General features: G+C 71.9%; 35 protein-coding genes, 1 rRNA gene and 1 pseudogene. 16 read left to right on the plus strand and 21 right to left on the minus strand.

Annotation, left to right across the window (positions count from 1 at the left end; translation table 11 throughout):
• Positions 1–80: 80 nt before the first annotated feature.
• Positions 81–197: ribosomal RNA gene (gene rrf / locus BG482_RS34870) — 5S ribosomal RNA — on the plus strand.
• 106 nt (positions 198–303) lie between these two features.
• Here the strand turns inward: rrf and BG482_RS34875 are convergent.
• From BG482_RS34875 to BG482_RS34895, 5 genes are all read right to left on the minus strand, one after another.
• Positions 304–1,614 carry a DUF58 domain-containing protein gene (locus BG482_RS34875; RefSeq protein ID WP_069773227.1) on the minus strand — a complete coding sequence of 437 codons (1,311 nt, stop codon included), beginning with the start codon at positions 1,612–1,614 and terminating at the stop codon, positions 304–306.
• Positions 1,614–2,603: a MoxR family ATPase gene (locus BG482_RS34880; protein ID WP_107450857.1), complete on the minus strand. Its 990-nt coding sequence runs from the start codon at positions 2,601–2,603 to the stop codon at positions 1,614–1,616. The genes BG482_RS34875 and BG482_RS34880 overlap by 1 nt, the downstream gene beginning before the upstream one ends.
• Positions 2,603–3,799: a DUF4350 domain-containing protein gene (locus tag BG482_RS34885; protein ID WP_069773229.1), complete on the minus strand. Its 1,197-nt coding sequence runs from the start codon at positions 3,797–3,799 to the stop codon at positions 2,603–2,605. The genes BG482_RS34880 and BG482_RS34885 overlap by 1 nt, the downstream gene beginning before the upstream one ends.
• Positions 3,796–4,518 carry a DUF4129 domain-containing protein gene (locus BG482_RS34890; RefSeq protein WP_256096577.1) on the minus strand — a complete coding sequence of 241 codons (723 nt, stop codon included), beginning with the start codon at positions 4,516–4,518 and terminating at the stop codon, positions 3,796–3,798. Before BG482_RS34890 ends, BG482_RS34885 begins: the two co-directional genes overlap by 4 nt.
• 121 nt (positions 4,519–4,639) lie before the next feature.
• A complete protein-coding gene (locus BG482_RS34895; RefSeq protein ID WP_069773230.1) occupies positions 4,640–6,067 on the minus strand; it encodes a glycerophosphoryl diester phosphodiesterase membrane domain-containing protein in 1,428 nt (475 codons plus the stop codon).
• A gap of 140 nt (positions 6,068–6,207) precedes the next feature.
• On the opposite strand from BG482_RS34895, the gene mtnA reads away from it, so the two are divergent.
• From mtnA to BG482_RS34930, 7 genes and pseudogenes are all read left to right on the plus strand, one after another.
• Positions 6,208–7,353 (plus strand): S-methyl-5-thioribose-1-phosphate isomerase, encoded by a 1,146-nt coding sequence (mtnA, locus tag BG482_RS34900; protein WP_069773231.1) that lies wholly within the window; start codon positions 6,208–6,210, stop codon positions 7,351–7,353.
• Positions 7,354–8,447: 1,094 nt separating this feature from the next.
• A complete protein-coding gene (gene mtrA, locus BG482_RS34905; RefSeq protein WP_005316841.1) occupies positions 8,448–9,137 on the plus strand; it encodes a two-component system response regulator MtrA in 690 nt (229 codons plus the stop codon).
• Between the two features lies 1 nt (position 9,138).
• Positions 9,139–11,316: an MtrAB system histidine kinase MtrB gene (mtrB, locus tag BG482_RS34910; protein ID WP_079142525.1), complete on the plus strand. Its 2,178-nt coding sequence runs from the start codon at positions 9,139–9,141 to the stop codon at positions 11,314–11,316.
• Entirely contained in the window at positions 11,306–13,147 is a 1,842-nt protein-coding gene (locus tag BG482_RS34915; RefSeq protein ID WP_069773233.1) for an LpqB family beta-propeller domain-containing protein, read from the plus strand. The genes mtrB and BG482_RS34915 overlap by 11 nt, the downstream gene beginning before the upstream one ends.
• A gap of 342 nt (positions 13,148–13,489) precedes the next feature.
• Positions 13,490–14,185 (plus strand): annotated as a pseudogene (locus tag BG482_RS45555) (ComF family protein); the annotation flags it as partial.
• Positions 14,186–15,052: 867 nt separating this feature from the next.
• Positions 15,053–15,745, plus strand: coding sequence for a ribosome hibernation-promoting factor, HPF/YfiA family (gene hpf, locus BG482_RS34925; RefSeq protein WP_069773235.1), 693 nt, complete (start codon positions 15,053–15,055; stop codon positions 15,743–15,745).
• A 204-nt stretch (positions 15,746–15,949) separates the two neighbouring features.
• Positions 15,950–16,696 carry a response regulator transcription factor gene (locus BG482_RS34930; protein ID WP_069773236.1) on the plus strand — a complete coding sequence of 249 codons (747 nt, stop codon included), beginning with the start codon at positions 15,950–15,952 and terminating at the stop codon, positions 16,694–16,696.
• 111 nt (positions 16,697–16,807) lie between these two features.
• Here BG482_RS34930 and BG482_RS34935 read toward each other — a convergent pair whose 3' ends face one another.
• A complete protein-coding gene (locus tag BG482_RS34935; protein WP_069773237.1) occupies positions 16,808–17,980 on the minus strand; it encodes a winged helix-turn-helix domain-containing protein in 1,173 nt (390 codons plus the stop codon).
• 50 nt (positions 17,981–18,030) lie between these two features.
• Entirely contained in the window at positions 18,031–18,627 is a 597-nt protein-coding gene (locus BG482_RS34940) for a GNAT family N-acetyltransferase (RefSeq protein ID WP_069773238.1), read from the minus strand.
• 279 nt (positions 18,628–18,906) lie between these two features.
• Here BG482_RS34940 and secA point away from each other — a divergent pair, with 279 nt between their 5' ends.
• Positions 18,907–21,750: a preprotein translocase subunit SecA gene (secA, locus tag BG482_RS34945; protein WP_069773239.1), complete on the plus strand. Its 2,844-nt coding sequence runs from the start codon at positions 18,907–18,909 to the stop codon at positions 21,748–21,750.
• A 141-nt stretch (positions 21,751–21,891) separates the two neighbouring features.
• On the opposite strand, the gene BG482_RS34950 is transcribed toward secA, so the two are convergent.
• Positions 21,892–22,491, minus strand: a complete 600-nt coding sequence (locus tag BG482_RS34950; protein ID WP_069773240.1) for an Rv3235 family protein — start codon at positions 22,489–22,491, stop codon at positions 21,892–21,894.
• Between the two features lie 334 nt (positions 22,492–22,825).
• Here BG482_RS34950 and BG482_RS34955 point away from each other — a divergent pair, with 334 nt between their 5' ends.
• The gene (locus BG482_RS34955) at positions 22,826–23,341 is read left to right on the plus strand and encodes a hypothetical protein (protein ID WP_069773241.1); all 516 of its coding nucleotides are present in this window, start codon (positions 22,826–22,828) and stop codon (positions 23,339–23,341) included.
• Between the two features lie 59 nt (positions 23,342–23,400).
• On the plus strand, positions 23,401–24,072 hold the full coding sequence (locus BG482_RS34960) for an HAD family hydrolase (protein WP_069773242.1): 672 nt from the start codon (positions 23,401–23,403) through the stop codon (positions 24,070–24,072).
• Positions 24,073–24,244: 172 nt separating this feature from the next.
• Here BG482_RS34960 and BG482_RS34965 read toward each other — a convergent pair whose 3' ends face one another.
• The gene (locus tag BG482_RS34965; protein WP_069773243.1) at positions 24,245–24,811 is read right to left on the minus strand and encodes a DJ-1/PfpI family protein; all 567 of its coding nucleotides are present in this window, start codon (positions 24,809–24,811) and stop codon (positions 24,245–24,247) included.
• Between the two features lie 675 nt (positions 24,812–25,486).
• Between BG482_RS34965 and BG482_RS34970 the strand changes: the two genes are divergently transcribed.
• The gene (locus BG482_RS34970) at positions 25,487–30,433 is read left to right on the plus strand and encodes an NAD-glutamate dehydrogenase (protein WP_069773244.1); all 4,947 of its coding nucleotides are present in this window, start codon (positions 25,487–25,489) and stop codon (positions 30,431–30,433) included.
• A 240-nt stretch (positions 30,434–30,673) separates the two neighbouring features.
• Here BG482_RS34970 and BG482_RS34975 read toward each other — a convergent pair whose 3' ends face one another.
• Together BG482_RS34975 and BG482_RS34980 are read right to left on the minus strand one after the other, a co-directional pair.
• A complete protein-coding gene (locus BG482_RS34975) occupies positions 30,674–31,504 on the minus strand; it encodes an ABC transporter ATP-binding protein (RefSeq protein ID WP_069773245.1) in 831 nt (276 codons plus the stop codon).
• Positions 31,497–32,414: an ABC transporter permease gene (locus tag BG482_RS34980; RefSeq protein WP_069773246.1), complete on the minus strand. Its 918-nt coding sequence runs from the start codon at positions 32,412–32,414 to the stop codon at positions 31,497–31,499. Before BG482_RS34980 ends, BG482_RS34975 begins: the two co-directional genes overlap by 8 nt.
• A 170-nt stretch (positions 32,415–32,584) precedes the next feature.
• Between BG482_RS34980 and BG482_RS34985 the strand changes: the two genes are divergently transcribed.
• On the plus strand, positions 32,585–33,232 hold the full coding sequence (locus tag BG482_RS34985) for a TetR/AcrR family transcriptional regulator (protein WP_069773247.1): 648 nt from the start codon (positions 32,585–32,587) through the stop codon (positions 33,230–33,232).
• A 182-nt stretch (positions 33,233–33,414) separates the two neighbouring features.
• Here the strand turns inward: BG482_RS34985 and BG482_RS34990 are convergent, their stop codons facing one another.
• Positions 33,415–34,668, minus strand: coding sequence for a glycosyltransferase family 87 protein (locus tag BG482_RS34990; protein WP_069773258.1), 1,254 nt, complete (start codon positions 34,666–34,668; stop codon positions 33,415–33,417).
• A 103-nt stretch (positions 34,669–34,771) separates the two neighbouring features.
• On the opposite strand from BG482_RS34990, the gene BG482_RS34995 reads away from it, so the two are divergent.
• Positions 34,772–36,304 carry a hypothetical protein gene (locus BG482_RS34995; protein WP_370745939.1) on the plus strand — a complete coding sequence of 511 codons (1,533 nt, stop codon included), beginning with the start codon at positions 34,772–34,774 and terminating at the stop codon, positions 36,302–36,304.
• On the opposite strand, the gene BG482_RS35000 is transcribed toward BG482_RS34995, so the two are convergent.
• Positions 36,252–36,821, minus strand: coding sequence for a MarR family transcriptional regulator (locus tag BG482_RS35000; protein WP_107450859.1), 570 nt, complete (start codon positions 36,819–36,821; stop codon positions 36,252–36,254). The two genes, BG482_RS34995 and BG482_RS35000, sit on opposite strands and share 53 nt — an antisense overlap.
• 91 nt (positions 36,822–36,912) lie before the next feature.
• Here BG482_RS35000 and BG482_RS35005 point away from each other — a divergent pair, with 91 nt between their 5' ends.
• Complete coding sequence (locus tag BG482_RS35005; protein ID WP_069773249.1) at positions 36,913–37,326, plus strand: organic hydroperoxide resistance protein; 414 nt, start codon at positions 36,913–36,915, stop codon at positions 37,324–37,326.
• 51 nt (positions 37,327–37,377) lie between these two features.
• Here BG482_RS35005 and BG482_RS45840 read toward each other — a convergent pair whose 3' ends face one another.
• On the minus strand, positions 37,378–38,133 hold the full coding sequence (locus BG482_RS45840) for a hypothetical protein (RefSeq protein WP_069773250.1): 756 nt from the start codon (positions 38,131–38,133) through the stop codon (positions 37,378–37,380).
• A 125-nt stretch (positions 38,134–38,258) separates the two neighbouring features.
• Between BG482_RS45840 and BG482_RS35015 the strand changes: the two genes are divergently transcribed.
• On the plus strand, positions 38,259–39,608 hold the full coding sequence (locus tag BG482_RS35015) for a hypothetical protein (RefSeq protein WP_141746692.1): 1,350 nt from the start codon (positions 38,259–38,261) through the stop codon (positions 39,606–39,608).
• 7 nt (positions 39,609–39,615) lie between these two features.
• On the opposite strand, the gene BG482_RS35020 is transcribed toward BG482_RS35015, so the two are convergent.
• The 7 genes from BG482_RS35020 to BG482_RS35050 form a co-directional block, all read right to left on the minus strand.
• Positions 39,616–41,862, minus strand: coding sequence for a bifunctional glycosyltransferase family 2 protein/CDP-glycerol:glycerophosphate glycerophosphotransferase (locus BG482_RS35020; protein WP_069773251.1), 2,247 nt, complete (start codon positions 41,860–41,862; stop codon positions 39,616–39,618).
• Between the two features lie 5 nt (positions 41,863–41,867).
• Positions 41,868–44,111, minus strand: coding sequence for a bifunctional glycosyltransferase family 2 protein/CDP-glycerol:glycerophosphate glycerophosphotransferase (locus BG482_RS35025; protein WP_069773252.1), 2,244 nt, complete (start codon positions 44,109–44,111; stop codon positions 41,868–41,870).
• A 153-nt stretch (positions 44,112–44,264) separates the two neighbouring features.
• Positions 44,265–46,631, minus strand: coding sequence for a bifunctional glycosyltransferase family 2 protein/CDP-glycerol:glycerophosphate glycerophosphotransferase (locus BG482_RS35030; protein ID WP_079142531.1), 2,367 nt, complete (start codon positions 46,629–46,631; stop codon positions 44,265–44,267).
• Positions 46,632–46,793: 162 nt separating this feature from the next.
• Positions 46,794–47,621, minus strand: coding sequence for a carbohydrate ABC transporter permease (locus tag BG482_RS35035; protein ID WP_256096578.1), 828 nt, complete (start codon positions 47,619–47,621; stop codon positions 46,794–46,796).
• Positions 47,622–47,641: 20 nt separating this feature from the next.
• Positions 47,642–48,922, minus strand: a complete 1,281-nt coding sequence (locus BG482_RS35040; protein WP_069773254.1) for a carbohydrate ABC transporter permease — start codon at positions 48,920–48,922, stop codon at positions 47,642–47,644.
• Positions 48,923–48,991: 69 nt separating this feature from the next.
• Positions 48,992–50,374 carry an ABC transporter substrate-binding protein gene (locus BG482_RS35045; RefSeq protein WP_069773255.1) on the minus strand — a complete coding sequence of 461 codons (1,383 nt, stop codon included), beginning with the start codon at positions 50,372–50,374 and terminating at the stop codon, positions 48,992–48,994.
• 147 nt (positions 50,375–50,521) lie between these two features.
• Positions 50,522–51,763, minus strand: a 1,242-nt coding sequence (locus tag BG482_RS35050) for an FtsK/SpoIIIE domain-containing protein (protein ID WP_256096576.1), incomplete at its 5' end; no start/stop codon positions are given.

Below are 51,763 nucleotides of genomic sequence, written 5' to 3' on the forward strand. Positions count from 1 at the left end.
CGTCCACTGTGTTGGTTCTGAAACCACGAACAGCCCCATGCCATGGTCACGGTGTGGTGCGGCTGACAGTTTCATAGTGTTTCGGTGGTCATAGCGTGAGGGAAACGCCCGGTTACATTCCGAACCCGGAAGCTAAGCCTTACAGCGCCGATGGTACTGCAGGGGGGACCCTGTGGGAGAGTAGGACACCGCCGAACAAATTTTACGGGGAACCCCCGCACCTATGGTGCGGGGGTTTTCTGCGTTATGTGGCATTGTCGCCACGAGATTTTCGGGCTCTCCTGCTGGAGAGCCCGTTTTGTTTTACAGGCGTCCTGCTGCTTTCAGCGCGAGGTAGGCGTCTGCCAATGCGGGGGCGAGGTCGTCCGGTGTCGCGTCGACCACGGTGACGCCCTGCCGACGGAGTTGTTCGGCGGTGTGGTGGCGTTCGGCCTGGGCCTGGGCGGCAGCCGCGGCCTCGTAGACCGCGTCGGCGTTGCCTCGGGAACCGGCCATGCGGGCGATGCGTGGGTCGGCGACCGATGCCACGAGCACTGTGTGGCGTCGGGTGAGCTGAGGGAGGACGGGAAGGAGGCCCTCTTCGACAGGGCTGGCGTCGAGTGTCGTCATCAGGACGATGAGGGAGCGGCGGGGTGCCGTGCGGAGAGCCGTGGCGGTGAGGCCGCGTGCGTTCGTTTCGATCAGCTCGGGTTCGAGGGTCGCCATGGCGTTGACCAGGGACGGGAGAACGTCGCGTGCGGTGCGGCCCTGGACGAGGGCGCGTACGCGCCGGTCGTAGGCGAGGAGGTCGACCCGGTCGCCGGCGCGGGAGGCCAGGGCGCCGAGGAGGAGCGCGGCGTCCATGGAGGCGTCGAGGCGGGGGGCGTCGTCGACACGTCCTGCCGAGGTGCGGCCGGTGTCGAGGACCAGGAGGATGTGCCGGTCCCGTTCAGGGCGCCAGGTGCGGACGGCGACCGTTGAGTGGCGTGCTGTGGCTCGCCAGTCGATGGAGCGGGTGTCGTCGCCGGGGACGTATTCGCGGAGGCTGTCGAACTCCGTGCCTTCGCCGCGGGTCAGGACGCTGGTGCGGCCGTCGAGTTCGCGGAGACGGGCCAGTTTCGACGGGAGGTGCTTGCGGCTGGAGAAAGGGGGCAGGACGCGCACCGTCCACGGGACTTTGTGGGCGCCTTGGCGGGAGAAGAGGCCGAGTGGGCCGTAGGAGCGGATCGTGATGCGGTCGGAGCGGTGATCGCCTCGGCGGGTGGGGCGTAGACGGGTGGTGATGCGGCGGCGTTCGCCGGGTGGGACCGTCAGGCGGTAGCGGGAAGCCTCTGATTCCGTTCCCGGTTGCCAGCTGCTGGGCGGCCAGGCGTCGCGGAGCTGGGCGCGCAGGGGGCGGCGGGAGGGGTTGGTGACGGTGAGGGTGATGTCCGCCGGGTCGCCGAGACGGGCGGTGGTGTCGCCCGAGCGGGCCAGGCCCAGCCGGCGGACCGGGGCTGCCAGGGCGAAGTCGCAGGCGCAGGCCACGGCAAGGGGTGCGTTGACGGCGAGGATGCCTGCCCAGCTGGGGTCCCAGATGCCGACGGGGAGCGAACCGAGGGCCGCGAGGAGCGCGGTGCGTCCGGTGAGCGCCATCAGCGCGGGACGGGGACGTGGGCGAGGACGGCGTTGATGACCGAGTCCGCGGTCACCCCTTCCATCTCCGCCTCCGCTCGGAGCTGGACGCGGTGGCGGAGGGTGGGGAGGGCGAGGGCTTTGACGTCGTCCGGGATCACGTAGTCGCGGCCGGTGAGCCACGCCCAGGCGCGTGCGGTGGCCAGGAGGGCGGTCGCGCCGCGAGGGGACACGCCCAGGGTGAGCGAGGGCGATTCGCGGGTGGCGCGGCAGATGTCGACGACGTAGGCCGTGATCTCGGGGGAGACGGTGGTTTTGGCGACCGCTGCGCGGGCGGCTTCGAGATCGGCGGGGCCCGCGACGGGGCGTACGCCGGCGGCGTGCAGGTCGCGTGGATCGAAGCCCCCGGCGTGGCGGGTGAGGACGTCGATCTCCTCCTGGCGGGAGGGGAGCGGGATGGTGAGTTTGAGGAGGAAGCGGTCCAGCTGGGCTTCGGGGAGGGGGTAGGTGCCCTCGTACTCCACGGGGTTCTGGGTCGCGGCGACCAGGAACGGGTCGGGAAGGAGGCGGGGGGTTCCGTCCACGGTGACCTGGCGTTCCTCCATGGCTTCGAGGAGGGACGACTGGGTCTTGGGAGGGGTGCGGTTGATCTCGTCGGCGAGCAGCAGGTTGGTGAAGACCGGGCCGGGCTGGAAGGAGAACTCGGCGGTGCGGGCGTCGTAGACGAGGGAGCCGGTGATGTCGCTCGGCATGAGGTCGGGGGTGAACTGGACGCGTTTGGTGTCGAGTTCGAGTGCGGAGGCGAGGGCGCGGACGAGCAACGTTTTGGCCACTCCGGGGACGCCTTCGAGGAGAACGTGTCCGCGGCACAGGAGGGCGACGACGAGGCCTGTCACGGCGGGGTCCTGACCGACCACGGCCTTGGAGATCTCGGCGCGCAGGGCTTCCAGGGAGGCGCGGGCGCGGCCCGGGTCCCCGGTGCTCCCGGCGTTGTCAGTGGTCGGGTCCATCATGGACGGCGTACCTCTCTTTCGAGGGCGTCGAGTTGGTCGGCGAGTGCGGTCAGGGCCGTGTCGTCGCCGGGTGGCGGGCCGAAGAGGAGGGAGTGCAGGGCCTGTTCGTCGCCGTGCAGGTGGGCGGACAGGGCGGGCAGGAGTGCCTCGGGTGCGTGCGCCTGGGGGACGGGGACGCCCAGGAGGGGGGCGAGGCGGGTGCGAGTGGTGGAGCGAAGAGCGGCGGCCGCGCGGTCGCGGGCGGCCGCCTTGCGGTAGAGGCGGGCGCGGCCTTCGACGGTTTCGGAGGCGCGGATCGCCACGGGCAGGTTTTCGGGCACGAGCGGGCCGAGTCGGCGTGCTCGCCAGAGGGCGGCGAGGGCTGCCGCGATGAAGAGCTGCAGTGTGCCCCAGAGCCAGCCGGACGGGAGCAGGTCGAGGAAGCCTTTTTCGTCGTCCGGGGTGGTGGCTGAGGCGTCGGAGAGCGAGGGGAGGTACCAGACCAGATGGGCGCGGGAGCCGAGGAGTTGGAGGGCGAGCGAGGCGTTGCCCTGCTTGTCGAGGCGTTCGTTGTAGAGGATGTCGGGCGCGCCGAGGACGACGGTGTCGCCGTCGCCGGAGGCGTCGGGGATGCGGAGCAGTGTGGCGAGGCGCTCGCTGGGGTAGCACTCGTCGGCATCGGGGCGGTGGGTGCTGTAGCGGATGCCGCCGGTTTCCGCGGCGCCGGCGCCGCGGGCGGCGGGCAGTGCGCAGTCGGGGGAGAGCACGGAGCCGCGGCTGTTGGCGGGGTCGGCGCTCACGCCGGGGGCGAGGGTGTTCACGGAGGGGCTGCCGGGGGCGACGAGGACGGTGCGGCCGCCGGAGTTCGCGATCGACGAGTGCAGTTCCCTCTGCTGAGGTTGCGTCAGGAGATCGGGGGCGGCGACCAGGAGGGTGGTGTCGGAGCGTGCCGCGGTGCGGGCCTCCGCCAGGGACGTGACCACGCGGGTGGACACCCCGTGGTCGGCGAGGAGTTCGGCGACGGCCCGGCTGCCGGAGGGGTCGGCGGAGCGTGGGTCGAGGGCGCCGTGGCGGGCCTCGGACTGGAGCACGGCGAGCGTGACGGCCCCCGCGAGGAGGAGGACCAGGGCGAGGGTGAGTCCCCGCGCGCGGGTCCACAGCTGGTGCGCGGTGGGGGACGCCGAGGTGGTCGGGGGCGGGGCCTCGGTCGTCATCCGTCGGTTCCCTGGCGGGCGGGACGGGCCGTGGCGCGGGGGCTGCTCTCCGCCGGCCGGGGCGTGGTGCGTTCCACGTCGAGGTCGAGCTCGGCCATGCGCCGGTACGTCTGCTCGGTCGCCCGGCGGCCGCCGTATGTGACGTCGTCGAAGTCGCGGGCGGCGGTGCGCAGTCGGTCGGTGTGCGCGGGCAGGGTGCGGCCGGCTTCGGCTGCGGCCTCGTCGGCTGTGCGGCCGGGGCGGATGTCGAGGAGGGCCCGTTCCTCCAAGGCGCGGACGACGGCGCGCATGCGTTCCTGCAGGGCTTGGTTCCAGTGGCCCTGGGCGGCGTGCGCCTCTGCGGCCGCACGGTGCTGGGCGGCGCTGCGGGGACGGTCACCGAACAGGGCGGCGGCGGACGAGGGCCGGCGGCGGGGCGCTCCCAGGCGCCACCACAGGGCTGCGACGACGGCCCCGACGGTGAGGACGACGACCAGCAGGCCGAGTGTGCCGCCGGGGGTTGCGGCCGACGCGCCGGCGAACAGGTCGCCGATCCAGTCCCACAGGGTGTCCAGGGCACGCTGGAGGAGGCTCGGGTCGTTCTGGTGGTACGGGTCCCTGGACAGCTCGCGGCGGGCCGCTTCCCGGGCGGGGTCGCGGGGCACGGTGACCGGGGGCCGGTCGCCGGAGCGGGCCAGCGCGGGCACCGCGCTGTCGCCCGCCCGCACCAGGGCGGTCAGAGCCCTCTCGGCGGCCCGGGACAGGGCCGAGGACGCGCCGTCGGCGAGGCCGGGCAGCGACTGCGGGGGCAGGCTGCCCGGGTGCTGCGCGATGAGTGCTCCCCCCGTGAGGCTCACCGCATCAGCTCCCCGTAGTGGCACCGGGGGCGGGGGATCCGTAGCCCTGGAGGCCCGCGGCGCGGGCCAGGTCGAGGTCGAGGGCCTCGCGGCGGATGCGCTGGTCGATGTAGAGCAGCACGATGACGCCGGCCGCGATCGGGAAGGTGATCATGGAGCCGAGGACCGAGCCGACACCGCTGACGATCAGGTAGGTCCAGCCGTACTCGGCGCCTGCCTGGGTCATGCCGCTGACGCCCCCGTCGCTGAGCGCGGCGCCGAGGAGGGCGAACGGCACGACGATGATCATCGAGACGATGTTGGCGATGAGCAGAGCGAGCAACTGGATTCCGAAGACGCGCCACCAGGAGCCGCGGGTGAGCTTCGCGGAGCGGCCGAGCGCCTTCTTGACGCCCTGCTTCTCCAGCATCAGCGCGGGCGAGGCGAGGGAGAAGCGGATCAGCAGCCACAGCACGAGGCCGAAGGAGGCGAGGATGCCGAAGGCCTGCAGCGGGGCCCCCGCGTCGTCGTCGCCGAGGGCGCTCACCAGGATGCCCGGCAACAGGCACACGGCGGCGGTCGCGGCGGCGATGAGCACCACCAGGAAGATCAGCCCGAACAGCTTGGGCACCTGGGGGCGGGCGTCGCGCCACGCCTCCTTGAGGGTGACCGGTTTGCCGAGCACCGCCCGGCTGGTGACGGCCGTCAGCAAGGCGGTCGCGGTGATGGTGCCGAGGAGGGTGATGAGGAGGATGGGCCCGGTGGCGCGCATGGCGTCGCCCATGGCGTTGAGCTGCTCGTCGACGGTGGCGCTGGGGTCGCCGAGGGCGGTGGTGTCGGTGGAGCCGTTCAGGATCAGGCCCTGCAGGAGGACGACGAGGACCTCGGTGATGACCGCGACGGTCAGCGAGATGCCCAGGACGGTCCGCCAGTAGGTGCGCATGGTGGCGACCGCTCCGTCGAGGATCTCGCCCACGCCGAGGGGGCGCAGCGGGATCACGCCGGGCTTCGCCGCCGGCGGGGGGCCGCCCCAGCCTCCTCCCCAACCGGTGGGAGGGCCATATCCGTGGGGCCCGCCGTAGCCGCCGTAGCCGCCGTAGCCGCCCTGCGGGCCCGGGCCTACGGGTCCTGAGGGGCCGCCGGGGTGTCCGCCGCCCGGTCCGGCGGGCGGGGGGCCGCCCCAGCCCGCTCCGGGAGACGGAGGCGGTGGGGGCGGCGGGGCCTGGCCGGGGCTCCGGGGGCCTGCGGGCGCGGACCACTGGCCGGGTGGCGGCTGTTCTTCGGACCACTTCGTGCCGGGGTTCTGCGGGCCGGCGTCCGGCTGGTCCGCGGGCTGGGCGCCGTCGGGGCGGTCGGCGGGGCGGTCGGCAGGCCCGGCAGGGCGGGACGAGCCGGGCTCCTGTCCGTCGGAGGGGGCGGATCCGGGCGAGGCCCAACCCGGAGTGTCGTTCATCGTCGCTCCTTCACGGTGCCCGTCCGCGGTCGCGGCGGCAGGTTGGGAGCCATCGTGCCACGGTGGGCCGATCGGTGGACCGGCCGCGGTATGGGCTGCACACCTTCAATTGTCCGCCGGATCGGGGGCAGACTGATCGCATGGCTGATCAGTACGCGCAATCCGGCGAGGACAAGCGGCCCAGCGAGATTCCCGCGATTCGATGGGAGGAGCCACCCGAGGGTCCCGTGGTGGTTCTTCTCGACCAGACGAGACTGCCGGCCGAGGAAGTCGAGCTGGTGTGCACCGACGCGTCCGCGCTGGTGGAGGCGATCCGGTCGTTGGCGGTGCGCGGTGCGCCGTTGCTCGGCATCGCGGGAGCGTACGGCGTCGCGCTCGCCGCCGTACGCGGCTTCGACGTGGACGACGCCGCCGACGCGCTGGCCGGGGCCCGGCCGACCGCGGTGAACCTGTCCGTCGGCGTGCACCGGGCCCGGGCCGCCTACCGGGCGGAGGTCTCGGAGGGCGGCGATCCCGCGCAGGGCGCGCGGGCCGCGCTCGCGGCCGCACGGCAGCTCCACCGCGAGGACGCCGAGGCGAGCGCCCGGATGGCCGAGCACGGGTTGGCGCTGCTCGACGAGCTGCTGCCGGGCGGCGGGCATCGGGTCCTCACGCACTGCAACACCGGAGCTCTGGTGTCGGGCGGGGAGGGCACCGCGTTCGCGGTGGCCCTCGCGGCGCACCGGGTCGGGCGGCTTCGCCGGCTGTGGGTGGACGAGACCCGTCCGCTGCTGCAGGGAGCGCGGCTGACCGCGTACGAGGCCGCGCGCAACGGCATGGGGTACACGCTGCTCACGGACAACGCGGCGGGATCGCTGTTCGCGGCGGGAGAGGTGGACGCCGTGCTGGTGGGCGCGGATCGCATCGCGGCCGACGGGTCCGTGGCGAACAAGGTGGGCACCTATCCGCTCGCCGTGCTCGCGCGCTACCACCACGTGCCCTTCATCGTGGTCGCGCCGTTGACGACGGTGGATCCGCAGACGCCGGACGGGGCGTCGATCGAGGTCGAGCAGCGGCCCGGTTACGAGGTGACGGAGGTCAGCGCGCCCCAGGCGCCGGTGACGGGAGCGGGCGGAGGCGTTCCGGTGGCGCCGCTGGGCACCCAGGCATACAACCCGGCGTTCGACGTGACACCGCCCGAGTTGGTGACGGCGATCGTCACGGAGGAGGGGGCGATCTCGCCCGTGACGGCGGAAGCGCTCGCCGAGATGTGCGCCAGGGCGAACCGGGTCGGGGAGCGGCCCTGAGGGGCACCTGTCGGCCGGCCGGCCGACGGGCGGAGGGATTGCGAGGTCGGCCATGAGCGGGCGCGTCGGCCGGCGATCAGGAGGGCCGTGCCGGCGGGCCGGAAGTCCGGTCCGGCGCTGAGGCGGGCGGCGGTCCCTCTGGCGTCGGCCGGGAGGACCGGGGCCACGCCGTGCGCCCGGGCGTGGGCGGCGCGGGCCGTCCTCACGGTGCTGCGTACGCAGCCCCAGCCGCTTGCGGCGTGCCGTGGCCCGGTTGCCGATGCCGCCGATCTCCGTGGCGCCGGGCCCGCCGGGAGGGTGCCGGTGGCCAGGAGGGCGTCGTCCGGGGCGGGAGGGGCGATGAGCGTCTTGCGCCAGGCGCGCAGGCGCGCAGGCGCGCAGGCGCGCAGCGCACTGCGGCCCCAGGTGCCGTGTCCACGGCCAGCCCACGGCAGGCTCCGGCGGCCCGCCACTCGGCCCGAGACGGGCAGGCCGTCCCGCACGAGGGCAGGTGAGGCAGGGGCAGGGCGGCCGACGGCGCCGGATCGTCCGCGGTGAGCGCACGCGGCGTCACACCGTCCAGCGAGGCCGGCAGCCGGTGGGGCGTCGAGAGCCGTCGGCGGGCGCCCGAGCACACCCGGGCCGGCGGTCTCGGTACGGGCGCGCGGAGTCGGCGCCTGCTCTGCCGGCCGGTCGAAAGCCTCCGGAACGGTGAGCTCACGCTGCCGGGCGCGCACCCGGGCGAAGCCGTCGGTGTCGATGCGGGCCGCGTCCCTCCGGTGGGCCGGGTATGCCCAGGCCCGCCGCGGTACGGCACACCCGGCTCCTTGCGCACGCACGGACGCCGCGGACCGAAGCCCTCGGCCTCGGCGAACCAGGAGCGGGACGGTGGCGTAATACTCGTAGGACGCGGTCGTGCAAGCCGTCGCTCATGCGGCGCATCCCCCCATCGGCCGACCGCCCGCGCACCGGGATTTCCGGCCGGGATCACCGCTGACACCCGCCGCAGACGTCGGCGTCGGAGGGCCGGGGCAGACAGTGACGGCCGCGTACGACTATCGTCACGGGCCAGTGACCCTGCTCACCAGCGCCTCTGTCACTGTTACGAGAATGGGATGATGTCGTTTATGAAGGGACGAGTCCTTGTCGTCGACGACGACACCGCACTGGCCGAGATGCTCGGCATCGTGTTGCGTGGTGAAGGTTTTGAGCCGTCTTTCGTAGCCGACGGCGACAAGGCGCTGGCTGCTTTCCGTGAGGCGAAGCCCGACCTGGTGCTGCTGGACCTGATGCTGCCCGGACGGGACGGCATCGAGGTGTGCCGCCTGATCAGGGCGGAGTCCGGAGTGCCGATCGTGATGCTCACGGCCAAGAGCGACACCGTCGACGTGGTCGTCGGGCTGGAGTCCGGCGCCGACGACTACATCGTGAAGCCGTTCAAGCCGAAGGAGCTGGTCGCCCGCATCCGGGCCCGGCTGCGGAGGTCGGAGGAGCCCGCGCCCGAACAGCTCACCATAGGCGACCTCGTGATCGACGTGGCGGGTCACTCCGTGAAGCGCGACGGACAGTCGATCGCACTGACCCCGCTGGAGTTCGACCTGCTGGTCGCGCTCGCCCGCAAACCCTGGCAGGTGTTCACCCGCGAGGTGCTCCTGGAGCAGGTGTGGGGCTACCGCCACGCCGCCGACACCCGCCTGGTCAACGTGCACGTGCAGCGACTGCGCTCCAAGGTCGAGAAGGACCCGGAGCGACCGGAGATCGTGGTGACCGTCCGTGGCGTCGGATACAAGGCAGGGCCCAGCTGACATGACCGGGGACAGCGCCGCTTCGGCTCCCGGACGGTCCGGGGCCCGTCCGGAGCGGCCTGTCGGCCGTGACACGCCGGGATCACGCTCCGCCCGCCTCCTCGGACGAGGACTGCTGCGGGGCGGGATGCGCAACAGCCCCGTCCTGAGGCTGCTGCTGCGCTGGGTGCGCAGACCGCTGCTGCCCGTCATGCGGCTGTGGCGGCGCAACATCCAGCTCAAGGTCGTCGCCACGACCCTGCTGATGTCGCTGGGCGTCGTCCTGCTGCTCGGCTTCGTGGTCATCGGGCAGGTCCGCAACGGACTGCTGGACGCCAAGGTCAGGGCATCCCAGAGCCAGGCCACCGGCGGCTTCGCCGTGGCCAAGCAGAAGGCCGACGAAGCCGTCGGCTCCCGCCCCGGCGCCGACGGCACCACCCCGGCGGGCGGCCGCGGCTCGCAGAACGTCACCGAATGGATGAGCGAGCTCGTCCTGTCGCTGTCCAGCGGCGGACAGGGCGCCTTCGACGTGGTCACCCTGCCCCCCGTCGACGACAGCGGCGGCGGCCGCGGGCCGCGGGCCTCCGGCTTCGTCGACCCCAACAAGAGCGTCCCGGAGAACCTGCGCGAGCGCGTCAACAGCGGCGCCGGCGCCGTGCAGAGCTACTCCCGCATCATGTACCTCAGCGACAAGGAATCGCAGCCCGCACTCGTCATCGGCAAGCAGATCAACGACCCCAACGGCGAGGCCTACGAGCTGTACTACCTCTTCCCGCTCACGCAGGAGGAGAAGTCGCTCAGCCTGGTCAAGGGCACCCTCGCGACCGCCGGACTCTTCGTCGTCGTCCTCCTCGGGGCCATCGCCTGGCTCGTCGTGCGGCAGGTCGTCACACCCGTGCGGATGGCCGCCGGAATCGCCGAGCGGCTCTCCGCCGGACGCCTGCAGGAACGGATGAAGGTCACCGGCGAGGACGACATCGCCCGCCTCGGCGAAGCCTTCAACAAGATGGCGCAGAACCTCCAGCTGAAGATCCAGCAACTGGAGGAGCTGTCACGGATGCAGCGCAGGTTCGTGTCCGACGTCTCGCACGAACTGCGCACCCCCCTGACCACCGTCCGCATGGCCGCCGACGTCATCCACGACGCCCGCGTCGACTTCGACCCCGTCACCGCCCGGTCCGCGGAACTGCTCGCCGACCAGCTCGACCGCTTCGAGACGCTCCTCGCCGACCTGCTGGAGATCAGCCGCTTCGACGCCGGCGCCGCAGCCCTGGAGGCCGAGCCCATCGACCTCAGGGAGGTCGTCCGGCGCGTCGTCAGCGGAGCCGCGCCGCTCGCCGAACGCAAGGGGACCACCGTCCGCGTCCTCGGCGACCAGCAGCCCGTCGTCGCCGAGGCCGACGCCCGGCGCGTGGAGCGCGTACTGCGCAACCTGGTCGTCAACGCCGTCGAACACGGCGAGGGCAAGGACGTCATCGTCAAACTCGCCGCCGCGGGCGGAGCCGTCGCGATCGCCGTGCGCGACTACGGCGTCGGACTCAAGCCCGGCGAGGCCACCCGCGTCTTCAGCCGCTTCTGGCGCGCCGACCCGGCACGCGCGCGGACCACCGGCGGCACCGGCCTGGGCCTGTCCATCGCCCTGGAGGACGCGCGACTGCACGGCGGATGGCTGCAGGCCTGGGGCGAGCCCGGCGGCGGCTCGCAGTTCCGGCTGACCCTGCCCCGGACCGCCGACGAACCGCTGCGCGGCTCGCCGATACCGCTGGAACCCAAGGACTCCCGCCGCAACAGGGGAGAGCTCGACGACGCCGGCGTGCCACGCGGCGGTGGCCAGAAGAGCGCGACCGTCCCCATGCAGCCCGCCACGGAACAGTCGTCGGCCGCCCGCACCCCGCTCACGCCCCGCACGGGCACGACGTCGGCAACGGCCGACCCGACGGCGCTGCCCGGCAACGGCGCACGCGTGGTGTCCCGGCCCGCGCCGGGCCCGGGCGTCGCACGACAACAGGACGAACCCGCCCCCCGGACGACGGCAGAGAGCCGGAGCCCGGACCGGGCGGACACCGCGGGCACCGGCGCTCCAGGCGACCCGGGCCCCGCGGACGGCGTCGCACACACGGCGTCCAGGGGGAACCGGGACCGGTCGCATGCCGGCGCGGAGGGCGTGGACGAGCAAGGGGAGGCATTTCGTGGGCGCTGAGCAGCGCGGGGGGAGAACCAGGACCGGCCGCACGCCGGGGCACGCGATGGCGTACGCCGCCTGCGGTGTCGTCCTGCTCGCAGGATGCGCCTCGATGCCCGACAGCGGTGATCTGCGCAACGTCGAGTCCACCCCGCGCCAGGACACCCAGGTACGGGTGTTCGCGATGCCGCCCCGGGACGACGCACCGCCCGCCGAGATCGTCCAGGGCTTCCTGGAGGCGCTCACCAGCGACGACCCCGGCTACTCCACGGCCCGGCAGTACCTGACCGACCGGGCGGCCCGCACCTGGGAGCCCGAACGGTCCACCACCGTCCTCGCGGACGGACCTGCCACCGAGACCGGCCCCGCCGGAACCAGGGAGGGCGGCGACGGCTTCTCGTTCGTCCTGACCGGCACCCGCGTCGCCACCGTGGACGCCCAGCAGTCGTACGCGCCCGCCTCGGGCGGCTACGGGCAGCCGGTGCACCTCACCCGCGACAAGAAGACCGGCCAGTGGCGCATCGACACGCTCCCCACAGGCGTCGTCATGGGCAAGTCCGACTTCCAGCGCAACTACGTCGCCGTCAACAAGTACTACTTCGCCTCCAACACCAAGACGGACGCCTCCGGGCAGCCCACGGCCGTCGCCGACCCCGTCTACGTGCGCGAGCGGGTCGACCCCATGACGCAGATGGTGCGCTCCGTGCTCACCGGCCCCACCAGCTGGCTCCGCCCCGTCGTCAGATCCAGCTTCCCCACCGGCGCCGCCCTGCCCAAGGGCGTCGGCTCGCTGACGCCCGACGACCAGAACAAGATCACCGTGCCGCTGAACGACAAGGCGGCCCACATCGGACAGGGCAAGTGCGAAGAGATGGCGGCCCAGCTGCTGTTCTCCCTGCAGAGCCTGACCCCCACCGTCGACGAGGTCGCGCTGCGCGCGGGCGGAACCCAGCTGTGCTCCCTGAACGAGGAACGCGCCGCCACCGTCGCCGCGCGCGGCTCGCAGAACAGCCCCGGCTACCTCTACTTCATCGACGGCCAGCACCGTCTCGTACGGATGGCCAGCGGCAGCGGCGACACCAAGGCCGACCCCGTGCCCGGAGCGTTCGGCGACGGCGCCAAGGCGCTGCGCTCGGTGGCCGTGGCCCACGACGAGCACAGCGCGGCCGGCGTCGCCCTCGACGGCCGGAGCCTCTACGTCGCCTCCACCCTGTCCGGCAACTCCCTCGGCAACCCCGTCCTGGTGAGCAAGGGCAAGACGGAGACCGACCGGCTCACCACACCCAGTTGGGACGCCCGCGGCGACCTGTGGGTCGCCGACCGCGACCCCGCAGACCCGCGGCTGGTCCTGCTGGAGAAGGGCGGCGGCGAGCCTCTGAAGGTGCTCACCCCGGGCCTGGACGGCCGGATCAACGCCGTGCGCGTGGCGGCGGACGGGGTGCGCATCGCGCTCGTCGTGGACAAGGGCGGCAAGCAGTCCCTGCTCATCGGGCGGATCGAACGAGGCGTCGGAGACGGAACGCGACCCGCCATGTCGGTTCAGGAACTCCGTTCCGCGACACCGGAGTTGGAGAAGGTCACGGCCATGTCGTGGGCCGGGGACAGCCGGCTCGTGGTGGTCGGTCGCGAGGCCGGCGGCGTGGAGCAGGTCCAGTACGTCCAGTGCGACGGCTCGTTCCCCGAGGCGGGCACGCTCCCGGGCCTCACGGAGGTCAGGAGCATCGCCGCGTCCGAGGACAGCAGCCTCCCGCTGTTCGCGACCTCCAAGGACGGGCTGCTGTGGCTGCCCGGAGGGAGCGGGTGGCGCACGCTGAAGGAGACCGCCTCGGTCGCGTTCTACCCGGGGTGAACTCTCTTTCCCGGCCGGTCGGGGAGATTTCTCCGGGACCGGGCGTAGTTCCTTGCGCGTACGACGGGCCGTGGTTCTCTTCGGTTACGGGTCAGTAGTTACTGCGAGCATGCGGCGTGAAGTGAGGCTCCGAGCGGGCCTCGCCTCCTCGGCGGTCCGGTTCCGTGAGCGGCGAAGCCCTCGCGCCCTTTGCGTTTTGCACGTGCCTCAATTGTCCGCCCGATCGGCTGCGACCGCCTTCCCGACGCCTTCCGACCCCCGGACCCACGTTGTCCACAGCCCGCCCCGGGCGGTTTTCCACAGGGCTGGTGAGCCGCCCCCGCCGCTGGCACAGTGATCTGCGTGGAAGGCGTTCGCAGGTGGTGGCAGGAGCTCGCCGGCCTGGTACTGCCCGGTGAGTGCGGGGGCTGCGGAAGGGCACGGACGGTGCTCTGCCCGCAGTGCCGTACGGCGCTGTGCGGGACCGAGCCGTTCCGGGTGCGGCCCGTGCTCGAACCGCCCGGGCTGCCCGCCGTGCACGCGGCGGCCCACTACGCGGACGAGGTACGGGCAGTGCTGCTGGCCCACAAGGAGCGGGGCGCGCTGGCGCTCGCGCGGCCCCTGGGAGCGGCACTGGCGGGTGCGGTGTGGGCGGGGCTGCGGGAGGCGGAGGAGGGGGTGGAGGGGGTGGGGGAGGGGGAGGGCCCCCAGGAGGGCCCCCGGCCCCCCAACGGCGTCCTCCTCGTCCCCGTCCCCTCCGCACGTGCCGCCGTCCGGGCCCGGGGTCATGATCCTGCGCGGCGTATCGCGCTGGCTGCGGCCGGGGAGTTGCGGCGGAGCGGCGTGCCGGCGCGGGTGGCCGCGGTGCTGCGGCAGCGGCGGCCGGTGGCCGATCAGGCGGGGCTTGACTCCCGGGGGCGGCTGGACAATCTGGTGGGCGCGCTGGCCGTCGTGCCCGGGGGCGTGCGGGTGTTGTGCGGTGCGCCGGTGGTGCTCGTCGACGACCTGGTGACGACGGGCGCTTCGCTGGCGGAGGCGGCTCGTGCGGTGCGGGCGGCGACGGGGGCGGGGATGGGGGCGCCGATGCCGATGCCGGTGCCGACGGGGGCGGGGACGGGTCGGGCTGGTGCGGATGTCCCGACGGGCCTTGCGGGGCGGGGGGTTCGGGATCAGTGGGTGGCGGGCGGGGAACGGCCGGGGCGGCCGGATCGAGCCGGCTCGGAGGACCCGGAGGACCCGGAGGCCCCGGGGGGCTCAGCAGTCCAGTGGGACCCGGTGGGCCCTTCGGTTGCGGTGGACCGGTGGGTCTCGGTGGATCGATCGGGCCCGTCGGCCGGCGTGGCGCAGGTGGGGCGGATGGACGGCGGCGGCGCGGGTACGGGGGGCGTGAGGGACCTCGGGGAGGCGGAGGGTGGGATGTGTGGCGGTGGCGTCGGGGCCGTGTACGCGGGTGTGACTCGGGAAGGCAGAAAGGTGAAGCCGTCCGGTGCGAGGGAGGAAGGTGGAGGCGGCGCCCCGGTGCGGGCGTCGGGTTCGGGCGGTCCGGGTGTCGTGCTGTGCGCGGCCGTTGTCGCTGCACCGCCGGACTCATTCGAAATAAACCGGAACTGATGGAGAACTTGCGTCGTTGCAGGTAATGAGAGAGTCAATTCACCTGAACGGAGGTACGCCGCAGTAGAGGGTGACGACATCCGTCCGGGCGAGATATGTTCGGTTGTGAGGGAAAGCCGCAGGCCACACCTCTCAAATCCGAATGCCGTGCTGCGGGTTTTCGTAATCCCCTGCAGCACCTGGGGTGTAGATCTCGCCCATGGGGGAGGAGGAGGTGGAAGTCACCAAGTCGGAGGTTCCGGTACTCACCGGGACCTGGTGCAAAAGGGAGACGCTCCGCCTGCGAAGCGGAGTGATCCGGGAACGGAGTTCTGCGTGGACATCGTCGTCAAGGGCCGCAAGACCGAGGTGCCCGAGCGGTTCCGCAAGCACGTGGCCGAGAAGCTGAACCTGGAGAAGATCCAGAAGCTCGACGGCAAGGTGATCAGCCTCGACGTCGAGGTGTCCAAGGAGCCCAACCCCCGACAAGCCGACCGGTGCGACCGAGTGGAGATCACGCTCCACTCCCGCGGCCCTGTGATCCGGGCGGAGGCGTCGGCCAGCGACGCGTACGCGGCACTCGACCTGGCTTCGGAGAAGCTGGACGCGCAGCTGCGCAAGCAGCACGACAAGCGATACACGCGCCGCGGTTCCCGCAGGCTGTCCGCGGCCGAGGTTTCCGACCACGTCCCGGGCGTGGCGACGCTCAACGGCGACGGGCAGCCCGTCCCGTCCGGCGAGGCGAACAGCGTGCCGACGAAGAAGATCGGCTCCCTCGAGGTGCAGGGCGACGGCCCCCTCGTGGTGCGCGAGAAGACCCACGTAGCCGCTCCGATGACACTCGACCAGGCCCTCTACGAGATGGAACTGGTCGGACACGACTTCTACCTGTTCGTCGACTCCGAGACGAAGCAGCCCAGCGTCGTCTACCGGCGCCACGCCTACGACTACGGCGTGATCTACCTCGACACCGACCCGATGGTGGCCCAGGCGCACGCACCCGAGGCGGGTGGCACGCTGGGCGGCTGATCCTGCCCGGTGACAGTTGAGCGGTGTGCCCCTGGAGCGCGTGTGCGCCCCCAGGGGCACCCGTGCGCGACCCCCGGGGGCCTCGCTCTGTCGCCGCGTTGTCGTCCGGGCATGGAATCATGGCAGGGCGGCTCAACCGGTGGGTCGTTGCCTTGGGTTGGCGATGGCTCAGGACCACGGCCACAGCCTTCAGGGGGAGGAACGATGGCGGACACCTTCGGACCGATGCGGGACGACGATGCCGACGACGGCGTCGTCGGCATGGGCCCGGACGGGGGCACTTCACGCAAGGAGCCGATCAGGGTTCTTGTCGTGGACGACCATGCTCTGTTCCGCCGGGGACTGGAGATCGTGCTCGCGGCCGAGGAGGACATCCAGGTCGTCGGTGAGGCGGGTGACGGCGCCGAGGCGGTGGACAAGGCGGCCGATCTGCTGCCCGACATCGTGCTGATGGACGTCCGGATGCCCAAGCGCGGCGGTATCGAGGCCTGCACCTCCATCAAGGAGGTGGCCCCAAGCGCGAAGATCATCATGCTGACGATCAGCGACGAGGAGGCCGACCTCTACGAGGCGATCAAGGCGGGTGCGACCGGTTATCTCCTCAAGGAGATCTCCACGGACGAGGTCGCCACGGCGATCCGCGCGGTCGCCGACGGACAGTCGCAGATCAGCCCCTCCATGGCGTCGAAGCTGCTCACCGAGTTCAAGTCGATGATCCAGCGGACGGACGAGCGCAGGCTCGTACCCGCGCCGCGGCTGACGGACCGGGAGCTGGAGGTGCTGAAGCTGGTGGCGACGGGGATGAACAACCGTGACATCGCCAAGGAGTTGTTCATCTCCGAGAACACCGTGAAGAACCATGTCCGCAACATCCTGGAGAAGTTGCAGCTGCACTCCAGGATGGAGGCGGTGGTGTACGCGATGCGGGAGAAGATCCTCGAGATCCGCTGACTCCGGTCCGAGCCGTCTTCGCGGTCCGAGCGGTCCGGGGGCGTGGTGGGGGCGGCGCTCGGTGGCCCCCGGGCCTTCCGGACGGACTGGCCCGAGGGGGAGTCCGGTCGGTCAGGCGAGTGCGCGGGCGAGTTCCCGGCTGAGCGGCTCGCGCAGCTCCGGGGCGTCCACGCGTTCCACGCGTACGTCCGTGCAGTCCACCCAGGTCGCCGCTTCGAGCAGGGCCTGTGCCACCGCCGGGACCGCCTTGGGGCCGTCCAGGGTGACCTGCTTGGCGACCAGGGTGTGTCCCTCGCGCGCCGGGTCCACGCGGCCGACGAGCCTGCCGCCGGCCAGGACGGGCATCGCGAAGTAGCCGTAGACCCGCTTGGGTTTGGGGACGTAGGCCTCCAGGCGGTGGGTGAAGCCGAAGATCCGCTCGGTGCGTGCGCGTTCCCAGACGAGGGAGTCGAAGGGGGACAGGAGTGTCGTGCGGTGGCGGCCGCGCGGGGGTGTGTCCAGGGCCGCGGGGTCGGCCCAGGCGGGCTTGCCCCAGCCTTCGACGGTGACCGGCACCAGGCCCGAGTCGGCGATCACCGCGTCGACCTGTTCGCCCTTGAGCCGGTGGTAGTCGGCGATGTCCGCGCGCGTGCCCACGCCGAGGGACCGGCCGGCCAGGCGGACGAGGCGGCGCAGGCACTCGGCGTCGTCGAGCTCGTCGTGCAGCAGAGCGGCGGGGACGGCTCGTTCGGCGAGGTCGTAGACGCGCTTCCAGCCGCGGCGTTCGACGCAGACCACCTCGCCGTACATCAGGGCGCGTTCCACGGCGACCTTGGTGCCGGACCAGTCCCACCACTCGCTGGTCTTCTTCGCTCCGCCCAAGTCGGTGGCGGTGAGCGGGCCTTCGGCGCGGAGCTGTTTGACGACCTGGTCGTACGTGCCTTCCGGGAGGTCGTGGTTCCAGTGCGGGCGGTTGCGGTAGGCGCGGCGGCGGAAGGCGAAGTGGGGCCATTCCTCGATGGGGAGGATGCAGGCGGCGTGGGACCAGTACTCGAAGGCGTGCGTGTCCTGCCAGTAGGCGTCCTCGACGTTCTTGCGGCCGACGGCGCCCAGGCGGGCGTAGGGGATCAGCTCGTGGGAGCGGGCCAGGACCGAGATGGTGTCGAGTTGGACCGCGCCGAGGTGGCGGAGGACGCCGCGGACGCCGGCCTTGCGGTCGGGCGTGCCGAGGAAGCCCTGTGCCCGTAGGGCGATGCGGCGGGCTTCGTCTGCGGAGAGCTCGGTGGCGGGGCGCGGGGTCGTCATGGCTCGCACGATAGGGGGTGGGTCTGACAGTGCGGGGTGGGCCGGGGGCGTCAGCTTCGGGACGGGGCGGCGGGCGGGGATGCGGGGAGATACGGAGCGGTGGACGGCAGTCCGAGGTCGGAGGGGAGCAGGGCGGCCAGCCAGCAGTCGCGTCGTACGCCCTTGTTGTCGATGGCGGAGCGCAGGGTGCCTTCGGGGGTGAAGCCGGCGTTCTCCGCGACGGCGCGGGAGGCTTCGTTGCCGACCTCGGCCCGCCATTCGACGCGGTCGACGCCGAGGTCGGTGAAGGCCCAGCGGGAGGCGGTGAGGGTGGCCTCGGTGGTGTAGCCGTGGCCTCGGTGCTCCTTGGTCGCCCAGAAGCCGACCTCGGCGGTGCCGGGGGCGCGCATGGTGAGGCTGAGGACGCCGGTGAGGGGGCCGTCGGGGAGGAAGACGCCGAAGGTGAACATGGAGCCGGTGGCCCAGCCCTCGGGGGCGAGCAGTTCGATGAAGCTGCGGGCGTGCTCGCGCAGGTAGGGGGAGGGGATCGTGGTCCAGCGCTGGACGTCGGGGTCCTGGGCGGCGGTGTACACGGCGTCGGTGTCCCGTGGGTCGAGGGGGCGCAGGACCAGGCGGGCGCTGGTGAGGGTGCGGGGGGCGGGCTCCATCGGCCGATTCTGCTCCGGGGCCGTGTCGGACGCCAATGTTTTGCGGTGGGTGAGCGTGTGATCACGATTCGCGCAATTCGTCCGGTGGAGGCGGCACCATCGGCGGCGTCCGGCCGTTGTCCCCTGTGAAGAAGATTTCAGGAGCAGTGCGCAGCAGTGTGCGGTCCTCGTCCCGGCAGGCCTCCCGGCGTGGTGGGGTCCTCGCATACGATGGCCGTTGCTCAGTAAGTCAAAGGAAACCGACCGGCCCAGGCCCGACCGGCAAGGAGACCAACCCCCGTGTCCGTCCTCTCGAAGATCATGCGTGCAGGCGAAGGCAAGATCCTGCGCAAGCTGCACCGCATCGCGGACCAGGTCAACTCCATCGAAGAGGACTTCGTCGACCTCTCCGACGCCGAGCTGCGGGCCCTCACCGAGGAGTACAAGCAGCGGTACGCCGATGGCGAGACCCTGGACGACCTGCTGCCCGAGGCGTTCGCCACCGTGCGTGAGGCCGCCAAGCGCGTCCTCGGTCAGCGTCACTACGACGTGCAGATCATGGGTGGCGCGGCGCTGCACCTCGGCTATGTGGCCGAGATGAAGACCGGCGAGGGCAAGACCCTCGTCGGCACGTTGCCCGCGTATCTGAACGCGCTGTCCGGCAAGGGCGTTCACCTGATCACGGTGAACGACTACCTGGCCGAGCGCGACTCCGAGATGATGGGCCGCGTTCACAAGTTCCTGGGGCTGGAAGTCGGCTGCATCCTGGCCAACATGACGCCGGCCCAGCGGCGTGAGCAGTACGCGTGCGACATCACGTACGGCACCAACAACGAGTTCGGTTTCGACTACCTGCGCGACAACATGGCGTGGGCGCAGGACGAGCTGGTGCAGCGCGGTCACAACTTCGCCATCGTCGACGAGGTGGACTCGATCCTGGTCGACGAGGCGCGTACGCCGCTGATCATCTCGGGTCCGGCCGACCAGGCCACGAAGTGGTACGGCGACTTCGCCAAGCTGGTGACGCGGCTGAAGAAGGGTGAGGCCGGCAACCCGCTCAAGGGCATCGAGGAGACCGGCGACTACGAGGTCGACGAGAAGAAGCGCACGGTCGCCATTCACGAGGTGGGTGTCAGCAAGGTCGAGGACTGGCTGGGCATCGACAACCTCTACGAGTCGGTGAACACCCCTCTGGTGGGCTACCTGAACAACGCCATCAAGGCGAAGGAGCTCTTCAAGAAGGACAAGGACTACGTCGTCATGGACGGCGAAGTCATGATCGTCGACGAGCACACCGGGCGCATCCTCGCCGGCCGCCGTTACAACGAGGGCATGCACCAGGCGATCGAGGCGAAGGAAGGGGTGGACATCAAGGACGAGAACCAGACGCTCGCCACGATCACCCTGCAGAACTTCTTCCGCCTCTACAAGCGGCACAACCACGACGGCAAGGAGCAGCCCGGCCTCTGCGGCATGACCGGTACGGCCATGACCGAGGCCGCGGAGTTCCACCAGATCTACAAGCTCGGCGTGGTGCCGATCCCGACGAACCGGCCGATGGTCCGCAAGGACCAGTCGGACCTGATCTACCGGACCGAGGTCGCGAAGTTCGAGGCGGTCGTCGACGACATCGCCGAGAAGCACGAGAAGGGTCAGCCGATCCTCGTCGGCACGACGTCGGTCGAGAAGTCCGAGTACCTGTCGCAGCAGCTGTCCAAGCGGGGCATCCAGCACGAGGTGCTGAACGCCAAGCACCACGAGCGTGAGGCGTCGATCGTCGCTCAGGCGGGCCGCAAGGGCGCCGTGACGGTCGCCACCAACATGGCCGGTCGTGGTACGGACATCAAGCTCGGCGGCAACCCGGACGACCTCGCCGAGGCGGAGCTGCGTCAGCGGGGTCTGGACCCCGAGGAGCACATTGAGGAGTGGGCGCAGGCTCTGCCCGCCGCTCTGGAGAAGGCCGAGCAGGCGGTCAAGGCCGAGTTCGAAGAGGTCAAGGAGCTCGGCGGTCTCTACGTCCTGGGCACCGAGCGGCACGAGTCGCGTCGTATCGACAACCAGCTGCGCGGTCGTTCGGGCCGTCAGGGCGACCCGGGGGAGTCCCGGTTCTATCTGTCGCTGGGTGACGACCTGATGCGGTTGTTCAAGGCGCAGATGGTCGAGCGTGTGATGTCGATGGCGAACGTGCCGGACGACGTGCCGATCGAGAACAAGATGGTCACGCGGGCGATCGCGTCGGCGCAGTCCCAGGTGGAGCAGCAGAACTTCGAGACGCGTAAGAACGTTCTGAAGTACGACGAGGTTCTCAACCGGCAGCGTGAGGTCATCTACGGCGAGCGCCGTCGGGTCCTGGAGGGTGAGGACCTGCAGGAGCAGATCCACCACTTCATGGACGACACGATCGACGCGTATGTCGGCGCGGAGACCGCCGAGGGCTTCCCCGAGGACTGGGACCTGGACCGGCTGTGGGGCGCTTTCAAGCAGCTCTACCCGGTGAAGGTCACCGTGGAGGAGCTGGAGGAGGCGGCCGGAGACCGGGCGGGGCTGACGGCCGAGTTCATCTCCGAGTCCATCAAGGACGACATCCGCGAGCAGTACGAGTCGCGGGAGTCGCAGCTCGGCTCGGAGATCATGCGTGAGCTGGAGCGCCGGGTCGTGCTGTCGGTGCTGGACCGCAAGTGGCGCGAGCACCTGTACGAGATGGACTACCTCCAGGAGGGCATCGGTCTGCGTGCGATGGCGCAGAAGGACCCGTTGGTGGAGTACCAGCGTGAGGGCTTCGACATGTTCTCCGCGATGATGGACGGCATCAAGGAGGAGTCCGTCGGCTATCTGTTCAACCTGGAGGTCCAGGTCGAGCAGCAGGTCGAGGAGGTCCCGGTGCTGGACGCCGAGCCGGTCGACATGGACAAGCAGGACGTGGTGCCGGCGCAGGCGGGTTCGCGTCCGGAGATCCGTGCGAAGGGGCTGGACGCTCCGCAGCGTCGTCAGCTGCACTTCTCGGCGCCGACGGTGGACGGCGAGGGCGGCACGATCGAGGGCGACTTCGAGGACGACGAGGAGCCGGTGCGTTCGGAGGCCGACGGTCTCACGCGCGCGGAGCGTCGCAAGCAGGCGAAGGCCGGGCGGCGTCGCAAGAAGTAGTCGTGGAGCGCCTGCCCGGAGCGTTCTGGCCGGGTGGTGTGTGAGGGGTCGCGCAGCGGCTCGAGGGGCCGGGTCACCTGGGGTGGCCCGGCCCCCTCGTGTGTGGGTCCGTTCGGTCGTCCGGGGTGTCGTCCGGGGCGTTCAGTCGTCCTGGGCGGGGGTCCGGCGGTGGCCGTCGAGTTCGACGGCGGTGCAGCGCCAGCGGCGGTCCCTGCCGAGTTCCAGGCGGAAGGCCATGGCGCGCAGGCGGTCGCCGGCGCCGATCCGGGCGAAGGCCTCGATGGCGCCGGGGCGGGGGACGTAGTAGCCGATGTCGCGGACGACGGGTTGCGTGCCGTGGGCGGTGCGCAGGGGGCCGCGTTCGGCGAGGTGTGCCAGGTCGTCGTAGGCGGCGCCGAGGGTGTGCCGCAGCATGTAGTGAACGGGGCGTCGGCCGCTCAGGACCGCGAGGAGCCGGTCGGCGAAGAGGTCGGTGGGGCGGGGCTGGGAGAGCGGGCGGCCTTGGGCCTGGGGGTTCGGCGGTCGGCGGTCGGCGGGACGGGTGGAGGGTCCGGCGCCGGGCGGACCGGGCGGGCGGCCGTCGGCGGGAGCCGTCCGCGGGGAGCCGCCGCCGGGGGTGYGCGGGGGTGTGCCTGCGGGGCGGCGGGTGTCACGACGGCCGGGCGGGCGGGCGCCTGCGGGGCGGGCGCCGGGCGGGCGGGAGCCGGGGTGGTGCTGCGTCCTCGTCATGACTTTGTCCATGGGGGTCCCCGTTCGGTGGGCCCGGCTCTACCGGGCGGTAACCTGCCGTTGTGGATCTTGTACGGGGTCCCGGTCCGTGACGGCAAGCGGACGGTGCGCCCGTGTCGAGGGCTCGCGAAGTTCACCTATCAGGGGCGGTCCGGGGTGTCCGGAGGCCGGTTTCTCGGGGTCGGCCCGGGTGAGTTCCGGGGTGTCGGGTCGACGTCCGCGCGGGGGTGGGCGGGGGCCCGAAAGGGGACGCCCGCACGTATCCTGAAGGCCCCCGGGGAGGCGCGCAGCCGTCCCCTCGGAGGCGCCGAGTCCGATCCACCGACCACGAAATGAGCGGCCCGCCATGCGCGTCTACGTCCCCCTGACCCTCCCCGGTCTCGCCGAGGCGCACAAGACGGGTGAGCTGGGGGCCGAGCCGACCGTCGCGTACGCCGTCACGCCCGCGCTGCGCGAGTGGTACCTCTCCGACGACATCGAGGAGCTGGAGTACGCGGCGCTCAGCAGGGCCGCCCTCGCCTCCCTGCGGCTGCTGGCGGCGGACCCGGGCGTCCCGCGGCGCCGCGTCGTGGTCGCGGTGGACGTCCCCGACCGCGCGGCCGCCGTGGACCCCGACCGGGGGCTCGATCCGGCGGCGCTGGGCGAGGTGCGGGTGACGGGCGTCGTGCGGCTGGCCAAGGCGGCCGCGGTGCACGTCGACGCAGGGGACGCGGAGGGGGACGTCACCGCGGCGGCGCAGGCCCTCGCGGCGGCGGACGGCGGGGACGACGACGCGCAGTTCGTCGTGGACGGGGCCGAGGACCACGAACTGCTGTGGTTCGCCCCGCAGGAGATCCCGAACCTGCTGGGCTCGGGCGACTGAGAACGCCGCCTGCGCGGCCGCTCACTTGACTGTCGGTGGTGGCGGGTACGTTTGCAGGTATGGGGAAGCACGAAGCGGCGCACATCGTCTGGGACTGGAACGGGACGCTGTTCCACGACAACGACGCGATCGTCGGGGCCACGAACGCGGCGTTCGTCGAGCTGGGCCTGGCACCGATCCCGCTGGAGCAGTACCGGGCGCTGTACTGCGTGCCGGTGCCGAAGTTCTACGAGCGGCTGCTGGGAAGGCTGCCCACCGACGCCGAGTGGGAGGTCATGGACGGGGTCTTCCACCGGTACTACGCCGAGCACCGGGTGCGGTGCAGGCTGACCGAGGGCGCGGTCGAACTGCTCGCGGGGTGGCGCTCGGCGGGGCACAGCCAGTCCTTGCTGAGCATGTACGGGCACGATGAACTCGTCCCGCTGGTGCGCGGCTTCGGGATCGAGTCGCACTTCGTCCGGGTGGACGGGCGGACCGGGCCCTCCGGGGGCAGCAAGGCCGAGCACATGGTGCGGCACCTGCGGGAGCTCACCGGGGTCGAGCCGGCGCGCACCGTCGTGATCGGGGACGCCGCCGACGACGCGGTGGCCGCGTTGCACGTCGGGGCGCGGGCCGTGCTGTACACCGGCGGGTCGCACAGCCGGGCCAGCCTGGAGGGCGTCGGGGTGCCGGTGGTGGACACGCTGGGCGAGGCCGTGGAGCTCGCGGGCCGTCTGGCCGCGGCCGCGTGACACACGTCGAGGCGGCTTTGGCCGGGCCGGCTGGACACGACTGCGGGGTCCGTCCGGCCTGAGCCGCCGGTCGGGCCTGGCGGCGGGGACCGGTGGCGGCCGCGGCGGCCGGCAGCAGGGCGGCCGGACCACCCACGTCGGTTCGGCCCAGGTCGGTTCGGCCCGGTTCGGCTCAGGTCGCCGGGGCCTTCGCGCGCAGTACCGTCAGGAACTCGCGCATCCAGGCCGGGTGGTCGGGCCAGGCACGCGCGGACACGAGGGCGCCGTCGACCACCGCCTCGGCGTCCTGGAAGGTCGCCCCGGCCGACTGCATGTCGATCTCCAGCGCCGGATAGGCGGTGACGCGCCGGCCGCGGAGGGCGTCGGCGGCCGCGGTGAGCAGGGGACCGTGGCAGATCTGGGCGACGGGTTTGTCGGCGTCGAAGAACGACTTGAGGATCTTGCGGAGCTCGGGGTCGTTGCGCAGGTACTCCGGCGCGCGGCCGCCGGGGATGACGACGGCGGCGTACGCACCGGGGTCGACCTCGGAGAAGGCGAGGTCGGCGGGCCAGGTGTATCCGGGTTTCTCGGTGTAGGTGTCGAAGCCGGGTTCGAAGTCGTGGACGACGAACCGGAGCTTCTTGCGGGCGGGCGCGGCGATGTGGACCTCGTAGCCCTCCTCGCGGAGGCGTTGGTAGGGGTAGAGGACTTCCAGGGATTCCGCCGCGTCGCCGGTGACGATGAGGATCTTCTCGGTCATGGTGGACGGCTCCTCTCGGGCGGGCGCTGTCATGGACAACGTGCCTCCGGCGGGTGGGTCTGCCAAGAGGGGGCGTTCCCAGCCTCCCGCGGGTCCGGGCCGGCGTCGACTTTTCCGACCGCTCCCTCTCGCGCCTCCTCCTCGCCCCGCCGTCCCGCCGTTTCGCCGCCCCGCCGTTTCGCCGCCCCGCCGCCCCGCCGTCCCCGTTCGTCCCACGGGTCCCCATAGCCGTCCGACCGGCTTCGCGAGCTGTGCAGAACGTCAAAGTTCCGACCCGCCTTTTGTACACATACGGCTCATGACGGCGGCCCGGTGGGGAGCGATAGCCTTGTGGCGTGATCAGCGCGATAGCTCGCGGGGGCACTGCCGCCCCCGCCTTGCGCCCGGCGTGTGCGGACCATCTCCGCTACCGGGCGGCGGTCGCTGATCGGCGCGGGCGGGACGGGGTCGCAAGGGACCCCGGAGCGGCGTGCACACCCGGGACGCAGGCGACGCGGAGAGCAGCGTCACACCCCGGAGTGGTGCCGAGAATGGCTGATAACCCCCCGCTCGTCTCACCTTGCGGCATAGCGTCGGAGCAGTCCGGAGATCCCGGGCCGTGGCGTCGAGTCGCAGGGGAAGAGCCCGTACTTCCTTCTACGTCACGCAACGGCGCGCGACAGGAGTCAGAGGACAATGCAGACCAAGCTGGACGAAGCCAAGGCCGAGCTGCTCGAGAGGGCGGCGCGGGTCGCTGAGAACAGCCCGGTCGGGGGGCACCTACCGACTGGGACGACGGGCGAGGGCACTCCGGGGACCCCGGACCACGCCGCCCTCCTCGCGTTCCTCCATCGCTACTACCTGCACACCGCGCCGGAGGACCTGAGCGGCCGCGACCCGGTCGACGTCTTCGGAGCCGCGCTGTCGCACTACCGGCTGGCCGAGAGCCGTCCGCAGGGCACCGCCAACGTGCGGGTCCACACGCCCACCGTCGAGGAGAACGGGTGGACGTGCAGCCACTCCGTCGTCGAGGTGGTCACCGACGACATGCCGTTCCTCGTCGACTCGGTCACCAACGAGCTGACCCGTCAGGGCCGGGGCATCCACGTCGTCATCCATCCGCAGGTCGTCGTGCGGCGCGATGTGGCCGGCAGGCTGATCGAGGTGCTCAGCGTCCCGCCCGTGGCCGGGGACCTGCCGCACGACGGGCACGTCGAGTCCTGGATCCACGTCGAGATCGACCGGGAGACCGACCGGGCCGACCTGAAGCAGATCACCGCCGACCTGCTGCGCGTCCTGTCCGACGTCCGGGAGGCCGTCGAGGACTGGGAGAAGATGCGGGACACCGCGCTGCGGGTCGCCGACGAGCTCCCGGCGGAGCCCGTGCCCGGCGATCTGGAGCGGCCCGACGTCGACGAGGCCCGCGAGCTGCTGCGCTGGCTGGCCGCCGACCACTTCACCTTCCTCGGCTACCGCGAGTACCAGCTGCGCGGGGACGACTCCCTCGCCGCCGTCCCGGGGACCGGGCTCGGCATCCTGCGTTCCGACCCGCATCACGCCGACGGCGACGCCCACCCCGTCAGCCCCTCCTTCGAGCGGCTTCCGGCGGACGCCCGCGCCAAGGCGCGTGAGCACAAGCTGCTGGTGCTGACCAAGGCGAACAGCCGGGCCACCGTGCACCGGCCGTCCTACCTCGACTACGTCGGGGTCAAGAAGTTCGACGCCGACGGGAACGTCGTCGGCGAGCGGCGGTTCCTGGGGCTCTTCTCCTCCGCCGCCTACACCGAGTCCGTGTCGCGCGTGCCGGTGGTGCGGCGCAAGGTCCAGGCCGTGCTGAAGGGCGCCGGGTTCTCTCCCAACAGCCACGACGGGCGCGACCTGCTCCAGATCATGGAGACCTATCCGCGCGACGAGCTCTTCCAGACGCCGGTGGACGAACTGCGCGCCATCGTCACCAGCGTGCTGTACCTGCAGGAGCGGCGGCGGCTGCGGCTCTATCTGCGCCAGGACGAGTACGGGCGCTACTACTCCGCGCTCGTCTACCTGCCCCGCGACCGCTACACGACAGGCGTGCGGCTGCGGATCATCGACATCCTCAAGGAGGAGCTCGGCGGGACGAGCGTCGACTTCACCGCGTGGAACACCGAGTCCATCCTGTCGCGGCTGCACTTCGTGGTCCGCGTCCCGCAGGGCACCGAGCTGCCGGAGCTGTCCGACGCCGACAAGGAGCGCATCGAGGCGCGACTGGTGGAGGCGGCGCGGTCCTGGGCGGACGCGTTCTCCGAGGCGCTCAACGCCGAACTCGGCGAGGAGCGGGCGGCGGAGCTCTCGCGTCGCTACGGCGGCGCCTTCCCCGAGGGCTACAAGGCCGACCACACCCCGCGTGCCGCGGTCTCCGACCTGGTCCACCTGGAGCGGCTCGGCGAGGAGCAGAGCTTCTCGCTCAGCCTGTACGAGCCGGTGGGCGCGGCTCCCGACGAGCGCCGCTTCAAGATCTACCGCAAGGGCGACGCGATCTCCCTGTCCGCGGTGCTGCCGGTGCTGAACCGGCTCGGCGTCGAGGTGATCGACGAGCGGCCCTACGAGCTGCGCTGCTCCGACCGCACCCACGCCTGGATCTACGACTTCGGCCTGCGCATCCCCAAGGCGCTGGCCGGCCCCGGCGGCGACTTCCTCGGCGACGACGGGCGTGAGCGGTTCCAGGAGGCGTTCTCCGCGACCTGGACCGGCAAGGCGGAGAACGACGGGTTCAACGCGCTGGTGCTCGGCGCCGGGCTGGACTGGCGGCAGGCGACGGTGCTGCGCGCGTACGCCAAGTACCTGCGGCAGGCCGGTTCCACCTTCAGCCAGGACTACATGGAGGACACCCTCCGCACGAACGTCCACACCACGCGGCTGCTCGTGTCGTTGTTCGAGGCGCGGATGTCGCCCGACCGGCAGCGCGCCGGGCTCGAGATCGTCGACGCCCTCCTGGAGGAGCTCGAAGCGGCGCTCGACCAGGTCGCCTCGCTCGACGAGGACCGGATCCTGCGCTCGTTCCTGACGGTCATCAAGGCGACCCTGCGCACGAACTTCTTCCAGCGGCGCGCGGACGGCCGGCCGCACGACTACGTGTCGATGAAGTTCGACCCGCAGGCCATCCCGGACCTGCCGGCGCCCCGGCCGGCGTTCGAGATCTGGGTGTACTCGCCGCAGGTGGAGGGCGTGCACCTGCGCTTCGGGAAGGTCGCGCGCGGCGGTCTGCGCTGGTCCGACCGGCGTGAGGACTTCCGTACGGAGGTCCTCGGCCTGGTCAAGGCGCAGATGGTGAAGAACACCGTCATCGTGCCGGTCGGCGCCAAGGGCGGCTTCGTCGCCAAGCAGCTGCCCGACCCGGCGGTGGACCGCGACGCGTGGCTCGCCGAGGGCATCGCCAGCTACAAGACGTTCATCTCGGCGCTGCTCGACATCACCGACAACATGATCGGCGGCGAGGTCGTGCCGCCGGCCGACGTCGTGCGGCACGACGAGGACGACACCTACCTGGTGGTCGCCGCCGACAAGGGCACCGCGACGTTCTCCGACATCGCCAACGAGGTCGCCCAGTCCTACGACTTCTGGCTCGGGGACGCCTTCGCCTCCGGCGGCTCGGCCGGCTACGACCACAAGGGCATGGGGATCACCGCCCGCGGCGCCTGGGAGTCGGTGAAGCGCCACTTCAAGGAACTGGGCGTGAACACGCAGACCGAGGACTTCACGGTCGTCGGCATCGGCGACATGTCCGGTGACGTGTTCGGCAACGGCATGCTGCTCAGCGAGCACATCCGGCTCGTCGCCGCCTTCGACCACCGGCACATCTTCATCGACCCCGAGCCCGACGCGGCGACCTCCTACGCCGAGCGCCGCCGGCTGTTCGAGCTGCCCCGTTCCAGCTGGGCCGACTACGACACCTCGCTGCTGTCGTCCGGCGGCGGGATCTTCCCCCGCACCGCCAAGGCGATCCCCGTCAACGCGCACGTCCGCGCGGCCCTCGGCATCGAGGCGGGCGTCGCCAAGCTCACCCCGGCCGACCTGATGAAGGCGATCCTGCGGGCGCCGGTGGACCTGCTGTGGAACGGCGGCATCGGCACGTACGTGAAGTCCTCCACGGAGTCGAACGCGGACGTCGGCGACAAGGCCAACGACCCGATCCGGGTGGACGGCGCCGATCTGCGCGTCAAGGTCGTCGGCGAGGGCGGCAACCTGGGCCTGACCCAGCTCGGCCGCATCGAGTTCGCCCGGCTCGGCGGCAGGATCAACACCGACGCCATCGACAACAGTGCGGGCGTGGACACCTCCGACCACGAGGTGAACATCAAGATCCTGCTCAACGGTCTGGTGACCGAGGGCGACATGACCGTCAAGCAGCGCAACAAGCTGCTCGCGGAGATGACCGACGAGGTAGGCGCGCTCGTCCTGCGCAACAACTACGCGCAGAACACCGCGATCGCCAACGCCCTCGCCCAGTCCAAGGACATGCTCCACGCCCAGCAGCGCTTCATGCGCCACCTGGTCCGCGAGGGGCACCTGGACCGCGCCCTGGAGTTCCTGCCCACCGACCGGCAGATCCGTGAGCGGCTGAGCGCCGGCCAGGGCCTGACCGGTCCGGAGACGGCCGTCCTGCTGGCGTACACCAAGATCACGGTGTCGGACGAGCTGTTGCACACCTCGCTGCCCGACGACGACTACCTGCGCGGCCTGCTGCACACGTACTTTCCGACGGCGCTGCGCGAGCGGTTCCCCGAGGCCATCGACAGCCACCCGCTGCGCCGGGAGATCACCACGACCGTCCTGGTCAACGACACGGTCAACACGGGCGGTACGACGTATCTGCACCGGCTGCGCGAGGAGACGGGCGCCTCGCTCGAGGAGATCGTGCGGGCGCAGACCGCGGCCCGGGCGATCTTCCGCGCGGCGCCGGTGTGGGACGCGGTGGAGGCCCTCGACAACCAGGTCGAGGCCGATGTGCAGACCCGGATCCGGCTGCACTCGCGGCGGCTCGTCGAGCGCGGGACGCGCTGGCTGCTGAACAACCGGCCGCAGCCGCTGCAGCTCGCGGAGACGGTCGGGTTCTTCGCCGAGCGCGTCGAGCTGGTGTGGTCGCAGCTGACGAAGCTGATGCGGGGCGCGGACCTGGAGTGGTGGCAGCGCATCTACGACGAGCTGACCGCCGCGGGCGTCCCGGACGAGCTGGCGACCCGGGTGGCCGGGTTCTCCTCGGCGTTCCCGGCGCTGGACATCGTCTCGGTGGCCGACCGCATGGGCAAGGACCCGCTGGACGTCGCCGAGGTCTACTACGACCTCGCCGACCGGCTGCGCATCACCCAGCTGATGGACCGCATCATCGAGCTGCCGCGCGCCGACCGCTGGCAGTCCATGGCCCGCGCGTCCATCCGCGAGGACCTGTACGCGGCGCACGCGGCGCTGACGGCCGACGTCCTGGCGGTCGGCAACGGTACTTCGACACCCGAGCAGCGCTTCAAGGCGTGGGAGGAGAAGAACGCGGCGATCCTGGGCCGGGCGCGCACCACGCTGGAGGAGATCCAGACGTCGGAGACGTTCGACCTGGCCAACCTGTCGGTGGCCATGCGGACCATGCGCACACTCCTGCGGACGCACTCGTAGGCGTCGTAGCGGTACATGCCGTCCGCCGGCCCGAGTCCCTGTCGATCTGAGCGGTAGCTAAGGCAGAAGGCAGAAGGCACCACACGAGAAGGGCGCCCCCCGGGAATCGGGGGGCGCCCTTCTCGGCTGTGCACGGTGTGGCATGTGCTCGGGGTCGGGGCGGGCTGCCGCGCCTGCGCCGCCTGCTCTTCGGCTACGGCACGGCGGGCCCGGCCTCGGGCCGCCCGTTGCGCGTTGCGGCTACTTCGCCTTCTTCTTGCCGCTGGTGAACTCCTCGTAGGCTTCGAGGACCTCTTCCGTGGGGCCGTCCATGCGCAGTTCGCCGCGCTCCAGCCACAGCACGCGGTCGCAGGTGTCGCGGATCGCGGCGTTGCTGTGGCTGACCAGGAAGACGGTGCCGGCGTGCTGGCGCATCTCCTGGATGCGCTCCGCCGAGCGCGCCTGGAACCGCGCGTCACCGGTGGACAGGGCCTCGTCGATGAGCAGCACGTCGTGGTCCTTGGCGGCGGCGATGGAGAAGCGCAGCCGGGAGCCCATGCCGGAGGAGTAGGTGCGCATGGGCAGGGAGATGAAGTCGCCCTTCTCGTTGATGCCGGAGAAGTCGACGATCTCCTGGTAGCGCGCCTTGATCTCCGCGGGCGTCATGCCCATGGCCAGGCCGCCGAGGTAGACGTTGCGTTCGCCGGTCAGGTCGCCCATGAGCGCCGCGTTGACGCCGAGGAGCGAGGGCTGGCCGTCGGTGTAGATCTTGCCGTTCTCCACGGGCTGCAGGCCCGCGATGCCCTTGAGCAGGGTCGACTTGCCGGAGCCGTTGGTGCCGATGAGGCCGACCGCTTCGCCCTTGTAGGCGACGAAGCTGACGTTCTTGACGGCGTGCACCGTGCGCATGCCCGAGGCCTTCTCGGCCTGCTTGGGGCGCAGGATGCGGTTGAGGGCGGCGGTGGCGCTGCCCCGGCCGCTGCCGGTGCCGTTGATCCGGTAGACGATGTCGACGCCGTCGACGATGACGGTGGGAGCCCGCTCGTCGACGGGCTCGGTGAGCGCGGTGTGCGTTGCGTTGTCCTCAGCCACGGCCGTACGTCTCCTCAGCCTTCCAGAAGTAGATGAAGCCGCCGACGCCTGCGACCACGGCCCAGCCGGTCGCGACCAGCCACACGTGGGGCGGCAGCTGACTGGCGTGGAAGGTGTCGATGAGGGCGAAGCGCATCAGGTCGATGTAGACGGCCGCGGGGTTGGCCCGCAGGGCGTCGGCGACCCAGGACGGCATGCCGTGGTGCTTGGAGATGAGGTTGTCGATGCTCCACATGACGCCCGAGATGTACATCCAGGTGCGCAGGATGAACGGCATCAGCTGGGCGATGTCCGGCGTGCTCGCGCCGAGCCGGGCCAGGATCATCGAGACGCCCGCGTTGAAGACGAACTGCAGCGTCAGGGCCGGCAGGACGAGGATCCAGGAGGGGGCCGGCGGCACGCCCACCGCGAACAGGATGATCAGCAGGGCGGCCATGGAGAACAGCAACTGCTGGAGCTGCTGCAGACAGAACGAGATCGGCAGCGTGGCCCGGGGGAAGTGCAGCGCCCGCACCAGGCCGATGCTGCCGGAGATGGCCCGGGTGCCCGCCATGATCGAGCTCTGCGTGAACGTCCAGACGAACACGCCCGTGACCAGGAAGGGGATGAAGTCCGCCACGCCCTTCTTGGTCTCCAGCAGGACGCCGAAGATGAAGTAGTACACCGCCGCGTTCAGCAGGGGGGTCATCACCTGCCAGACCTGCCCGAGCTTCGCCTGGCTGTACTGGGCGGTGAGCTTGGCGGTGGCGAACGCGGTGATGAAGTGGCGGCGCGCCCAGAGCTGGCGGATGTACTCCGGCAGGGGAGGACGGGCGCCGCTGACCGCGAGGCCGTACCTCTCGGCGAGGGCCGCGAGGTCGCCGTGGCCGTGGGCCGGTGTCTTGGGCGGTGTGTGGAGGACCTGACTCACATCCGCTGCTTTCACTCGGGGGAGGGGGGTGCGTGCGGTGGTTCCGAAGTCGTCCGACATTTTCTCACGCATCTCTTCACGTTTTCTCACGTCGGGACGGGTCCGTATCGTCGCAACGTGAGAGTAGGCCGAATTGACGTCGGGACGCAACCGTTTCGTCGTAACGCCCTATGCTGGTTCGCATGACGACTGACGCGACGAACACCGACGGACCCCAGGTGCGCCCGCGTCGCAGGGCCCCCGCCGGCGCGGCCGTGCTGCGTGAGGATGTGACGGAAGCCATCCGGGCCGCCGTGTTCGAGGAGCTCGCGACCGTCGGTTATGCGCGGATGTCCATCGAGGGCATCGCCCGCCGCGCCGGTGTCGGCAAGACCGCGGTGTACCGGCGCTGGCGCTCCAAGCTGCACCTGGTCCTCGACATCGTCTCGGTGATCGCCGTGCAGGGCCTGCCCGCCCCGGAGACGGGCAGTCTGGAGGGCGATCTGCGCATGCTGTACGAGGTGACCTCACGGGCGCTGCGCCACCCGGTGGCCTCGCAGATCATCCCCGACCTCCAGGCCGAGGCGGCCCGCAACCCCGACATCGCCGACGCGTTGCAGAAGGCGCTGAAGGAGGGGCAGGAGGAGGTCGCCCTGAAGATCGTGGCGGCGGCCGAGCGGCGCGGCGAGATCCGTGCCGGACTGAACGAGGAGCTGGCGCTCGACCTCATCTCCGGTCCGCTGTACTGGCGTTCGGTCGTGATCCGCAGCCCGAAGCTGCCCAAGGGGTATCTGGGCGCGCTGGCCCGGGCGACCACGGCGGCGATCAAGGCGCTGTAGGCGGACGGACCCACGGGCCGCCGTGGCCGGAGCCGCCGCCCCGGGCGCGAGGCGCCGAACGCCATGCTCCTGGCCGTGCCGTTCGCAACGTCCGTGCCGTCCGGCCGCACGCCGCGTGGACCGGGTCGCCCCGTGGCTTCAGGAACCGCGACTGCGGCCGTCGGCCGGACCGTGCGCGCGTCTCACAGTGAAGCGGGGGTCCGGCTCGTGTGCCGGGCCTGGGGGCAGCTCCTCGCGCCGGGGCCGACCAGGGGCGTCCCGGAGCGCCACAGCCGCAGGTAGGACAGCCCGGCGGCCCAGGCCAGCAGGCCGTTGCGCACGACCATCAGCGTCGTGCCGGTCCAGGAGCAGCTGATGACCTCCCAGTAGTGCAGCGGGTAGATCACCGTGCTGACCGCGGTCGCCGCCAGCAGGAGTACGGCCACCGGGCGCTGGGTGGTGTGCCGTGAGGTCAGGCAGACGGCGGCCAGGCCGAGCAGCCAGATCATGTACTGCGGGCTGATCACCCTGCTGGTGACGGTGAAGAGCAGGACGGCGCTCAGGGCCGCGTCGTACGGGGTGGCCTGGGTCCGTCGGCGGGCCCGGACCCGCCACAGGACCAGAAGGCCGAAGGCCACGGCCGTGAGCGCCAGCGAGGCGTGGGTGACGGAGGAGACGTAGGGGCCCACGAACTCCATCGCGCCGTACCGGTAGCGGGCCACGCCCGGCCACCCGGCGTGCGAGGCGAGCGAGAGCGCCGTGCCGCCCAGGGACTCGATCTGCACGCCCCGCGCGCCCTGTTGGAGCAGAAAGGAGAGGGGGTCGCGGAACGCCAGGGCGAGAAGCGCCAGCGAGGAGGCGCCCGTCACCGCCGCCGACCGCCATGCCGGCGCGCTCTCCCGCCCCCTCGGCGTCCCCAGCAGCACCAGCGCCGGCCATACCTTCACCAGTGCTCCCAGGGCCGCGAACGTGCCGCCCGCGCGCGGGAAGCGCGACAGCGTCACCAGGGAGACGACGGCGAGGGCCGTGACCTGCACGTCGTAGCGTACGAGGGGGATGTGCAGCAGCAGGGGAAGTCCGCCCGTCCACAGGGCGGCCCCGAGCAGGGAGCGGCCGGGGCGGGCGCCCGCGCCGACCAGCGCCAGCACGGTCACGGCGTCGGCGGCGAGGGTGAGGGCGACGAACGCCTGGAAGTACGTCAGGCCCGGCAGCAGCGCGGGCGACAGCAGGACCGCGCCGGCCCCCGGCGGGTACTGCCACAGCGGGTCGTGCGCAGGAAGGCCGCCGTGGACGAGGACGCCGTACCAGTGGTGGTACAGGCCCCACACCTCGCGGGCCACCCGTCCTCCGCCCAGCAGCGGCGAGGCGCTGTGGGCGAGCAGCCACAGCATGAGGGCGCGGGTGGCGAGCCACGTGAGCGCGAGAGTCAGGAGACGACGTTGCTTCGCGGTGTCCATCAACGCGGATGGTAAGCATGATGAATGTCTATTTTGCTCCATTACATACCTAATGCGCCGTCAATCGCCGTGATGGGGGGCTCTGCCCAGCAGAATCGGCGTCGTGGTGTGTGGACGCTCGCAGAAGACAGCCCGTACCGAAGTCCTGGCCGTCGCCGTCCCCGCGGCCGTGATGTCCGCCGTCGGGTTGTGGGGCCTCGACCGGGGCGGCATATGGCGTGACGAGGCCGTCACCTTCCAGGTCGCACGGCGTACGGTCCCGCAGATCTGGCGGCTGCTGCACGGGGTGGACGCGGTGCACGGCCTCTACTACCTCTTCATGCACGTCGTCCTCGCGGTCCACCCGGGCGAGGTCGTCCTGCGCCTGCCCTCGGTCTGCGGGGCCGCCGCCGCCGCCGCTCTGGTCGCGGCCCTCGGGGCGCGGCTGGCCCGCCCCCGGGTCGGCCTGTGGGCCGGACTGCTGTACGCGGTGACCCCGCTGGCCGGCCACTACGCGCAGGAGGGGCGCTCCTACGCGCTCGTCGCGGCGGGCGCGGCGGGTGCGACGCTCCTGCTGGCGCGGGCGCTGGACGAGGGGCTGCGGGGGCCGTCGGGGCGCACCTGGTGGGCTTACGGGGGTGTCGTCGCCGTGACCTGTGTGCTGCACGAGCTGGCGGTGTTCGTGCTGTGCGCGCACGCGCTCACCCTCGCGCTGCTGCGTGCGCCCCGGCGGGTGTGGGGGTCCTGGGGGCGGGCGGCCGGTGCCACGGTCGTCGTCCTGCTGCCGCTGGTGCTGGTCTCGCGCGGACAGTCCCAGCAGGTGGAGTGGCTGCCCGTGCCGCACTGGGGGAGCGCGGAAAGGCTGCTGCGCAGCTTCGCCGCGGGGCCGCGCGGAGCGGTGTTCTGGGGCTGCCTGGCCCTGATGGCCGTGGGCATCTCAGCGGGGCGTGTGGCGGCCTTCGCGGCGCCGCTGATGATCGTCCCGCCGGTCTTCCTGATGCTGCTCTCGCAGGTCAAGCCGCTTTACCATGACCGCTATGTGCTCTACGCCCTGGCGGGGGCGCCGCTGTTGATCGCGGCCGGCGCCGACCGGCTGGCCGAACTGGCCGGTCGCCGGTCGCGGTCCTGGGCGGTCACCGCGGCGGGCGTGTCGGCCGTCGCCCTGGTCTTCCTCCATCTGCTCCCGCTGCACCGCGAGTACCGCACCCTGGCCCACCGGCCGGACGACCTCGCCGCCGTCTCCGCCCTGGCCACCCGTGAAGTCCGCCCCGGTGACCCGGTGTTGTTCCTGCCCTCCCTCGGGCGGCGGACGGCGCTGGCGTACCCGAAGGGCTTCCGGGGGGTGCGTGACCTCGCGCTGAAGGCGCCCGGCCCCGAGTCGGGCACGCTGTACGGGCGTGAGGTCGGTCCCCGGGAGCTGCGGCGCAGGCTCGCCTCGGTGAACCGGCTCTGGGTCTTCGCCGAGCCGTACGCCCTGCGTTCCCGCTGGTTTCCCGGCGAGCCCACCGAGCGCCTCAAGCTCGTGGAGGTGGAGGAACGGTTCGTCCCCCGCTGGGAAGGTGAACGCGACGGGGTGACCCTCCGTCTCTACGTCCGCCGTCCTGCTACGGCCTCCCTGGCTCCTCCTGCGCCGTCGCCGCGTCCAGCGCCGAGGTGAGCTCGTCCAGACGCTCGCGCAGCGCGCCGATCTCGGCGAGTTCGAAGCCGGTGGCGGCGACGATCCTGCGGGGCACCTCGAGGGCCCGCTCGCGCAGGTCCGCGCCCGCCTCGGTGGGGCGGACCTCGACCGATCGCTCGTCGCGGGCGCTGCGCTCCCGGCGCACCAGACCGGCTGTCTCCAGCCGCTTGAGCAGCGGGGAGAGCGTGCCGGAGTCCAGGCGCAGGTGCTCGCCCAGCCGCTTCACGGGCAGCGGGCCCTGCTCCCACAGGACCAGCATCACCAGGTACTGCGGGTAGGTCAGCCCGAGGTCCTTGAGGATCACGCGGTAGACGCCGTTGAAGGCGCGCGAGGCGGCGTGCAGGGAGAAACAGATCTGCCGGTCCAGACGGAGCCAGTTCTCGGTGGCGTCCGCGGCAACCGTCGGGCTCGTGGCGTCCGTGGCGCCTGTGGCGTTCTCCTGGCCGACGAAGGGCAGTGGGGCGGTCATGTCTCCAGGGTAACCCTGACGCGCCATTTGGTTGTGCCCAATTTAATTGTGTGCTCTACTTATCTCCGTGAGGCGGCCGGACCGGGCCGTCGGAACGACCTGAGAGGGATGGTTTTCCATGGACGCGCTCTACACCGCTGTCGCCACCGCCACCCACGGCCGTGAGGGCCGCGCCGTCTCCTCCGACGGCAAGATCGACCTGGCGCTGGCCATGCCCGCTGAGCTGGGCGGCAACGGGCAGGGCACCAACCCGGAGCAGCTGTTCGCCGCCGGTTACGCCGCCTGTTTCGGCAGCGCCCTGGGCCTCGTCGGCCGTCAGGCGAAGGTGAACGTCAGCGACGCCGCGGTGACCGCCGAGGTCGGCATAGGCCAGCAGGGTGAGGGCTTCGCGCTGAAGGTGACCCTGCGCGTCGAGCTGCCCGACACGGTGGACGAGGCGACCGGCCGCAAGCTCGTCGAGCAGGCCCACCAGGTCTGCCCCTACTCCAACGCCACCCGCGGCAACATCCCGGTCGAGCTCGTCATCGAGTAGTCGTCGGGCGATCGCCGGGGGGAGCGGGCCGGCTCCCCCCGGCTTCGTGCGTCATCGCTGACCGAGGGCCCGTTTCGAGCGCCGGGCCGCCAGCAGCAGCGCGGGCAGGCCGATCAGCACCAGCCACACGTGCCAGGGAGCCCCTTGCCGCAGCGGCTCGCGCACCAAATCCGTTCCGGGGTCCCCGGCCGGGGCGAGGAGGCCCACGGACCGCCGGAAGCACAGGGCCGTCGCCGGCGCCACGACCGTCAGCGCCCACCGGCCCGCCACGGCCCGCCCCTCGCGTTCCCATCCCGCGACCAGGGCCAGCGCCCCGGCCGCGGCCACGGCGAACGTGACCGGGTCCACGAGCGCGATCAGGGCGTACAGCGTGCCGAGCCAGGCGTACCCCCACGGGCTCCTGAGGCCGCCGGGACCGACGTAGCGGACGCGGCAGCGCACCGCTCCCGCACGCGAGCCCGTCGCCGCCCAGGCCCAGAAGGACAGTCCGACGGCGAACGCGGACAAAGGAGCGAGGCCGCCCCCCGTCGCCCCGGCCGCCCACCCGCCCGCGGGCACCCCCGTGAGGTGGCCGCCCCACAGCCACGCCACGGCGAACAGGCCGAGGACGGGCGCCCATGGGCGGTCCGTCAGCATGCGGGTGAAGCGGCCCGTCCCGGTCATCAGCACCAGCAGGCCCACCGGCCCGGCCACGGCCGCGCGGTCCGGCGGCTCGCGCCAGTACGCGAGCGACATCCCGAGCCAGAGCAGGGCGCCCAGGAACCGGTACGGCGTCGGATGCCAGAGGGCGCGGACGGTGGGGCGCATTCCTCGCGCATCCCCTCTCCCGGGGCCGTGTTCTCGGCCGCTAGGCCGCACGGTGGATCCCGACTTTCGTGACCACGACGCGGTTCATACCGGTCGATATCGTGCTGAAACGCATGATAGGCCAGGTGACCATGTGGAGAACTGACCGGCTCCGTCGACCGACGTCCCCGCCGAACGACCGACGCCTGCTCCTCTTCTGGTTCTTCGTGTTCGCCCTGCTGTTCGCCGGCGCGCAGTCGGCCCAGACGCAGGGCCGCGCGGCCATGGACACCCGTCAGTACCTCGCGCACAGCTACATGCTGCAGGGGCTCGGCCGGGAGGAGGCCTCCCGGCGGGCGCTGGACTACTTCTGCGACAGCGTGCGGGTCAGGTCGGCCCAGCGGGACAGCGCGGACCTCGCCCGCTACCGCGAGCACGACGACGGCCGGACCGCCGAGCGGGAGTGCAGACGCACGATGGGGGAGCACGTCACGCGCAACGCCGGGCGCACCGACGTCACCGGGTACATGGCGCTGTTCAGCGACCCGCGGATGTCCGAGATCTTCGCCACCAGGCCCGGCTATCCGCTGTACACCGTGCCCTTCGTCCGCGGCTTCGGGCCGGTCGTCGGCCTGTGGCTGGCCTCGCTCGTGGCGACCGTCGCGGCCAGCGGCCTCGTCGTGCTCGTCCTGCGGACGCTGGGGGTGTCCGTGCCGCTCGCCCTGACCGGACAGGTGCTCTACTACGCGCTGCCGACGGGGAAGGAGGCCATGCTGCCCCTGTGCGAGGGACTGCTGCTGTGCCTGCTCCTCGCCGCCGTCCTGGGCTGCGCCCGGGTGCTCCGGGGACGCGTCGTGTCGGGGACGACGATCGCCGTCCTCGCGTTCGCCGGCGCCGCGGTCGTCAAGTACGCGCAGACCCTGCTCGCCGTCGCCGGGATCGCCGTCATGACCGCGCTGCTCCTGTGCGCGCGCCGGCTGCGGGGGGACGACCCGGTGCGCCCGGAGCGGGTGGTCCTCCTGACGACCGCTGCGCTCGCGGCCGCGATCCAGCTCGTCGTCCTCGCCTACGGACTGCCCAGCACGCAGGCCAGCCTCCAGGAACTGCTCTCCGTCCACTACACCAGAAGCCCGGTCGGCGACCCGGGGCCCGAATTCTGGCGCCTCAGCCTCGCCTTCTGGCGGGAATGGCTGCGCGACGCGCTCGCACAGCCCCTGGTGCTGCTGCTGCTCGCCTGCGGAGCGTGGGGCGCCTTCCGGCACCACCGGCCGTTCGCCTGTCTGCTCGTCGGCGTCGCCCTCGCCGGCCTGGCGAACCAGGCCGGACACCCCGAGGTGTCCGTCGGGCCCCGGCTGATGGTGATGGCGATGCTGCTGCCCGTGTGCGGGATCCCGCTCCTGGTCGAGAGCCATGTGCGCCGGAGCGCCGCGCGGGGGCGGGACCTGGCCCCGCCTCCGCGCGCGGGCCGGCGCGTCCCGGCGCCGGCCTCCCGCTGACCTCCGGTCAGCTGTACTCCGGCAGCCGCGCCGAACGGTCCACGGCCCCCGGGATCCTGACGACCGCCTCGCCGTCGTCACCGCCCGACGCCTCGCCCAGCAGGATGCGCCGGACGACGCGTTCCGCGGCCCGCCCGTCGTCGTACTCGCAGAACCGCTCCCGGAACGCCGCCCGCAGACGGGCCGACTCGGCGTCCCGCCAGGCGCCGGAGGCGAACGTCTTCACCAGCTCCTCGTCCGAGCGCGTCACATGCCCCGGCGGCTCGGCCGTGACGTCGAAGTAGGCGCCCCGCGCCGCACGGTAGGCGGCCCAGTCGTCGGCGTGCACCACGATCGGCCGGTCCAGGAGCGCGTAGTCGAACATCAGCGCCGAGTAGTCGGTGATCAGGGCGTCCGCGGCGAGCAGGACGTCCTCCACGTGCCCCTCGTCGGTGACGTCGGTCAGCGCGCCGCGCCGGTGCAGGTCGCGCAGGACCAGCGCCCGTTCGTGATGGCGGGCCAGGCTGGGGTGCAGACGCACCAGGAGCCGGTGCCCGGGAGCGAGCGAGGCGGCCAGATTCTCCAGGTCGACCCGCCAGACATGCCGGCCCCTGCGGTAGTCGCGCGGCGTCGGCGCGTACAGCACGACCGACTCGGACGCCCCGATGCCCAGCCGCGCCCGCAGCTCCGCCCCGCGCTCGCCCCCGCCCCGCACCAGGACGTCGTTGCGGGGACTCCCGCTGCGCAGCGACGCGAAGTGACAGGGGTAGGCCCGCTGCCAGACCTCCTCGGAGTGCCGGTTCGCGACCAGGCTGACGTCCCAGCGGTCGCTGCGCCGGAGCATGCCGCGGACGTTCGTGCCGTGCCGGGCGCCCGGCCGGTCGAGGAGGTCCAGCGCCATGTACTTCAACGGCGTGCCCCGATGCGTCTGGACGTGCACCGAACCGGGGCGTTTCACCAGGTCGCCGGCCCAGTTGCAGTCGTTGACCCAGTACTTGGCACGGGCCATCACCCGGTAGTAGCGCCAGGAGCCCGTCGTCACGAAGTCGGTCCCCCGCGGCACCTGGTCCACCGCGTCGGGCTGGACGACCCACACGCCCCGCATCTGCGGCGCGAGTGCGGCGGCACGGGCGTGGATCGCGAGCGGGTCGCCGGTCACGGCACGGCTGTGCCCGGCGGAGTAGGCGACGAGCGCCGGGTCGAGCCGCCGCCGCAGCTGGAGCCGGTACCAGCACCGCTTGACCTGCCGGGCGAGCAGCTCGCGCAGCCGGGCCGCCTTGCGTCCCGCCGCGTTGGCGCCGCGCCGCCACAGGCCCAGACAGAGGTGGGCCCGGTGGTAGGGGGCGAGCGTCAGCAGCCGGATCTCCGCGCGCCGGCTGTCCGGCGGCGGCACGAAGCGCGGCGGCACGTGCCGGCGGTAGAAGGCCCGGATACGGCGGTGGAACTCCTTGCGGTCGCCGCGCAGCACCCGTTCCGGGCGGGCCACCGTGAACAGCATGTGGTCCAGCGCCCGTTCGAACAGCAGCGGCCGCGCCCAGTCGAGGCCGGGCCGTTCGGCGAGGTACGCGAACAGTCCCTCGTACTGCTCGAAGATGTCGAAGTGCTTGCGTCCGGGGGTGCGGGTGATCGCGCCCTGCCGTCGCTGCCGGTATTCGACGCCCACCCGGTCCAGACAGGCGATCCGCTCGGCCGTGACCATCGTCTGGTAGGTGACGGGCGCGTCCTCGTACAGCCCCGGCCGGTACGCGAAGCCGTGCCCGACGAAGAAGTCCCGCCGGTAGGCCTTGTTCCAGGCGACCAGGAACAGCCGCAGGTACTCGGGGTGCTCACGGACGGAGAAGGTGTCGTCGCCGGCCTGTTCGAGGAGGTCCGCCGCGTCGCTGCGGCCCGCGCGGCCCCACCAGTGGGTGCGGACGTGGTCGAAGACCAGGATGTCGGGATCGCGGGTCGCGTCCAGCCGGTCGGCGACCGCCCGCAGCAGCCCGGGCGTGTAGCGGTCGTCACTGTCGAGGAACAGGACGTAGTCGCCGGTGGCGTGCGGCAGACCGGCGTTGCGGGCACGGCCCAGGCCGACGTTCTCCGGCAGGTGGACGGCCTTCAGCCGCGGGTCGCGCGCCGCGTACTCGTCGAGGATCGCTCCGCAGCCGTCGGGCGAGCAGTCGTCGACGGCGATCACCTCGATGTCGTCGAACGACTGGCCGAGCACGGAGTCGAGGCAGGGGCGCAGGAATCCCTGCACCTTGAAGACGGGGACGATGACACTGAAGCGGGGCACGAAGGTCAGCTCCTCGAGGAGGTCGGCACGGCGGCGGGCGCGGGCGTACGCCGCGGGAGCGGAACGGCGGGCTCGATGCGCTCGGCCGGCTCCCCGAGCAGCACCCGGCGCACGACGCGCTCGGCGGCGCGGCCGTCGTCGAACTCGCAGAAGCGGGCACGGAATCGGGCGCGCAGCTCGTCCGCCTCGGGACCGGCCCAGCGGCCGGAGCGGAAGACCTCGGCCAGCTCCCCGGGGGTGCGCGCGACCGGGCCGGGCGGGGAGCCCAGGAAGTCGAACGTCACCCCGCGCGTCTCGCGGTACACGTCCCAGTCGTCGGCGTACACGACGACGGGCCGGTCGAGGTTGGCGTAGTCGAACACGATCGACGAGTAGTCCGTGACGAGGGCGTCCGCCGCGAGGCAGACGTCCTCCGACGAACGATGCCCGGTGACGTCGATGATCCGCCCGTCGCGCGCGCGGGCCCGGTCGTCGTCGTGGAAGTAGTGGGCGCGCAGCAGGACGACGAAGTCGTCGCCGAGGGCGTCGCACAGCGCCCCGAGGTCGAGGCGGGTGTCGGAGCCAGCGTCGTGGTCGCGGTGGGTGGGGGCGTACAGGAGCGCGGTACGGCCCTCGGGCACGCCGAGCTCGCGGCGCACCCGGCACACGTCGTCCGCCGACGCGGTGTAGTAGACGTCGTTGCGCGGATAGCCGTACTCGAGCATCTCGTACGACGACGGGAAGGACCGCTCCCACACCTCGGTGGACAGCCGGTTCGAGCTGAGGTTGTAGTCCCAGCGGTCGATCCGGCCGAGCAGCCGGTCGAAGCTTCCGGTGGCGGCGGCGACCACCGGGTGCTCGGCCTGCTCGATGCCCATCTTCTTCAGCGGCGTGCCGTGCTGCGTCGACAGGTGCACGCTGCCGCGGCGTTTGACGACCGCCCCCTCGAAGTTGGCGTTGTTGACCAGGTACTTGGCGCGGGCCAGCAGCTGCCAGTAGCGGCGGCTGCCGATGACGGCGTGGTCGACGCCCTCCGGCAGGGTGTGCGCCTGGTCGGCCTCGACGAGGAACACCGAGCGGATGTGCGGGGCGAGTTCGGCCGCCTTGGCGTGGATCGCGGCCGGATTGCAGGCGTAGCCGCGGCCCCAGTAGGCGCAGTACACGGCCAGATCGGGGTCGATGCGACGGATCAGCTGGCTCCGGTAGTACAGACGGGTGCGCAGGGTCCGGGCGCGGGGCACGCGCCGGGCGACGGCCGCCGCCTTCCGGTTGGCGCCGCGCAGCGCCCGGAACGCCGTGTACGCGCCGGTCGCCAGCAGCCGGTGCTGCACGCCGAGGCTGCCGGCGGGGCGGCGGAACCCGGCCGGGCGGTGACGCCGGTACAGCCTGCCCGCGCGCCGGAAGAAGGCCCGGCGGCGTCCGGCCAGCCGGGTGGGGTGCGCCGCGGTCTTCAGGACGACCGCGAAGAGCTGCTCGAACAGCGGGCCCGACCGGTCCTCGGTCAGCCCGGCCTCGGCCGCCCGCGACAGCACCTGCCCGACCCGCTCCAGCAGCTCCATGTGGTGCGCGCCCGGCTGGTTCAGCGGATCGCCCTGCCGCCGCAGCAGATGCCGTACGACGACCGACCGCAGCACCGCGATCCGCCCGGCGTGCACGCTGACCAGACCGCCGAAGCCGAGGTCGGTGAAGTGACCGTCGGGAAGGACGAGTTCGTGCTCGGTGAGGAACGACCTGCGGTAGAGCGTGCCCCACACCGGCAGCTGCACCCCGGTCACATGCGGGGCCTCCACGGGTGAGAAGGCGTCCGTCGGCGTCTTCGCCAGCAGCGGCGCCGCCGGGTTCGCCGCCTCGCCCTCCCACCAGGGGACGCGCTCGTGCTCGGCGTACAGGACGTCCACGTCGCCGGTCTCGGCGAGGCGGGCGTCCAGCGCCGCCAGGGCGCCCGGGGCGAGGGTGTCGTCGCCGTCGAGGAACAGCAGGTACACCCCGGTCGCCGCCCGCATTCCGGCGTTGAGCGCTCCGGCGCGGCCCTGCGACGGCCGTGACCGCACGGGCGTGACCCGGGTGTCGCGCCGCGCATGGCGGGCGGCGACGGCGGCGGCCACCGAGTCGGGCGCGTCGGCGACCGCGATGACCTCGAAGTCGTCGTAGGACTGGGCGAGGACGGAGTCCAGCGCCAGGGACAGCCGGCCCTCCCCCACTCTCGTGTCCACACGGCCGGGGGGACCCCCGTCCCCGTAGGACGGGACGATGATGCTGAAGCGGGGCATGCTGCTCTTTCTGTGTCTTCTCGGTGCGGTGCCTGGTGCTCAGGCCGGACGACCGCGGCCCGGGCGTCCGGTCGGGCGCCAGGTGGACGGCCGGGTGGGGGTGGGCCGCGACGAACCGGTGGGCATGCGAACTCCCGTGGGGCGGACGGCGGATCAGCGGCGGTCGACGACGGAACGCGGGCCGGCGGGCTGCGGCACGACGGCGAGCGGCGGGCGCCCCGACGACTCCCCCGGCCCGACGGCGGACCCGGCGGCCGTCTCGACGGGCGAAGCCCCAGGAGCCGGAGCCGGAGCCGGAACGGAAACCGACGGTGAGACGGCCGCTGCCGTCGCCGCCGCCGAAGGCGCGGGCCGGCGCTCGGCGAGCGGTGTCGCCGGGGGCGGCTCCGGCTCGCCCAGCACCACCCGTCGCACGACGCGCTCGGCGGCGCGGCCGTCGTCGTGCGGGCAGAACCGCTCGCGGAACGCGGCGCGCAACTGGGCCGAGCGGGAGCCGCGCCAGTGACCGGTGGCGAAGATGTCGATCAGTTCGTCCTCGCTGCGCGCGACCGCGCCGGGCGGGAAGGAACGCAGGTCGAAGTAGGTGCCACGGGCCGCCTCGTACGCCTCCCAGTCGTCGGCGTGCACCACGATCGGGCGGTCCAGGTTGGCGTAGTCGAACATCAGGGACGAGTAGTCGGTGACCAGGACGTCCGAGGCCAGGCAGAGGTCCTCCACGCTCGGACGGCCGCTGACGTCGATGATTCCGGGCACCGGGCGGTCGACGAGCGGGCCCTGCCAGTAGTGGGCGCGGGCCAGGATCACGAAGCGCGGGCCCAGCCGGCGCAGGACGCGCTCCAGGTCGAGAGGGCAGCGCTGGGCGCGGCTGTAGTCGCGGTGGGTGGGCGCGTACAGGACGGCGATCGCGTCGCGGGGGATGCCGAGGGACTCGCGCAGCCGGGCCACGTCCTGCGCCGTCGCCCGCTGGAAGACGTCGTTGCGGGGGTAGCCGTACTCGAGCGTCTCGTAGCCGCCCGGGTAGACGCGCTCCCAGGTGAGGGTGGTGTGGCGGTTGGCGGACAGGACGTAGTCCCACTTGTCGACGCCCCTCAGCAGCTCGTCGAAGTCCATGCCCCGGGCGGCCGCCGGACGCTCCTGGAGGTCGAGGCCCATGTGCTTGAGGGGGGTGCCGTGCTGGGTCTGGACGAAGACCTGCCCGGGCCGCTTGACCAGCCGCCGGTCGAAGTTGACGTTGTTCACCAGGTACTTGGAGCGGGCCAGCGCCGTCCAGTAGGCGGCCGTGCCCGGACGCACCCGGCGCGGACCCGGCGGGACGGCGTCCTGGTGCTCGGGGCGGGCGATCCACGCCGTGCGCACCTGCGGCGCGAGGGCGCGGAACGCGGCCTCCAGCGCGCCCGGGTTGCAGCCGTGTCCTCGGCCCCAGTACGCGGCGAACACGGCACGGTCGGCGCGCAGCGGCAGCCGCAGCTGGATGCGGTAGTGGGCCTGCAGCAGGGCCGCCCGCAGGGCGCGGGCGAGTTTCGAGACCGCCTTGTGGGTACGCCTGCGCAGGGTCATGGACGCCTCCAGCGCCCGGTAGGTGCGGTGCACGCCGAAGTGGACCAGGGTGTGACGCAGCCGGCAGCGCAGCGAGACCGCGGCACCCGGGGTGCGGTAACGGCGGTAGTGCGCACGGGCCTTGCGCAGGAACTCGGCGCGCGAGCCGCGCGGCAGGCGGTCCCGCTTGGTGAACACCGTCGACAGATGGTCGACCATGCGACGGAACAACACCGGCCGCCACCGCGCCAGTTCGGGCCGCTTCTCCACAAAAGCGAAGACCCGGTCGTACTGTTCGAAGACGTCGAAGTGTTCCCGGCTCGTGGTGGACAGGATGCTGCCCCGCCGGCGCTGGCGGTAGTGCACGCAGACCCGGTCCAGCGTCGCCAGCGTGCGCGCCGCCATCAGCGCCGGGTACGTCCACGGCGCGTCCTCGTAGTAGCCGGGCGGGAACCGCAGGCCGGTGCTCTCCACGAACTCCCGCCGGTAGGCCTTGTTCCAGGCCACCATCAGCACCCTGAGCAGTCCCGGACGGTCCTGGAGCCGGAAGGGCGCCGGACCCTCCTCGCTGAGCTGCTCGGCGAACCTGTTGCGGACGGCCTCACCCGTCCAGTACGTGCTCGCGTAGTCGTAGACCAGGACGTCCGGCTCGCCCGTCGCCTTCAGCCGGTCGGCGATCGCGCGCAACGCGTCCGGGGTGAGGGTGTCGTCGGAATCGAGGAACAGCAGGTAGTCGCCGGTGGCCCGCTCCAGACCGGCGTTGCGGGCCTGCCCCAGACCGACGTTCTCCGGCAGGTGCACGGCCCGCACCCGCGTGTCCCGGGCCGCGAACTCGTCGATGATCTCGCCACAGGCGTCCGGCGACCTGTCGTCGACGGCGATCAGTTCGAGATCGGCGTACGACTGGGACAGCACCGATTCGAGGCACTCGTGCAGGTACGCCTGAACCTTGTACGCGGGGACGATGACACTGAACCTGGGCAAGGGACATCCATGGGTCGGCGCGGGCGGTAGACAGGGCCTTGCCCGGAAACGGCCGATGGAGTGACTTGGTTACGGTTTCTGCGGCATACGGGGGATTGCGGGTGAACGGACAGGGGCGGGCCGATGACCCGGCCCGCCCCCCGTTCTCCCGGCCGCCACCCCCTACTTGACGGCGCCCGCCATCACGCCGGACACGAACTGCCGCTGGAACGCGAAGAACACGGCCAGCGGGATCACCATCGAGATGAACGCGCCGGGCGCCAGCACGTCGATGTTGTTGCCGAACTGCCTCACCTGCGTCTGCAGGGCGACGGTGATCGGCTGGCTGTCGGCGTTGGTGAACACCAGCGCGACCAGCATGTCGTTCCACACCCACAGGAACTGGAAGATGCCCAGGGACGCGATGGCCGGCCCGCCCAGCGGCATCACGACCCGTGCGAACAGCCGCAGTTCACCCGCCCCGTCCAGGCGCGCCGCCTCCAGCAGCTCACGCGGGATCTCGGCGAAGAAGTTGCGCAGCAGGAACACCGCGAAGGGCAGTCCGAACCCGACGTGGAACAGGATCACGCCCAGGATGTTCCCGAACAGGCCGATCTTGCCGAAGAGTTCGGCGATCGGAATGAGCGCCACCTGCACGGGCACCACCAGCAGCCCGACGACGCCCAGGAACCACCAGTCCCGCCCGGGGAACTCCATCCACGCGAACGCGTAGCCCGCCAGCGAGCCGATGACGACGACCAGCACCGTCGCCGGCACCGTGATCAGCACGGTGTTGACCAGGGAGCCGGTGATGTCGCCGTTCTCCAGGAGCTTCTGGTAGCTGTCGAAGGTGAGTTGGGAGGGCTTGGAGAACACCTCCCACCAGCCGCTCGCGCTCATGTCCTCGGGAGCGCGGAGCGAGGAGATGAGCAGCCCGACGGTCGGCACCAGCCAGAACAGGCCGACGACGATCAGGAAGACGCGCACCAGCCCGCCGTTGAGCTTGTTCATGACCCATTCGAGTCGCCCGGTCACCGCCGCACCTCCCGCCGCAGCCTGCGTACGTTGAACCACATCACCGGGATCACCAGGAGCAGCAGGAACACCGCGATGGCGCTGGCGATGCCCGGCTGGTCCTCGGAGAAGCCCTTGCGGTACAGCTCCAGGGCGAGCACGTTGGCGTCGTCCTGCGAGGAGCCGGGGGCGATGATGAACACCAGGTCGAACACCTTCAGCACGTTGATCATCAGCGTGACGGTGACCACCGCGAGGACCGGTGCGAGGAGCGGGACGGTGACCCTGCGGAACACCTGCCACTCGGTGGCGCCGTCGACCCGCGCGGCCTCCAGCAGTTCCCGGGGAACGCCCGCCAGACCGGCCGCGATCAGCACCATCGCGAAGCCCGCCCACATCCAGATGTAGGAGCCGATGATCGCCGGGGTGACCAGCGACGGGCCGAGCCAGTCCAGCCCGTTGTACGCCTCCTTGAAGTTGGCCGCGGGCAGCCTCAGTTGCGCCCCGTCCGCCGTGGCGGGGAGCGTGAAAGTGCCGTCGTCGGCCGCCTTCGTCGACGCCACGACCTTGCCGTCCTTCACCGCCTCGATCTTCATCCCGGCGTAGCCCAGTTCGGTCGGGTCGGGCACGCCGAGGGTGCCGACGCCCTTGCCGCGGGTGAAGTCCTGCCAGGCCGTGCCGGTGACCGCCCCCTGTTCGGGCCGCGCCTTCACGGCCTTCCCCGCGTCGCCGGGCATCTGGTCGGGGGCGACGCCGACCAGGGGCAGCGACACCGGGACGCCGGTCCGGACGGGCTCCTTGGTGATGAAGCCGCCCCCGTCGGCCTCGAGCGGGGATTTCCGGCCCGGGTGCGCCTTGGGGAACGCGGACGCCTCGGCGAACGTGTCGTGCACGCCCACCCAGACCGCGTTGGCGACGCCCTTGTCCGGGTCCTGGTCGTAGACCAGCCGGAAGATGATGCCGGCCGCGAGCATGGAGATCGCCATCGGCATGAAGACGACCAGCTTGAACGCGGTGCCCCAGCGCACCCGTTCGGTGAGCACCGCGAAGATCAGACCGAGCGCGGTCGCGACCGTCGGCGCGAACACCACCCAGATCACGTTGTTCTTCAGAGCGGTGCGGATGCCGTCGTCCGTGAACAGGGCCTTGTAGTTGTCGATGCCGGCGAAACCGTCGCCGGACTGGTCGTAGAAGCTGCGGACGACCGAGTACCCGATCGGGTAGACCACGAGCGCGCCGAGCAGCACCAGGGCCGGCAGCAGGAACAGCGCTGCCACGGCCTTGCGCGTTCCGGTCACGCTCCTGCGCGAGCGAGGAGGGGCGGGGGCTCCGGGAGCCCCCGCCGCCTTGGATGTCGTCATGCCGGGTCAGTTCCCGTACGCGGCCGCGGCGTCCGACTCCAGTTTCGCCTGGATGCCGGCCACGTCCGACGGGTTCTTCAGGAAGTCCTGCAGGTCCTTCCACTCGCCCTTGCCGGGCGTGCCGCCGAAGGCCTGCGGGGCCTGGTCGGACATGTCGAAGCGGAAGTCGTCGCCCGCCGCGACCAGCGCCTTGGCGATCGTCCGCTGGACGTCGTTGGGGTACACGGAGACGTCGACGTTCTTGTTCGGCGAGAGGTAGCCGCCGAGCTTTGCCTGGATCTGCGCCGCGTCCGGCGAGGCCAGGAAGGTCGCCAGCGCCTGGGCTCCCTTGGAGTCCTTCAGGATGACCGCCGCGTCGCCGCCCGAGACCACCGGCGCGGTGCCGCCGACCGTCGGGAACGGGAACACCTTGGCGTCCGTGCCCACCTTCGACTTGGTGTCGGCGACGTTGACCTGCACGAAGTCGCCCTCGTAGACCATGGCCGCCTTCGGCTGGTCGCCGCCGGTGAACGTCTGTGTCACCGAGGCGGGGAACTCGGTCTGCAGCGCGCCGCTCGCGCCGCCCGCGATCCAGTCCTTCTTGCCCCAGACCTGGGCGAGGGTGGTCAGCGCCTCCTTGACGGAGGGGTCCGTCCACTTGATCTTGTGCTGGGCCAGCTGGTCGTACTTCTCCGGACCCGCCTGCGAGAGGTAGACGTTCTCGAACCAGTCGGTGAGCGTCCAGCCGTCGGCGCCGCCGACCGAGAACGGGGTGACGCCGGAGTCGTACACCGTCTGCGCGGTGGCCAGCAGGTCCTTCCACGTCTTGGGCTCGGAGGCGCCCGCGTTCTCGAAGACCTTGGCGTTGTACCAGATCAGCGACTTGTTGGCGGCCTTGTAATAGACGCCGTACTGCTTGCCGCCGACCTTGCCGATGTCCTGCCAGCCCTGGGAGTAGTTCTTGGTGAGCTGCGCCTGGGCGTCGGCCCCCAGCGGTTTGGCCCAGCCCTTGTCGGCGGCCTGCTTGATCGCGCCGGGCTGCGGCAGCATGGCCACGTCCGGCGGAGAACCGCCCGCGATCTTCGACCCCAGGAAGTTGATGATCGGGTCCTGCGCGGGCACGAAGGTGATCTTCGCGCCGGTGCGCTTCTCGAATTCGGCGAGCACCTTCTTGAAGTTCGCCTGCTCCGTGCCGGTCCAGACGGCGGCCACCTCGAGGGTGGTGCCGTTCAACTTGGGGAGGGCGAGGGTGTTTTCGGAGTCCTTGGTGCCGGTGCCGCCGTCGGTGCCGTTGCTCTTGTCGTCGTCGCCGCCGCATGCGGTGAGCGAGAGCGCGAGGGCTCCCGCCAGGAGCATGGCGGCCGTTTTCACGGTCCTGCGTGTGCGGATGGTGCTGCTCGTGCTGCGCATCACTGCCCCGTTCTTCGTTCCTCGTCGAACGTTGAGCGCTGTCCCGTGGCACTGGTCTACGCCGGGTGCCGGGGGTGGGCAAGAGCGCCCGCCCTGTCGAGCGGGGGATCGTGACCGCGTCGTGATCAGTGCCGTGGCGTGCCGGGCTCAGTGGACGCCGGACGGGCTCGGGTGCCGTGCGGCCCGTTCCAGGGCGCTGGCCAGCAGGGCCAGGTCCGTGGGCCCGTTGCCGAGCTCCCGTACCGGCCTGCGGGTCGGCGGGTCGCCCATCCGGGCCCATTCCAGGGGGACCACCGTGGGGCGGAGGGTCGCCGTCCGGGGTATACGTCCCGTGACGCGGCCGGCCTGGAACGGGGTGAGGCGGCCGTCCGCGCCCTTGAGGCGACCGCGGCCCGGCGCCGGTTCGTCCGGTCCGGAAACCGGAGGTTCGAGCGTGATCCGGACGGTGGAGCGACGGGCCGGCTCCGACTCCGCCGTGCGGCCCCCCGGGCCGGTCGCCGCCACCAGGTGCACGCCGAGCCGCTCGCCCTCGCGGGCCACCGCCTCCAGCGCGCGCATCACCGAGCCGGCGGCGGGCCGGCCGGGGGAGCCGAGGGCGGGGGAGACCAGCGCGTCCAGATCGTCGACCACCACGACCAGGCGGGGCAGCGGCGGCGTCGCCTCGGCTTCCTGACGTGCCGCCGCCCCCGGACGCAGCCGCAGGGTGGAGCTGGGCGGGGCGTCGAGGTCGGCGGCGCCGCCTTCCGATCCCGCGGCCGGTGCGTTCGACGCGCTCGCGGCACGCTGCGGCTTAGGGGTGCGCTGCGGGACGATGCGGCCGGACACCGCGCGGCGCGTGTGCCACTCCGCGAAGTCGGAGCGGCCCAGCAACTCGGCCCGCCGCTTCAGCTCCGCGCTCAGCGACTGCGCGAACTCCCGCATACGGACGGGGTCGTTGGCGGTGAGGTGGGTGGTGACGTGCGGCAGGTCCGTACAGACCCGCAGTCCGTCGCCCGGTCCGCCGCCGCCCTTGCCGACGGTGTCGCGGCCGTCCAGGAGGATGACGCTCAGCCGGTCGGGCCGCTCGGCGGCGGCCAGCGAGGCGACGACCGCCCGCAGCAGTTCCGTGCGACCGCTGCCCGTCGGGCCCTCGATCAGCAGGTGGGGGCCCTCCGTCGCCAGGTCCACGCCCACCGGGCCGCGCGGGCCGGCGCCCAGCACGGCCCACGCCCGGCCGCCGAGCGCGTCGGCGTCGTCGGCCGCGTCCGCCCAGCGGGCCATCAGGGAGGCGGGTGTGGCCCGGGCGAGGCCCTGAACAACTCCTGGGTCGCGATCACGCCGGACAGCCAGTGGATGCTCTCGGGCGAGTGGGGCACCATGACCCGGTTCCTCGTCTTCCCGACCCCCGGC

Source organism: Streptomyces sp. LUP30, assembly GCF_001746365.1.
Taxonomy (GTDB): domain Bacteria; phylum Actinomycetota; class Actinomycetes; order Streptomycetales; family Streptomycetaceae; genus Streptomyces.

Coding starts and splice junctions, on each gene's coding strand:
- BG482_RS34875 (WP_069773227.1), bottom strand. CDS start 1,614: ATGGCGCTCACCGGACGCACCGCGCTCCTCGCGGCCCTCGGTTCGCTC.
- BG482_RS34880 (WP_107450857.1), bottom strand. CDS start 2,603: ATGGACCCGACCACTGACAACGCCGGGAGCACCGGGGACCCGGGCCGC.
- BG482_RS34885 (WP_069773229.1), bottom strand. CDS start 3,799: ATGACGACCGAGGCCCCGCCCCCGACCACCTCGGCGTCCCCCACCGCG.
- BG482_RS34895 (WP_069773230.1), bottom strand. CDS start 6,067: ATGAACGACACTCCGGGTTGGGCCTCGCCCGGATCCGCCCCCTCCGAC.
- mtnA (WP_069773231.1), top strand. CDS start 6,208: ATGGCTGATCAGTACGCGCAATCCGGCGAGGACAAGCGGCCCAGCGAG.
- mtrA (WP_005316841.1), top strand. CDS start 8,448: ATGATGTCGTTTATGAAGGGACGAGTCCTTGTCGTCGACGACGACACC.
- mtrB (WP_079142525.1), top strand. CDS start 9,139: ATGACCGGGGACAGCGCCGCTTCGGCTCCCGGACGGTCCGGGGCCCGT.
- BG482_RS34930 (WP_069773236.1), top strand. CDS start 15,950: ATGGCGGACACCTTCGGACCGATGCGGGACGACGATGCCGACGACGGC.
- BG482_RS34935 (WP_069773237.1), bottom strand. CDS start 17,980: ATGACGACCCCGCGCCCCGCCACCGAGCTCTCCGCAGACGAAGCCCGC.
- BG482_RS34940 (WP_069773238.1), bottom strand. CDS start 18,627: ATGGAGCCCGCCCCCCGCACCCTCACCAGCGCCCGCCTGGTCCTGCGC.
- BG482_RS34955 (WP_069773241.1), top strand. CDS start 22,826: ATGCGCGTCTACGTCCCCCTGACCCTCCCCGGTCTCGCCGAGGCGCAC.
- BG482_RS34960 (WP_069773242.1), top strand. CDS start 23,401: ATGGGGAAGCACGAAGCGGCGCACATCGTCTGGGACTGGAACGGGACG.
- BG482_RS34965 (WP_069773243.1), bottom strand. CDS start 24,811: ATGACCGAGAAGATCCTCATCGTCACCGGCGACGCGGCGGAATCCCTG.
- BG482_RS34970 (WP_069773244.1), top strand. CDS start 25,487: ATGCAGACCAAGCTGGACGAAGCCAAGGCCGAGCTGCTCGAGAGGGCG.
- BG482_RS34985 (WP_069773247.1), top strand. CDS start 32,585: ATGCTGGTTCGCATGACGACTGACGCGACGAACACCGACGGACCCCAG.
- BG482_RS34990 (WP_069773258.1), bottom strand. CDS start 34,668: ATGGACACCGCGAAGCAACGTCGTCTCCTGACTCTCGCGCTCACGTGG.
- BG482_RS35000 (WP_107450859.1), bottom strand. CDS start 36,821: ATGGCGCGTCAGGGTTACCCTGGAGACATGACCGCCCCACTGCCCTTC.
- BG482_RS35005 (WP_069773249.1), top strand. CDS start 36,913: ATGGACGCGCTCTACACCGCTGTCGCCACCGCCACCCACGGCCGTGAG.
- BG482_RS45840 (WP_069773250.1), bottom strand. CDS start 38,133: ATGCGCCCCACCGTCCGCGCCCTCTGGCATCCGACGCCGTACCGGTTC.
- BG482_RS35025 (WP_069773252.1), bottom strand. CDS start 44,111: ATGCCCCGCTTCAGCATCATCGTCCCGTCCTACGGGGACGGGGGTCCC.
- BG482_RS35035 (WP_256096578.1), bottom strand. CDS start 47,621: ATGAACAAGCTCAACGGCGGGCTGGTGCGCGTCTTCCTGATCGTCGTC.
- BG482_RS35045 (WP_069773255.1), bottom strand. CDS start 50,374: ATGCGCAGCACGAGCAGCACCATCCGCACACGCAGGACCGTGAAAACG.